Origin of the sequence: Hymenobacter swuensis DY53 (genome assembly GCF_000576555.1) — a bacterium.
GTDB lineage: Bacteria > Bacteroidota > Bacteroidia > Cytophagales > Hymenobacteraceae > Hymenobacter > Hymenobacter swuensis.
In genome coordinates, this window is sequence record NZ_CP007145.1 from 112,946 (window position 1) to 170,493 (window position 57,548).

General features: G+C 59.7%; 48 protein-coding genes (1 of these 48 cut by a window edge). 18 read left to right on the forward strand and 30 right to left on the reverse strand.

Going from position 1 to position 57,548, the window contains the following annotated elements; translation table 11 throughout:
* From HSW_RS02005 to HSW_RS02020, 4 genes are all read left to right on the forward strand, one after another.
* Positions 1–46, forward strand: partial view of an amidohydrolase family protein gene (locus HSW_RS02005; RefSeq protein WP_052346011.1) — the 3' end only. Its footprint begins 983 nt before the window's first position; 46 of the gene's 1,029 nt are visible here — the last part of the coding sequence; the start codon falls outside the window, past its left edge; its stop codon occupies positions 44–46.
* A gap of 34 nt (positions 47–80) precedes the next feature.
* Entirely contained in the window at positions 81–1,361 is a 1,281-nt protein-coding gene (gene kynU / locus HSW_RS02010) for a kynureninase (RefSeq protein ID WP_044000622.1), read from the forward strand.
* A 114-nt stretch (positions 1,362–1,475) separates the two neighbouring features.
* Entirely contained in the window at positions 1,476–2,150 is a 675-nt protein-coding gene (locus HSW_RS02015) for a hypothetical protein (protein WP_044000623.1), read from the forward strand.
* Between the two features lie 18 nt (positions 2,151–2,168).
* Complete coding sequence (locus HSW_RS02020; protein WP_197031928.1) at positions 2,169–2,762, forward strand: alpha-ketoglutarate-dependent dioxygenase AlkB family protein; 594 nt, start codon at positions 2,169–2,171, stop codon at positions 2,760–2,762.
* Between the two features lie 196 nt (positions 2,763–2,958).
* Here the strand turns inward: HSW_RS02020 and HSW_RS02025 are convergent, their stop codons facing one another.
* Positions 2,959–5,727: a TonB-dependent receptor gene (locus HSW_RS02025; RefSeq protein ID WP_044000624.1), complete on the reverse strand. Its 2,769-nt coding sequence runs from the start codon at positions 5,725–5,727 to the stop codon at positions 2,959–2,961.
* 263 nt (positions 5,728–5,990) lie between these two features.
* Entirely contained in the window at positions 5,991–8,615 is a 2,625-nt protein-coding gene (locus HSW_RS02030) for a TonB-dependent receptor (protein WP_044000625.1), read from the reverse strand.
* A gap of 645 nt (positions 8,616–9,260) precedes the next feature.
* Between HSW_RS02030 and HSW_RS02035 the strand changes: the two genes are divergently transcribed.
* Positions 9,261–10,640, forward strand: coding sequence for an FAD-dependent oxidoreductase (locus HSW_RS02035; RefSeq protein ID WP_044000626.1), 1,380 nt, complete (start codon positions 9,261–9,263; stop codon positions 10,638–10,640).
* A gap of 317 nt (positions 10,641–10,957) precedes the next feature.
* A complete protein-coding gene (locus tag HSW_RS02040; RefSeq protein ID WP_044000627.1) occupies positions 10,958–11,698 on the forward strand; it encodes a LytR/AlgR family response regulator transcription factor in 741 nt (246 codons plus the stop codon).
* Positions 11,699–11,771: 73 nt separating this feature from the next.
* On the opposite strand, the gene HSW_RS02045 is transcribed toward HSW_RS02040, so the two are convergent.
* Positions 11,772–15,398: a PAS domain S-box protein gene (locus HSW_RS02045; protein ID WP_044000628.1), complete on the reverse strand. Its 3,627-nt coding sequence runs from the start codon at positions 15,396–15,398 to the stop codon at positions 11,772–11,774.
* Positions 15,399–15,508: 110 nt separating this feature from the next.
* The gene (locus HSW_RS02050) at positions 15,509–16,138 is read right to left on the reverse strand and encodes a hypothetical protein (RefSeq protein WP_044000629.1); all 630 of its coding nucleotides are present in this window, start codon (positions 16,136–16,138) and stop codon (positions 15,509–15,511) included.
* Positions 16,139–16,151: 13 nt separating this feature from the next.
* On the opposite strand from HSW_RS02050, the gene HSW_RS24505 reads away from it, so the two are divergent.
* Positions 16,152–16,430: a hypothetical protein gene (locus HSW_RS24505; RefSeq protein WP_197031929.1), complete on the forward strand. Its 279-nt coding sequence runs from the start codon at positions 16,152–16,154 to the stop codon at positions 16,428–16,430.
* Positions 16,431–16,583: 153 nt separating this feature from the next.
* On the opposite strand, the gene rpoN is transcribed toward HSW_RS24505, so the two are convergent.
* Entirely contained in the window at positions 16,584–18,167 is a 1,584-nt protein-coding gene (gene rpoN / locus HSW_RS02060) for an RNA polymerase factor sigma-54 (RefSeq protein ID WP_044000631.1), read from the reverse strand.
* A 276-nt stretch (positions 18,168–18,443) separates the two neighbouring features.
* Here rpoN and asnS point away from each other — a divergent pair, with 276 nt between their 5' ends.
* Positions 18,444–19,847 carry an asparagine--tRNA ligase gene (gene asnS / locus HSW_RS02065; protein WP_044000632.1) on the forward strand — a complete coding sequence of 468 codons (1,404 nt, stop codon included), beginning with the start codon at positions 18,444–18,446 and terminating at the stop codon, positions 19,845–19,847.
* 93 nt (positions 19,848–19,940) lie between these two features.
* Here asnS and HSW_RS24020 read toward each other — a convergent pair whose 3' ends face one another.
* The 3 genes from HSW_RS24020 to HSW_RS02075 are packed head-to-tail and all read right to left on the reverse strand — an operon-like array spanning position 19,941 to position 21,036.
* Positions 19,941–20,435 carry a hypothetical protein gene (locus tag HSW_RS24020; RefSeq protein ID WP_155832785.1) on the reverse strand — a complete coding sequence of 165 codons (495 nt, stop codon included), beginning with the start codon at positions 20,433–20,435 and terminating at the stop codon, positions 19,941–19,943.
* 57 nt (positions 20,436–20,492) lie between these two features.
* Entirely contained in the window at positions 20,493–20,744 is a 252-nt protein-coding gene (locus HSW_RS02070; RefSeq protein ID WP_044000633.1) for a hypothetical protein, read from the reverse strand.
* 52 nt (positions 20,745–20,796) lie between these two features.
* Entirely contained in the window at positions 20,797–21,036 is a 240-nt protein-coding gene (locus HSW_RS02075) for a hypothetical protein (protein ID WP_155832786.1), read from the reverse strand.
* A gap of 124 nt (positions 21,037–21,160) precedes the next feature.
* Between HSW_RS02075 and HSW_RS02080 the strand changes: the two genes are divergently transcribed.
* Positions 21,161–22,780: an FAD-dependent oxidoreductase gene (locus HSW_RS02080; protein WP_044000635.1), complete on the forward strand. Its 1,620-nt coding sequence runs from the start codon at positions 21,161–21,163 to the stop codon at positions 22,778–22,780.
* A gap of 209 nt (positions 22,781–22,989) precedes the next feature.
* Here the strand turns inward: HSW_RS02080 and HSW_RS02085 are convergent, their stop codons facing one another.
* Positions 22,990–23,451 (reverse strand): hypothetical protein, encoded by a 462-nt coding sequence (locus HSW_RS02085; protein ID WP_052346014.1) that lies wholly within the window; start codon positions 23,449–23,451, stop codon positions 22,990–22,992.
* A gap of 205 nt (positions 23,452–23,656) precedes the next feature.
* Complete coding sequence (locus tag HSW_RS22395; protein WP_052346015.1) at positions 23,657–24,358, reverse strand: hypothetical protein; 702 nt, start codon at positions 24,356–24,358, stop codon at positions 23,657–23,659.
* A gap of 275 nt (positions 24,359–24,633) precedes the next feature.
* Between HSW_RS22395 and uvrA the strand changes: the two genes are divergently transcribed.
* Together uvrA and HSW_RS02100 are read left to right on the forward strand one after the other, a co-directional pair.
* The gene (uvrA, locus tag HSW_RS02095) at positions 24,634–27,771 is read left to right on the forward strand and encodes an excinuclease ABC subunit UvrA (RefSeq protein ID WP_155832787.1); all 3,138 of its coding nucleotides are present in this window, start codon (positions 24,634–24,636) and stop codon (positions 27,769–27,771) included.
* A 111-nt stretch (positions 27,772–27,882) separates the two neighbouring features.
* A complete protein-coding gene (locus HSW_RS02100) occupies positions 27,883–28,092 on the forward strand; it encodes a hypothetical protein (RefSeq protein WP_044000636.1) in 210 nt (69 codons plus the stop codon).
* 80 nt (positions 28,093–28,172) lie between these two features.
* On the opposite strand, the gene HSW_RS02105 is transcribed toward HSW_RS02100, so the two are convergent.
* Genes HSW_RS02105 through HSW_RS22400 form a run of 3 tightly spaced genes read right to left on the reverse strand, consistent with a single transcriptional unit; the run spans position 28,173 to position 29,703 of the window.
* Positions 28,173–28,784, reverse strand: coding sequence for a DUF4142 domain-containing protein (locus tag HSW_RS02105; RefSeq protein WP_197031930.1), 612 nt, complete (start codon positions 28,782–28,784; stop codon positions 28,173–28,175).
* 55 nt (positions 28,785–28,839) lie between these two features.
* On the reverse strand, positions 28,840–29,079 hold the full coding sequence (locus tag HSW_RS02110) for a hypothetical protein (RefSeq protein WP_044000637.1): 240 nt from the start codon (positions 29,077–29,079) through the stop codon (positions 28,840–28,842).
* A gap of 45 nt (positions 29,080–29,124) precedes the next feature.
* Positions 29,125–29,703, reverse strand: a complete 579-nt coding sequence (locus HSW_RS22400; RefSeq protein ID WP_052346017.1) for a DUF4142 domain-containing protein — start codon at positions 29,701–29,703, stop codon at positions 29,125–29,127.
* Positions 29,704–29,898: 195 nt separating this feature from the next.
* Here HSW_RS22400 and HSW_RS02120 point away from each other — a divergent pair, with 195 nt between their 5' ends.
* Complete coding sequence (locus HSW_RS02120; protein ID WP_044000638.1) at positions 29,899–30,756, forward strand: hypothetical protein; 858 nt, start codon at positions 29,899–29,901, stop codon at positions 30,754–30,756.
* Between the two features lie 57 nt (positions 30,757–30,813).
* Here the strand turns inward: HSW_RS02120 and HSW_RS02125 are convergent, their stop codons facing one another.
* Both HSW_RS02125 and queA read right to left on the reverse strand, forming a co-directional pair.
* Positions 30,814–31,548 (reverse strand): 2-C-methyl-D-erythritol 4-phosphate cytidylyltransferase, encoded by a 735-nt coding sequence (locus HSW_RS02125; protein ID WP_071883050.1) that lies wholly within the window; start codon positions 31,546–31,548, stop codon positions 30,814–30,816.
* A 73-nt stretch (positions 31,549–31,621) separates the two neighbouring features.
* A complete protein-coding gene (queA, locus tag HSW_RS02130) occupies positions 31,622–32,671 on the reverse strand; it encodes a tRNA preQ1(34) S-adenosylmethionine ribosyltransferase-isomerase QueA (protein WP_044000639.1) in 1,050 nt (349 codons plus the stop codon).
* Between the two features lie 142 nt (positions 32,672–32,813).
* On the opposite strand from queA, the gene HSW_RS02135 reads away from it, so the two are divergent.
* The 3 genes from HSW_RS02135 to HSW_RS02145 all read left to right on the forward strand — a co-directional run bounded on the left by HSW_RS02135 (position 32,814) and on the right by HSW_RS02145 (position 36,646).
* Positions 32,814–34,076: an ABC transporter permease gene (locus HSW_RS02135; protein ID WP_044000640.1), complete on the forward strand. Its 1,263-nt coding sequence runs from the start codon at positions 32,814–32,816 to the stop codon at positions 34,074–34,076.
* A 317-nt stretch (positions 34,077–34,393) separates the two neighbouring features.
* Positions 34,394–35,257 carry an LOG family protein gene (locus tag HSW_RS02140; protein WP_044000641.1) on the forward strand — a complete coding sequence of 288 codons (864 nt, stop codon included), beginning with the start codon at positions 34,394–34,396 and terminating at the stop codon, positions 35,255–35,257.
* Positions 35,258–35,458: 201 nt separating this feature from the next.
* Positions 35,459–36,646, forward strand: coding sequence for a lycopene cyclase family protein (locus HSW_RS02145; RefSeq protein WP_155832788.1), 1,188 nt, complete (start codon positions 35,459–35,461; stop codon positions 36,644–36,646).
* Between the two features lie 63 nt (positions 36,647–36,709).
* Here HSW_RS02145 and HSW_RS02150 read toward each other — a convergent pair whose 3' ends face one another.
* The 3 genes from HSW_RS02150 to HSW_RS02160 all read right to left on the reverse strand — a co-directional run bounded on the left by HSW_RS02150 (position 36,710) and on the right by HSW_RS02160 (position 39,209).
* Positions 36,710–37,450 (reverse strand): ABC transporter ATP-binding protein, encoded by a 741-nt coding sequence (locus HSW_RS02150; protein WP_052346018.1) that lies wholly within the window; start codon positions 37,448–37,450, stop codon positions 36,710–36,712.
* Positions 37,451–37,530: 80 nt separating this feature from the next.
* Positions 37,531–37,752 carry a DUF2795 domain-containing protein gene (locus HSW_RS02155; protein WP_019948259.1) on the reverse strand — a complete coding sequence of 74 codons (222 nt, stop codon included), beginning with the start codon at positions 37,750–37,752 and terminating at the stop codon, positions 37,531–37,533.
* Between the two features lie 143 nt (positions 37,753–37,895).
* The gene (locus HSW_RS02160) at positions 37,896–39,209 is read right to left on the reverse strand and encodes a DUF349 domain-containing protein (RefSeq protein WP_044000644.1); all 1,314 of its coding nucleotides are present in this window, start codon (positions 39,207–39,209) and stop codon (positions 37,896–37,898) included.
* A 332-nt stretch (positions 39,210–39,541) separates the two neighbouring features.
* Here HSW_RS02160 and ettA point away from each other — a divergent pair, with 332 nt between their 5' ends.
* Positions 39,542–41,209, forward strand: coding sequence for an energy-dependent translational throttle protein EttA (ettA, locus tag HSW_RS02165; RefSeq protein ID WP_044000645.1), 1,668 nt, complete (start codon positions 39,542–39,544; stop codon positions 41,207–41,209).
* A 216-nt stretch (positions 41,210–41,425) separates the two neighbouring features.
* Here ettA and HSW_RS02170 read toward each other — a convergent pair whose 3' ends face one another.
* The 4 genes from HSW_RS02170 to HSW_RS02185 form a co-directional block, all read right to left on the reverse strand.
* Positions 41,426–43,048, reverse strand: a complete 1,623-nt coding sequence (locus HSW_RS02170) for a Na+/H+ antiporter (RefSeq protein ID WP_044000646.1) — start codon at positions 43,046–43,048, stop codon at positions 41,426–41,428.
* A gap of 438 nt (positions 43,049–43,486) precedes the next feature.
* Positions 43,487–44,413 (reverse strand): hypothetical protein, encoded by a 927-nt coding sequence (locus tag HSW_RS02175; protein WP_044000647.1) that lies wholly within the window; start codon positions 44,411–44,413, stop codon positions 43,487–43,489.
* A gap of 191 nt (positions 44,414–44,604) precedes the next feature.
* A complete protein-coding gene (locus tag HSW_RS22405) occupies positions 44,605–45,231 on the reverse strand; it encodes a helix-turn-helix transcriptional regulator (RefSeq protein ID WP_081768222.1) in 627 nt (208 codons plus the stop codon).
* A 287-nt stretch (positions 45,232–45,518) separates the two neighbouring features.
* On the reverse strand, positions 45,519–46,448 hold the full coding sequence (locus tag HSW_RS02185) for an SMP-30/gluconolactonase/LRE family protein (RefSeq protein ID WP_044000648.1): 930 nt from the start codon (positions 46,446–46,448) through the stop codon (positions 45,519–45,521).
* A 142-nt stretch (positions 46,449–46,590) separates the two neighbouring features.
* Between HSW_RS02185 and treF the strand changes: the two genes are divergently transcribed.
* Positions 46,591–48,174, forward strand: a complete 1,584-nt coding sequence (gene treF, locus HSW_RS02190) for an alpha,alpha-trehalase TreF (RefSeq protein WP_052346759.1) — start codon at positions 46,591–46,593, stop codon at positions 48,172–48,174.
* A 127-nt stretch (positions 48,175–48,301) separates the two neighbouring features.
* Here the strand turns inward: treF and HSW_RS02195 are convergent, their stop codons facing one another.
* The 5 genes from HSW_RS02195 to HSW_RS02210 form a co-directional block, all read right to left on the reverse strand.
* Positions 48,302–48,496 carry a hypothetical protein gene (locus HSW_RS02195; RefSeq protein WP_044000649.1) on the reverse strand — a complete coding sequence of 65 codons (195 nt, stop codon included), beginning with the start codon at positions 48,494–48,496 and terminating at the stop codon, positions 48,302–48,304.
* A gap of 34 nt (positions 48,497–48,530) precedes the next feature.
* Positions 48,531–48,737: a hypothetical protein gene (locus HSW_RS24025; protein WP_155832789.1), complete on the reverse strand. Its 207-nt coding sequence runs from the start codon at positions 48,735–48,737 to the stop codon at positions 48,531–48,533.
* Between the two features lie 142 nt (positions 48,738–48,879).
* Positions 48,880–49,134 (reverse strand): hypothetical protein, encoded by a 255-nt coding sequence (locus HSW_RS02200; protein ID WP_044000650.1) that lies wholly within the window; start codon positions 49,132–49,134, stop codon positions 48,880–48,882.
* 279 nt (positions 49,135–49,413) lie between these two features.
* Positions 49,414–50,604 (reverse strand): S1 family peptidase, encoded by a 1,191-nt coding sequence (locus tag HSW_RS02205; protein ID WP_044000651.1) that lies wholly within the window; start codon positions 50,602–50,604, stop codon positions 49,414–49,416.
* 112 nt (positions 50,605–50,716) lie between these two features.
* The gene (locus tag HSW_RS02210; protein ID WP_044000652.1) at positions 50,717–51,298 is read right to left on the reverse strand and encodes an RNA polymerase sigma factor; all 582 of its coding nucleotides are present in this window, start codon (positions 51,296–51,298) and stop codon (positions 50,717–50,719) included.
* Positions 51,299–51,433: 135 nt separating this feature from the next.
* Between HSW_RS02210 and HSW_RS02215 the strand changes: the two genes are divergently transcribed.
* The gene (locus tag HSW_RS02215; protein ID WP_044000653.1) at positions 51,434–51,667 is read left to right on the forward strand and encodes a hypothetical protein; all 234 of its coding nucleotides are present in this window, start codon (positions 51,434–51,436) and stop codon (positions 51,665–51,667) included.
* Between the two features lie 168 nt (positions 51,668–51,835).
* Here HSW_RS02215 and HSW_RS02220 read toward each other — a convergent pair whose 3' ends face one another.
* From HSW_RS02220 to HSW_RS02230, 3 genes are all read right to left on the reverse strand, one after another.
* Complete coding sequence (locus tag HSW_RS02220) at positions 51,836–53,620, reverse strand: hypothetical protein (RefSeq protein WP_155832790.1); 1,785 nt, start codon at positions 53,618–53,620, stop codon at positions 51,836–51,838.
* 83 nt (positions 53,621–53,703) lie between these two features.
* On the reverse strand, positions 53,704–55,986 hold the full coding sequence (locus HSW_RS02225) for a DUF4175 family protein (RefSeq protein WP_155832791.1): 2,283 nt from the start codon (positions 55,984–55,986) through the stop codon (positions 53,704–53,706).
* On the reverse strand, positions 55,983–57,530 hold the full coding sequence (locus tag HSW_RS02230) for a BatA domain-containing protein (protein WP_071883051.1): 1,548 nt from the start codon (positions 57,528–57,530) through the stop codon (positions 55,983–55,985). The genes HSW_RS02225 and HSW_RS02230 overlap by 4 nt, the downstream gene beginning before the upstream one ends.
* Positions 57,531–57,548 lie beyond the last annotated feature (18 nt).

A 57,548-nucleotide genomic window follows, 5' to 3' on the forward strand; every position in this document is an offset into this window, starting at 1 on the left:
CGTGAGGCCGGAACATCTGGCCAAAATCATGACGAACCGGGAATAGGTGGCGGCCCGGGGGCGTGGTATCTTTGCCCTCCATGACCTTCGAACCTACCCTCGACTTTGCCCGCCAGCTTGATGCGCAGGACCCGCTGCGCGACTTCCGTCAGCACTTCCTCATTCCGCCCGCGCCCGACGGGCAGGAGTGTCTGTACTTCTGCGGCAACTCCCTGGGGCTGCAGCCGCGCACGGCCCGCGCCGCCGCCGAGCGGCAGTTTGAGAACTGGCAGAATCTGGCCGTGGAAGGCCATTTCAAGGGCGAAACTCCCTGGATGTACTTCCACCAGCGCCTGCAGGATGCCACGGCGCGCATTGTAGGCGCTAAGCCCGTGGAAGTAGTGGTGATGAACAACCTCACCACCAACCTGCACCTGCTGCTGGTGTCCTTCTATCAGCCCACCGCCACGCGCTATAAGGTGCTCATGGAAGCCGGCGCGTTTCCCTCCGACCAGTATGCCCTGGAAACGCAGGTACGCATGCGCGGCCTGAACCCCGATGACGCCATTGTGGAGCTGACTCCCCGTCCCGGTGAGTACACGCTGCGCACCGAGGATATCATGGCCAGAATTGAGGAGCTGGGGGATTCGCTGTGTACCGTCATCATGGGCGGTATCAATTACTACACCGGCCAGGTATATGATATGGCCGCCATTACGCGCGCTGGTCACGCGGTAGGGGCTACGGTGGGCTTTGATCTGGCCCATGCGGCCGGCAATATCCCGCTGCACCTGCACGACTGGGACGTGGATTTTGCCTGCTGGTGCTCCTACAAATACTTGAACTCCGGACCCGGGGGCGTATCGGGCGTGTTTGTGCACGAGCGGTTTGCCGACCAGCCCGAGCTGCTGCGCCTGGCTGGTTGGTGGGGCTATGACGATAAGGAGCGGTTCAAGATGAAGAAAGGCTTCCGGCCCATGCGCGGGGCCGCCGGCTGGCAGCTCTCCAATGGCGCCGTCCTTACCATGGCTGTGCACGAAGCCGCCCTGGCCGAGCACGAGGCCGCTGGCGGAATGCCCGCCCTGCGCCAGAAAAGCGAGCTGCTCACGGGCTATCTGGAGTTTCTCATCAACCGACTGGGCCTTACCAAGCAGCAACTGGAAATCATTACGCCGGCTGATCCGGCCCAGCGTGGCTGCCAACTTTCTCTCTTAATACATCATAATGGCCGCGACCTGTTTGAGCACCTGATGGCCGTGGGCGTAATTGGCGACTGGCGTGAGCCCAATGTGATTCGGCTGGCCCCGGTGCCCCTCTACAATACGTTTGAGGATGTGTACCGGGTAGGCGAAGTGCTGGCTGAGTGGGCGGCCCGCCAATAAGCCGCCGGTAAATACCATCGGCGGCGGGGCGTTTTCCGCCGCCGATGGTTGTATTTGCGTAGACAGTCCGGCTCCGGCCGTTTTCCCTTCCGATTCTTCCTTTCCCCGACGATAATGGCCGAAGACTACGCGGCAAAAATGAGCCGCAAAACCGACGCCGAGCTGCGTGACTACGTGACCAACCGGTATCAGTATCGGGAGGAGGCGGTATTGGCGGCCCTCGCCGAACTGGCGCAGCGCGGCACCCCCGAGCCGACGGCGGCGGGCCTTATTGCCGAGTTGGAGGTCAGCAAGCAGGAAACCGACCGGCGCGAATTGGCCGTGCGGGAGCAGGAAGCCGAAAAGGAGCAGGCCAGACGCGTGGCCCGGGGAGAAGCTGAGCCAGAAGTTGCGCCGCAGACGGGGCCGGCGTTGTACTCGCCCGGGACTATTACCGTGTTTTCGGTGCTGTTTAGTATGGTAGCTGGCGGGATTCTGCTCGCCCTGAACCTGCGGGCCTTGCGCCGTACGGGGCCCGCTTTGCTTGTGGTGGCCTTTCTGCTTCTGTACACGGTGGGCACGCACTACGCGCTTACCTGGCTACAACATGCTTACGGCACTCAGTACATCTGGCTCGGTCCCGTATTTAATATTGTGGCCATTGTACTCTACAACGTCGTGTTCTGGCCCCGCTTCATTGGGTCGCAACCCTACCGGAGCCGGCCCTGGGGCGGCGCGTTGCTGATCTGTGGACTCCTGACTATGGCCTACCTGATTCTAGCTTCCCGCTTCGGCGTCCCAACCGTCTGATCCCTAGGTTCCAAACGAATGGCCTTGCTGCCTGTTCATCTGCCCGCCGCCGAGCTGCTGTTCGACGCTGATTTCCTCTCCGAACCAGCCGCCGAAGCCTTACTCACGCAACTAACCGCCACCGTGCCGTGGCGGCATGAGCCCATTCGTCTGTTCGGCAAAGAAGTGCTGCAGCCCCGCCTCACGGGCTGGTATGGCGACGCCGGAGCTACCTACCGCTACTCCGGCCTCACGCTGGAGCCGCTTCCCTGGCTGCCCGCACTGCATGCGTTGCGCCGACAGGTTGAAGCCGCCACCGGCAGTCGGTTCAACAGTGTACTCCTGAACCTCTACCGCACCGGCCAGGATAGCATGGGCTACCACGCCGACGACGAGCCGGAACTCGGTCCTGAGCCTGTTATTGCCTCCGTCACGCTGGGCGCCACGCGCACGTTCCGGCTGCGGCCCCGCCCGGTGCTGCAGCCCGTGCCGGCTGCCTTCAGCCTGGCCCTCACTACCGGCAGCCTGCTGCTGATGCGCGGCCCTACCCAACGAAACTGGCTGCACGCGCTGCCCAAAACCGCCCGTCCCGTCGGCCCCCGTCTCAACCTTACCTTCCGGCTGGTGAAGTGAGGAGTGAAATTGTCATTGCGAGCAGAGCGAAGCAATCTGCCCTCGACGAAGTACTGAATCCGGGTAAAAGCAAAAAAGCCCTGACGCGCGTGCGCCAGGGGCTTTTGAACAGGTCGAGGTTGAGTATTTCAGGAAGGGCGGATTGTCTCGTCGTACCTCCTCGCAATGACCACTTTGCTACGGCACCTCGTCATTATTACTGCAGATCGAAGCGGAGACCTAGATAAGCGAGGCGGCCGACTTGCGGGCCCCCAAACACCTGCGTGTTGTTGACATTGAAGGCGTTAGACACTCCAGCCTGGAACGTGGTGCCTACTTTCGGCAGTGTGTAACCCACGTACGCATCAGTCGTGCTGTAGTCCCGAATGGAGCCGGTGGCGAAGGGGATTTCCTGCAGGTGGCCCTGTACCCAGCGGTAGTTCACGGTGTAGCTTAGGTTGCCCACCTGGCCGTTGGCTCCTACGTTGTACTTGTGTTTGGGCGTGTTAAAGAACGTCTGGAAACCTTCGGGCAGGTTGCTGCGGTCCAGTACGTTCAGGGAATAGTTGCCGGTGAGATTCAGCGCCTTGCGGAAGTAGTAGGTCAGGCCCGCCGTAACGCCCTGAGTACGTACTTCTTGGTTGTTGTTGTAGTAGGCGTACAGCACGCGGGTAGGCTGGCTTTGGTTGGTATAAGCCGTGGAGTAGCCGGCCGCCAGTTGCTGCGGCGTGGGCCGTGAGCCGTCGGTGTTGCCCACAAACGTCTGCGCCCCAATGAAGTCCTGATATTGGCTGCGGTAGTAGCTCACGTCGGCGTACACGTTGGGCAGTACGGCGCCTTTATAGCCGATTTCAGCGGTATTCACCTTTTCCAGCTGCAGTGGCGCAATGGTGTACTCGTAGGGCTGCAGGACGGCCGGGTTGCTCTGGGCCGCTGCCAGCAGCTGCGGCGAGTTGAACAGGGTCAGGTTATAGCCCTGGAAGCCGTTGCCGACGTTCCCAATCAGCAGCCCTGTCCGAATATCGTTGTAGAAATACTGCTCCGTTTGGGAAGGTGAGCGGAACGCCCGGCCGTAGCTGGCCCGGAAGTTATGCTGCTTGTTCTTGCCCACCGAATACACCGCCGAGGCTCGGGGCGAAAACGCGGCCTTGAAGTTCTTGAACTCGTCCACGCGGCCTGCGAAGGCCAGTTTCAGGCGGTCCTCCAGCAGCGTCTGAGTCAACTGGCCATATGCGCCGTACTCGTGGTTTTTGATGCGTTGGCCTTCCCGGTCCGAAAATAGCAGGCCGTTGGAGCCCAGGCGGTACTGGCGGTATGCCGCGCCCACCGTCAGGTCGGTACCGCGCTCCGTGAGACGGAAGCTGCGCTGCCCGCTGATATCGTGCAGGAAGGAGTTGAAGTATTGCTGCGCGCCCCGTCCCGGCTGCTTGTCGTCAATAATCTGCTCGCGCAGGGTGACAAAGCGTGGGTCGGTGGTAGCCAGCTGGGTCCGGTTGGCTGCCGTCTGGGCGGTAGCCAGGGCCGCGTCCACCGTTTGGCCGGCGCGCCGGGCCTGGCTGTACGCGGCGTTATAGGTGCCATAGAACTGCTGCGCGTAGCTTACGGTACTGCCATCTGAGACTGGGGAGCCCTGAATAAGCGTGCCTAACTGATTCAGCTCGTAGGAGCTGCCGGTGAAGTCTTCCGTGGTGTAAATCCGCAAAAAGCCCTTGCTGCTTTTCAGCTCGGCACGGTACTGGTTCGAGCCCAAGCCTTTCACCCGGAAACGGCTGATGTTCTGATACGTAGCGGTGCCTTCGGCATGTTTGGCCTCCACCGTCAGCTTTAGGTCGTCGCGCAGCAGGTACGATACCGCCCCCTGTACCCGGTACGAGGAAGTGCGGTTATCGTCATCAATCAGGTCGCGTTCCGAGAAGCCGGGTAGATAGGCGGTTTTGCCGTACAACTCGGGGCTAGTACCGCCGGGCAGCTGCTGCTGCTGGTTGAACGTGTAGCCGTTGTCACCGTAACGGTTCACGGCGTTGTAGCCTAGCGCCGAGCCCTGCGGATTGGCCGAGCTACGGGTCGCCTCCATATTGTCCGCAATCCAGTCATTAGCCCGGAAGGCGCTGGCGTTGATTTTGATAGCCAGTTTCTCGGTCAGCTTTTTGGCGTAGCGCACCTGTCCGTCCAGCAGGTTTCGTTCCCCGCCGCGCAGGCGCACGCTCAGGCCTTCGTACACGAACGGGTCTTTGGAGTTGAACAGAATCACGCCGCTCAACGCATTGGAACCATATAGCGCCGAGGCCGGCCCGTGAATGATTTCGATGCTCTCCATGTCTAACTCCGGAATTCCCACCAGATTGCCGGGGCTCAGGTTCAGGGAAGGCAACGCCGTGTCCATATAGTCCACCAGCTGAATTACCCGCTCCGATTTGGCTGTGTTGAAGCCGCGCGTACTCACGCTGGTAAACAGCATGGAGGCTGAACTCACGTCCAGGCCTTTCAGCTGGCCCAGGCCGCTGAGGATTTCGGGGGTAGAGATACGCTCAATCTGGCGCGTCGAAAGTTTCTCGATGGTAACCGGGGCGCGCAGGATATTTTCCTCTACCCGGGAGGCCGATACCACCGTTTCGTTCAGCAACGTGGCGCTGGGGCTCAGCCCCACATTAATGGCCAATTCCGGGGTTTCCAGCTTGATTTCGCGGCTGTCGTAACCCACGTAAGAAAACACCAGCGTTACCGGGCCATTTTCAAAGTTGGCATCCAGCCGGAAATTGCCCTGCTGGTCGGTGCTGGTGCCCACGAAGGTGCCTTTGATGAACACCGTAGCACCGGGCAATGCTTCGCCTTTGTCGGTGAGGACTTGGCCGGCCAACGACTTTTCAACCGGGTCCGGATCGGTGGCGCGCACGTACGCAGGGGGGGTGGTGGGTAGGGTAGTGGCGGATGCAAGCTGCGGAAGAAGCAAAGCTGCTACTGCGGCCGACGAGTAAAGATTGTACATGAATGAAAACTGCTGGGTGTGTGCTAAAAGGGCTGCAAACCTACCCCGCACGCTAACACATGCATAGTGCTTTTCGCTGAATGATGTAGGAACATAGCTGAATAGGGTCTTTAAATGGGTCAAAACAACATCGTATTTTACCGATATTGGATAACTTTCTAGTATTGGGAATCAGAGTGACATAGTGCCAAGGAAGAACGAAAAAAGGCCCTTTCCAATACAGAAAGGGCCTTCTGGCAAGCAATGCAATGTTACGAATCAGTCTATTTCACGTCCAGTTGCAAGCCTACATACACGAGGCGGCCTATCTGGGGGCCACCATATACCTGAATGTTGGTGGCATTGAACAGGTTAGACGCGCCTGCTTGCAGAATCGCGCCCAGCTTCGTGAAGTTGTAGCCCAGATAAGCATCCGTAGAGCTGTAGTCAGCAAGCTGACCTACTGCGAAGGGCAGACCATACTCATGGCCCTGCGCCCAGCGGTAGTTCACGGCGTAGCTCAGGTGGGTGAGTACCGTGCCGTTGGCACCTACGTTGTACTTGTGCTTAGGTGTGTTGAAGTACGTCTGGAATTCGGCATCTTGGACGGCGCTCCGGTCCTGAATGTTCAGGGTGTAGTTGGCGGCCAGGTTTAGGAACGGGGCAAAGGCGTAGTTCAGCCCCAGCGCCGCGCCTTGGGTGCGTACTTCCTGGTCAGCGTTGGTCCATACCTGCAACAGGCGGCCACCGGTAACGCTGGCGGGACGGCTGCCATCGGCGTTGCCCACGAAGCGCTGGGCCCCGATGAAGTCGTTGTAGTAGTTGCGGTAGTAGTTCACGTCTACGGCTACCTTCTCACCCAAGGCACCCTTGTAGCCGATTTCGTACGTGCTCAGGCGTTCCAGCTTCAGGGCTGCTACCTCAATAGCTTGGCCGGTTATGATGCTGTAGCCCTGGTAGCCGTTGTCTACGTTGCCCTGGAGCAATACCTGGCCCAAGTCGAGGTTGATGTACTGATCAAGCTGCGTAGGCGAGCGGAAGGCGCGACCGTAGCTGGCCCGGAAGTTATGCTGGCGCTTGTCGCCGGCCGAGTATACGGCCGAAGCCCGGGGGGAAAACGATGGGTTGAAGTTCTTGAAGTCGTCAATCCGGCCGGCCAAGGCCAGGCGCAGCCGCTCCTCGAATAGCTTCTTAGTCAGCTGTGCGTAGCCGCCTACCTCATGGTTCTGAATCCGGCCGTCGTTGTCGGAGTACAGGTTGCCATTCGAGCCCAGCCGGAACTTGCGGTACGCCCCCCCCACAATCAGGTCGGAGGTTTCGCTCAGCTTGAAGTTATACTGCGCGTTGCCCTCATTCAGCAGGGAGCTGGGATTGAGGCGGGCACCTTTACCGGGCGTGGCGTCCTCAATAATGGCGCTCCGCAGGTTGCGGAACGTGCCGCTGTTAGGATCAAGCTGGAACTGGCTGGCGGCATTCTGCGCCGTTATCTGGGCCTGCGCATCGGTCTGGCCCAGCTGCCGGGCTCCGCCGTACGTGGTCAGGTACGTGTTGAAATACTGCTGCGCGTACGTCGTGCCGCCGCCCGTGGCAATGGGCGAGGTCTGGATGAATGCCCCCAGGAAGTTCAGGTCGTAGGATTTGTTGCCAAAGTCCTGAATCGACTGGCCGCGCACGAACCACCGCTCCCCTTTAATCTCACCATGATACTGGTTGGTGCCGAAGTCCTTGAAGCGGTAACGGCTGGAGCTCTGGTAGCTAGCCGTGCCCCGGTTGTAGTTGACCCCCACCGTCATCTTGATGGAGCTGGTCAGCAGGTACGAAAGCGAAGGGTGGATTTTAAGCGACTTGGCTTTATTGTCGTCACCGATTAGCGTTTTCTCGTCGAAACCGGGCATAAACAGGGTTTTGCCCCGCAGGTCGGCAATCGGGTAGGTAGCGGGTACCGTAAAGGGTACATCGCCGTAGCGGTTTACAGCCTCGTAGCCCAGGGCAGAGCCCTCGGCGTTGTTGCGCCGTTCTACCTGCGTGCTGGTAGCCGAGTAGTTCTGGGCCAGCCAGTCGTCGGCCGTGAGGTAGGCGCCGGTGATTTTGAACGCAAACTTGTCCCCGATTTTCTGGGCATAGCGCAGCTGGCCATCGAAGAAGCTTCGCTCGCCACCGCGTACGCGCAGCGTCAGACCTTCATTGATGAAGGCATCTTTGGAGTTTTGCAGTAACACCCCGTTGAAAGCGTTGGCGCCGTACAGGGCGGAGGCCGGTCCGTGAATGATTTCGATGCTCTCGATATCCAGCTCGGGCAGACCCGTGAGGTTTCCCGCATTCACGTTCAGGGAAGGCGACTGAGTATCAAAGTAATCAGTCAGCTGAATCAGCCGCTCCGATTTGGCCGAGTTGAAGCCACGCGTGCTCAACGAGTTCAGCAGCATGCTGGAGCTGTTCACGTCAATGCCTTTGAACTGGTTCAGGCCCACCTGCACGTCGGGTGGGGGTAGGCGCAACACCTGCTGCGAGGTCACCTTCTCTACCGTTACCGGGGCCTGCAGAATACCTTCCTCGACCCGGGAAGCCGAGGCAATTACCTCGTTGGTCAGCGTCGGGTTGATTTTGAGCTGCACCTTTACAGCGTTGTCGGGCTGGCTCAGCGTCACGTCGCGGCTCTCGTAGCCCACAAAAGACACCGATAGCACTACCGGACCCTCGCTAAAGTCGGCCCGCAGGCTAAACTTGCCGTCACGGTCGGTACTGGTACCAATGAACGTACCCCGGATAAAGATTGTGGCACCGGGCATCGGCTCGCCACTTTCGGCCTGCACAATGCCGGCTACCGCGCTCAGGTCCTGCGCTTGGCCGGAAATTGCCTGGCAAAACAGCAGCAGGAAAAAGAGCAGAAAACTGTAATGTTTTCTCATACTGGAAAAATTGCAAAAAATGAAAAAGGTCCCTGCTTGTCAGAAAGGGCTACAAATATAAAGTAGGTATGCCGAATAACCTACTTTTAAGATATTGGTAATCATTCATTTGTGCTGGGTAGATAATTGTATTTAACGAAGGCAATAGATGGCTGGTAAGAAAAACCAGTCGTTGCTATAAGAGTACTTTAGTAGCGTAAATCTGTGGGACCGTAGAGTAGAAGACAGTTTTCGTCGCCTAGTATATAGCTACCAAGCCGGAATGTGATGGACGGGGCATTGGTTTCGGTGGTATCAGGGCTGTATACCTGCAGCGGCCGGGTCAGGGGCCGTTGATTGCACGGAAGCGGGAGATTTAGTAGCCGGACGTACCGCACTTGCCGCTGACGGTAACGGCTGTGCTGATGCGCGAAAGCAGTGGTAGCAAAGTTTGTAAAGAGGTACATGGTGAATAGGTATTGAGTAAAAGCAATCATTTAATAATCCAAAGTAAGCCAGGGTATTTAGGATAAGTTGGGCTATCCCCACTAACCTGAGGAATTATGCCGTTCAACAGTTGTTTTTACTCGGTTAACTGAACCCGTCAGAATCATTTACATTCGCCGTTTCTACCCGCGCTTTCTTTCCACTTCAGCCGCTGTGCTCATGGCCGACGTTCGTACCCGCCCCTCCACTCCCGAAACGCTCACCATTATGGGCGGCGGCCTAGTTGGCTCTCTACTATCCTTGTATCTGGCGCGGCACGGGCACGCGGTGGAAGTATTTGAGCGCCGGCCTGATATCCGGGGAACCGACCCGGTTGAAGCCCGGTCCATTAACCTGGCTCTGTCGGACCGGGGCTGGCGGGCGCTGGAGGGCGTAGGTATTGCGGAGGCGGTACGGGAAGTGGCCATTGCCATGCACGGCCGTGTGATGCACGATGTGCAGGGTAACCTCACGATGCAACCTTATGGGCAGGCCGGCCAATCTATCTACTCGGTTTCCCGGGCCGGCCTTAACCGCCGGATGCTGGATCTGGTGGAGCAGGAGCCGGCTATTAAGCTGTTTTTCAACCAGCAGTGCCGCCGCGTCGACCTCAAAAAGCAGGAGCTGGACATGCTGGATACGGCTACCCAGCAAAGCCGGTTAGTGCCGTATCAGCGGCTGTTTGGAGTAGATGGAGCTTACTCAGCGGTGCGCGGAGCCATGCAGCGCACTGACCGGTTCAACTACTCCCAGCAATACCTGGACTATGGCTATAAGGAACTGACCATTGCGGCTGCCCCGGGCGGCGAGTGGCCTATTGAGAAACACGCGCTGCACATCTGGCCGCGTGGCCAGTACATGATGATTGCGCTGCCCAACCTTGATGGCTCGTTCAACTGCACCCTGTTTTTTCCCTACGAAGGCCCGGCATCCTTTGCGGCCCTGCAAACCCCGGCCCAGGTGCGAGAATTTTTCACAGCCGTATTTCCGGATGCCGTGCCCCTGATGCCGGAGCTGGAAACGGAGTTTTTCGAGAATCCCACCAGCTCTTTGGTGACGGTACGCTGCTTTCCGTGGGCCCATCAGGATGAAGTACTACTGCTGGGCGACGCCGCCCACGCCATTGTACCGTTTTATGGGCAGGGCATGAATGCTGGCTTCGAGGACTGTACGGTGCTAAATGAACTGCTGACCCGGCATGGCCACGACTGGACCGCCATTTTCCAGGAATTCGAGGATTCCCGCAAGCCCAATGCCGATGCCATGGCTGACCTGGCGGTGTACAATTTCGAGGAGATGCGCGACCGGGTGGCCGACCCACGTTTTCTGCTGCAGAAGAAGATTGAGAGTCAGATTTCTGCCCAATACCCGCACAAGTGGCTGCCGCTGTACTCGCAGGTCACGTTTTCGAGCCTGCCTTACGCCGAGGCCTGGGCCAATGGGCAGGCACAGGAAAGCATTATGCAGCGCCTCATGCCGCACATTCAGACAGAGGCCGACTACCAACGGCCGGAAGTGCAGCAGTTGGTAGCCGACGAAATGGCCCGCCGGCCCGGCTAACCTGCCGGATGGTAGCCTGCTAGCCAAGGGCCACAGAGCATATTTTGCCCGCCCAAATCTGGAAACGAGCGTGAATCGTACACCCACAGAGCGGAGAGAAACCGTGTAACAGGCCAAACGGAATTATTCTGTTTTTCCAGAAATGAGAAGCTCTGCTTAACCGCCCAGAATTAACTTGATTGCCACATCAACGAAGAGTAGCTTAGCTACCCCATGACCTATTGATATTGTTACCTGAATCCTGTTTTTCTATCGATAAACCGGTGTTTTGGTAAAATGTCAGTTCGTTGCCTCACCGCCTCCTTTCTCGTTCTGCTATGCCCGTACCCGCTCCTGCCCCTGTTTTGACCTGTGCTATTATTGATGACGAAGAAATCAACCGGCTGACGCTGGAGCACTACATTTCTCTGACCGATTCGTTGCAGCTGGTTGTGTCGCTGGACGATGCCCTGCAGGGACTGAACTACTTTCGGGCCGGTAATAAGGTGGACGTACTGTTTCTGGATATCCAGATGCCCCAACTCAACGGCCTCGACTTGCTGCGGGTGCTGTCCGATCCGCCCATTGTGATTCTGACCACGGCCCACGAAGATTTCGCCGTGGATGCCTTCGACCTGCGGGTAACCGATTACCTGGTAAAGCCCTTCGATTATGCCCGCTTCAGCCGGGCCGTGCAGCGGGCTTTGCAGCAGCATACCGCGCCGGTAGCTGCCGCTCCGCCCGCCGCCCCTGCCGGCCCGCCCGACCACGACCTGTTCGTGAAGGTGAACAACAAGATGGTGCGCATCAACTTCGACGACGTGCTCTACATTGAGGCCCTTTCCGATTACGTTATCATTGTGACGGATCGGCAGAAGTACATTGTGTACACCACCATGAAGGCTCTCGATGCCCGCCTGCCCTTCGACCATTTTGTGCGGGTACACCGGTCCTACATCCTGAACATGCGCCGCATTGAAGCCATCGAAGACGGGGCAGCCGTAGTGCCCGGCGGCCAGCATGTACCCATCGGCAAATCGTATCAGGAAGCCTTTTTTCGCAAGCTGAACCGGATCTAGAAAGTAACTGCGCAGCGGCGTACCCGTTTGGCTGGTGCAGTCGTGCCAGCCAAACGGGTACGCCGCTGCGCAGTTACTCGATGTGCGCGTTGCCTAGCTGCTCCACCGCAGTGCTGAGCGTGTCCGTGAGCTGTTGGGAAATGGCCAGCAGTTCTTCATCGGACGGAATAGGGAGGGGGCTTTCCGGACGGGAGAAAGGCTCAAGCTGAGCTACCGGCGCGTAGGCCGCCTCAATGCCCAGCAAGTGCAGAGAAGGCCGGAGCTTGTGCGCGAGGCTTCCCACGGTTATCCAGTCGCCGGCAGTAGCGGCCTCCTGCAGCTGCGCTACCATCACTGGGGTATGGGTGCGGAAGGAGCCGATAACCTTCTGCATAAAGATGGTGCTGCCGTGGGCGGTATCGCGCAGACGGCTAAGGTTGAAAACAAGCGTTTCTGGCTCTGAAGTATTAGGCAAAGGTTCTGCCGACAGCACAACAGCCGCCGGCTGCGGCTGGGTGGTGGCCGCCGGGCTGTCTTCCAGCTCCGCCACCGGTGTGGGCCGCAGGTTGGCTTCCAGCTTCCGGAACAGGTCATCTTCCTCAAAAGGCTTCGACAAATAATCCAGGCCAGCGGCGCGGTAGGCTTCGTTGTCGGAGCGCATGACGTTGGCCGTGAGGGCAATAACGGGGGTGCCGGCGCGGAGAGGGTCGGGGTGCAGGCGCAGCCGGTGCGTCACGTCGAGGCCACTCATTCCGGGCATCTGAATATCCATCAGCACCACATCGTAGAGGCGAGCCTCCAGCTGGTCAATGGCTTCGTTACCATCAGACGCGACGTGCGTTTCCACCTCCCAGTTCTCCAGAATCATCAGGGCCAGCTGCTGGTTTACGGGGTGGTCTTCTACCAATAGCACCCGTTTGCCACGCAGTACCGCGTAGTTGGGCGGTGCCAGCGGCGTGCCTTCGGGGAAGGTGAGCCGGCCTTTGGGCAGCGTGAGCGTGAAGAAGAAGGTAGAGCCCTGCCCCTCGGCGCTTTCCACCCACATCCGCCCGCCCAGCTGCTGCACCAGGCTGCGGCTGATGGTGAGCCCCAGGCCGGTGCCCCCGAAGCGGCGGGAAATATCGGCGTAGGCCTGCGAGAAGCTCTCGAAAATGGCCTCCTGCTTATCGGGTGAGATGCCGATGCCCGTGTCGCGTACCTGAAACTCCAGGGCCAGTGAGTCGGGAGTTTCTTCCAGCAGGCGGCCGCCCAGCTCCACTACGCCCCGGGCAGTGAACTTGATGGCGTTACTGAGCAGATTCAGCAGAATCTGGTTGAGCCGGCCCGCGTCGCCGATAACTACCGGGTGCGCCAGCAACAGCGGAGCCACCCGGAATTCAATCCCCTTCTCCTCCGCCCGGTACGCCAGGCTTTGTACCGCTTCTTTAATAGATTGGCAGATATCGAAAGGAATCTGTTCGATTTCCAGCTTGCCGGATTCTATTTTGGCCACGTCCAGCACATCGTTGATGACAGTGAGCAGGTGGCGGCCTGAGTTGCGCAGAATCCGCAGGTACTCCTGCTGCGAAGTATCAAGCGAGGTTTTCGCCAGCAACCCGGCCATGCCCAGCACCCCGTTAATGGGCGTGCGGATTTCGTGGCTCATGTTGGCCAGAAAATTCTCTTTGGCGCAGGCAATGGTTTCGGCTTCTTCCTTGGCCCGCACCAGTTCCTGCTCCGCCTGAATGCGCTCCGTAATTTCCTGGCCGTACGCAATTACGTAGGGCAGTTCACCGGGCTCCTCCACGCGGTAGTTGTTGTACATCAGGTGGTGCGGCCGTCCGTCGGGGCCGCGCAGGGTCATCAGTCCGGTTAGCTCCTGCTGCTCAAGGGCCTGGGCCAGGTACTGGTTTAGCTTGGGGTGCAGATCGGGGGTGAGCACCTGATGCAGCGTGCGGCCCACCAGCATTTCGGGCACCACGCCCACAATCTGGGCTGCCGCCGGGTTCACGGAAAGCAGTACGCCCCGCAAATCGTGGGTGCAGATGAGGGCCTGCGAATAATGCATCAGGTCGCGGTACTGCTTGGCGTTGCGCTCCAGGGTCTGGCGGGCCTGCTTCATTTCCGTGATATCATTGCTGACGCCCAGAATGTTGAGGGTGCCATCGGCGCGGGGCAGGGGCCGCACAACCGTCTGGAACCAGCGGACGGTACCGGTCAGCTGGGTGAAGGAGCTCTCGTAGGTCATTTCCCGGCCCGTTTCAATGACGTGCTGGATGGTGGCGAAATGGTCCCGGTTCTCGGTAGCTACCGGATCATCGGGAGCCATCGTATCGGGGGTAGCGGAGCGGTGGCGGCCGGTATCCATAAGGTCGGCAAACGCCTGGTTGTGAAAGATGACGCCACCATCGGCATTGGCCACCCAAATGATGCTGGAAGTAGTATCCACTACCTGCTGCACGAAATCCTGCTGCTCCTGCAGCCTGGCTTCACTGGTGCGCAAGCGTTGCTCGGCGGCGTGGCGCTCCGTAATATCCACCCCGTAGCCGATAACCATCCGTAGCTCATCGTGGGCACCGAACACGGCCTGCATGTGGCGCAGTGCCAGGCGGGGCGAGCCATTCGGCATCGGAATCTGTTCCTCCCAGGCTAGCACACTGCGCTGCTGCACGGCCTGCTCGAAAAGCGCGCGGCGGCGGTGCGCCTGCTCGTCGGAACGGCCCCGATGAGCGGCATACTCAAAATCATCGTGGCCTATAATCCACTGGCGTAGCTCGTAGTTGCGGATGGCAGCGGGGTTCACAAACCGGTAACGGTGCTCGGCATCGAAAACGGCTACGTCGGCGGGTAAGTGGTTGAGCACTGTTTCGTAAAACTCCTGCTGATCTACCAGTTTCGTTTCCGCATCCTTCAGCGAGGTGATATCCGTGAAATACAGATTCACATACTGGTCATCTATAAAGGGTGCAATGGCCAGCTGGAAGCAGCGGCCCCTGAAACCGATTTCGCGCTGCACCAGCCGGGCGTCAGCCGCCAGGGCTTCAATGGCGGCCTGGTACAGCTGCCGGGCCAGCTCGGGTTCGTCGTGCGGGTCTTGGTACTCCCGACGCAGCTCCTCGGCGGCGGGGTTACTGTACAGCAGGCGGCCGTCGGCGTGGAGGCGCAAAACCGGGTTGGGGTTCTGACCCGGGATGCGCGAGAGAGAATGCAGGTATTGCTCGGCGCGACGGGCCTGCGTTACGTCGCGGAAGGACAGCAGGTAGCCGGAAGCCACCAGCTCATCCTGCCCGCTCAATGGAATAAAATCCAGCTCCAGCACCGTACTGTCGGCCAGTTCCAGGTCTTCGCCCAGCACGCGCTGATCCACCAGCAGCATCGTTTCTAACCGCTGGCGGGTAGCATCCGGCCGGGCCGACTGGGCTATGAGGGCGTCGAGAATGGGCTGCACGGGCTGCTCCGGGCCGCCCAGGGTGGGTAGCTCCTCCAGCCCCAGCAAGTCGCAGAATTCCTGGTTGAGCAGGGCAATCATCCCGTTCTGATGCGCTACCAGCACGCCCACCCGCAGGTTTTGGGTGAGGCGCGTGATGCTGTCGGTGAGGCGGCTGACGGTGCGTTGAGTAGACGACAAGTGGCGGCGGAGCGTCTGAATCTGCTGCTCGGCGGCCAAGCGTTCCTGGCGTTCCTGGGCCAGTTGCGCGGTCAGGGCTTCCAACGTGGTGGGGGAATCGGGAGATAGGGACATAGCGGACGGCGGAATCAGCGGTAGTACTAAACTGGGCCAGACGGGCCTCAGGCGCGAGCAGCGGCCCAGCGCAGGTAATTTACCAGAAGAAAGATACGCAACGAATCGGGCTAGCCCAAGGCCAGTCCGGCCCCGAAACCCAGCACCAAGCCGGCCCCCAGCCCCAGGCCAGCCCACACCTGCGCGGGCGTGTGGGCGTTGAGGGCCAGGCGGGCGCTGCCCACGGCCCCGGCCAGCAGCGTAAGGCCCACCAGCCACCCCAGCGCGGGCAGACCGGCCGTGCTGCTCAGGTGCAGCAGCGCCAGCAGCCCAAAGGCTCCGCCCATGCCCACGCCGTGGGCCGAAATCTTCCAGCGCAGCGTAATTAGGAAGGTGAGAAACACGGCCAAGCTCATGCCGCTCATCATCTGAAACAGCAGCGCATCGAACAGGCCCGGCCGGTGCAACAGCCAGGCGGCCACCCCGAAGCTAACCGCCGCCAGCAGCAAGGGCCACGCCCGCTGCCGTCTTTCGCCCAGTTCCAGGGAACTCACCATGCCCATGCCCAGCATAATGGCCGTGCCCACCGATGGCAGCCCGAAGGTGAAACCCCATACCACCGCCAGCACCAGCCACCGATCAGGCAGAGCAGGTTGCTCCACCATGCCGGGCAGCTGGTAGCAGACGATGTAAAACAGGTAAGAAGGTACCAACAGCGGATGAAACACCGCTGAGAGTACCGTCGCCAGAATTCGGGACACGGAGCCGAGTAAAATGAGGACGAAACCTAACGAAGGTAAGCACCCGCGCTGGTTTCCGGGCGGCTACTCAGGCCGCCCGTTGCCCGGCTACGGTCAGCCGGTGGCTACTCATGTCCTGGCTCTGTACCTGTGCGCCAAGGTTGCCCGCTCGCCGGGAACTACTCTCCAGCAGTTGCCGGGCCGGGCGGGTAGCCGCGCCTACGACCGTGGGTCCCAGCAGAACGGCCAGGAGCAGAGTAGGCAACAAAACGGCGAGGAACGTACGAACCAGGGACATGAGCGGCGGCAATAGAGGTGTGTGAAAGAGGCGTTGTATGGTCATCTACGCCCGGTTCTGCTGGCCCGGATTAGGCTCCGGGTACTCTATTGGACGAACGAAGCCCCTTACTCGGCCAACAGCAGCGGCGACGGGGTAAGGGGCTTCGGTTGGCCTGGCAACAGGGGCTTACAGTTCCTTGCGCAGGCGGGCCACCGGAATATTCAGCTGCTCGCGGTACTTGGCCACGGTGCGGCGGGCGATGTTGTAGCCCCGGGCATTCAGCATTTTTTCCAGCTTATCGTCGCTGAGCGGGCGGTTTTTCTGCTCACCCTCGATGATTTCCTTCAGAATGTGCTTCACCTCCCGCGAGCTGGCATCCTCACCCGAGTCGGTGGCAATACCTTCGGAGAAGAAGTACTTGAGCGGGTAAATACCGAACTCCGTCTGCACGGCTTTGGAGTTGGCCACCCGGCTCACGGTGCTGATGTCCATCCCGATTTCCTGGGCAATGTCCTTCAGAATCATAGGCCGCAGCTTGCTCTCGTCGCCCTCGGCGAAGAACTCGCGCTGGTAGCGTACAATGGAGTCCATGGTGCGCAGCAGCGTGTTCTGGCGCTGCCGGATGGCATCAATAAACCACTTGGCCGAGTCCAGCTTCTGCTTCACGAAGGTCACGGCTTCCTTCATCTTCTTGTCCTTCTTCGACGCCTTATCGTAGGCCTGGAACATCTCCGTGTAGGCCGGCGACACGCGCAGATCGGGGGCGTTACGGGTGTTGAGCGTGAGGTTGAACTGGCCGTTGTCGTGGGTCAGGATAAAGTCGGGGATGATGTACTGCACTTTGCCCATGCCCACGGGGCCGGTACCGCCGGGCTTGGGGTTGAGCTTGAGAATGAGGGCAATGGCGTCCTTCAACTCATCGTCTTCCAGGTCCAGCTTTTGCTGAATGCGGGGGTAGTGCTTCTTGGTAAACTCGTCGAACGTCTCGTTGAGGATCTGCTCGGCGTGCTCGGTGGCCTCGTCCTGGGGGCGGCGCTCCAACTGCAGCAAGAGGCATTCCTGCAGGTCGCGCGCGCCAATGCCGGCCGGGTCGAAGGTCTGAATAACGTGCAGTACGCTCTCAATTTCGGGCACCGTCACTTCCAGATTCTGGGCAAACGCCAGGTCGTTGGCAATGGCCGACAGGTCGCGGCGGATGTACCCGTCGCCGTCGATGGAGCCGATGAGCTGGCGGCCAATGGCTTCCTGCTTCTCATCGAGGTTGGCAAAACCCAACTGGTCGAGCAGGTTGTCCATGAGCGAGCCGCTGGTATCGGCCAGGGGCATTTCCCGGTCGTCCTCGTCCTCGCCGGGGCCGTCGCCCTGCATTTTGTAGCCCGCTATTTCGTCGTCGTGCAAATAGTCGCTCAGGTCCAGGTCGTCGGCCGATTCCGACTCGGGCGCTTCCGTGGGCTCGTCCTTGATGGGAATTTCCAGCTCCGGCTGCTCCTCGGCCTGGCCGCTGTCGAAATCCTCCTCCAGCGTGTTGTCGGGGTTATCGAATTCGGAGTCCGGGTCGTCGAAATCATCCGTTTCCGCTTCTTCCTCGCGGTCCTGGTCCTCAAACTCGTCCTCCTGGTCCTCGCCTTCCTCCAGGGCCGGGTTCACCTCCAGCTCTTCCTTGATGCGGGCTTCCAGCTCTGCGGTGGGAATCTGCAGCAGCTTAATAAATTGAATCTGTTGGGGGCTCAGCTTCTGCGAGAGAAGCTGCTTCATGTCCAGTCGTTGCATACTCTGAAAACGCGTACGCCCCGCCGGTAATAAAACGGGGTGGTTAGGCCAAATATAGCCCTTTCTGTACTTGGGTTTGGGGGAAAATGTTGGGATTTGCCTGTCATCCTGAGCGGAGCGAAGGACCTTACTATGTCAGCACAACTATCGTAACAGCGACTCGTGCTGATATAGTAAGGTCCTTCGCTCCGCTCAGGATGACAGGAAGTGCAGAATCCGCCTGCCAAAACTTCTACCTTTGCAGCTCTTACATTCTTTAGCAGAACCGATTTCCCCATGTCCGACCTCCGAAGAACCAGCGTGCAGGATTTGCTCCGCAGCACCGAGCTGGACCGCGAAGTGCTGGTAAAAGGCTGGGTACGCACCCGCCGCGGCAACAAATACGTGCAGTTTATTGCCGTGAACGACGGCTCCGGCTTTAATTCCATTCAGGTAGTAGCCAACGCCGAGCAGTTTCCGGAGGAGAAGCTCAAAGCCGACGGCGTGGACAACGGCGCTGCCGTGGCTGTGCGCGGCAAGCTGGTGGCCAGCCAGGGCAAAGGTCAATCGGTAGAAATCCAAGCCGAAGAAATTACGGTGTATGGCACCGCCGACCAGGACGCGTACCCGCTCCAAAAGAAGGGCCACACGCTGGAATTCCTGCGCGGTATTGCCCACCTGCGCCCCCGCACCAACACGTTTGGGGCGGTGCTGCGCATCCGGCACGCCATGTCGTTTGCGGTGCACAAGTACTTCAACGACCACGGCTACTTCTACATCCACACGCCCATCATCACCGGTTCCGATGCCGAGGGTGCCGGCCAGATGTTCCGCGTGACCACGCTGTCGGACACCAAGCCGCCCCTGAACGAGGCCGGCGCGGTGGATTACAGCCAGGATTTCTTCGGCAAAGCCACCAACCTCACCGTGTCGGGTCAGCTCGAAGGCGAGGTGGCAGCTATGGCCCTGGGCAAGGTGTACACCTTCGGCCCCACGTTCCGGGCCGAGAACAGCAACACGGCCCGCCACCTGGCCGAATTCTGGATGATTGAGCCCGAAGTGGCCTTCTTCGACCTGCAGGACAACATGGACCTGGCCGAGGACTTCCTCAAGAGCCTGGTGCGCTACGCCCTGGAGCACTGCCCCGACGACCTGCAGTTCCTCAACGACCAGTACGACAAGGAGCTGCTGAACCGCCTGAAATTCGTGGTAGAAAACGACTTCCAGCGCCTTACCTACACTGAGGCCGTGGATATCCTGAAAGGCGCCAAGCAGAAGTTCGAATTCCCCGTTGACTGGGGCACCGACCTGCAGTCGGAGCACGAGCGGTATTTGGTGGAGAAGCACTTCAAGAAGCCGGTTATCCTCACCAACTACCCCAAGGACATCAAGGCCTTCTACATGAAGCTGGACGAGGATGGCCGCACCGTGCGCGCCATGGACGTGCTGTTCCCCGGTATCGGTGAAATCATCGGCGGCTCGCAGCGCGAGGATGATTTGCAGAAGCTGCAGCAGCGCATGCAGGAAATGCACGTTCCCGAGGAGGACCTCTGGTGGTACCTCGATACCCGCCGCTTCGGCTCGGCTCCGCACGCCGGCTTCGGCCTGGGATTCGAGCGCCTCATCCTGTTCATCACCGGCATGGCCAACATCCGCGACGTAATTCCCTTCCCCCGCTTCCCCAAGTCGGCGGAATTCTAAATCACGGATTTAGGCGGATTTTCCGGATTACACGGATTTTGTAGATGCTTCAATGGCCGCCTCACTTATGTGGGGCGGCCGTTTTATTGAGCCTTATGGGCTGGCTTTCTTGGAATGTCTAAGCAAGAATAGTGTCACATCGGTATGATGGCCACTATTTCCATCTGTTATAGAAGCTTTCGTTCTTCCTGCGGAAGTGCTTATTTCTATTCTTCTGGCAACATCATCAGAAAATTCAGGCAAAGAAACAGAGCTTTTGTCTGAAAGAGTAGGCAGGTCAGCGAAAGTCTGTTGAACCAAGTAGTATAAACTATCAGATGCTCGCGCTGATAGTGTGCCAGTAGGGGCTTGGATGAATGAGCTAAACCTCTCTCTGCCCTGAGCAGACCATTGGTAGCGTGTCAGTACTCCGGGTTTTGCCTGCACAGTGACCAGCGTGGCAAAAGAATCGGGAATGGGTGTCAGGCCGTCCCCAGACCATCTGACTTGTTCTAACAGTTGCAGGTCGTACAGATACTTTCGTTTTTGTTGCGGCTCGGTGCAGGCCACAAGCGAAACGGCTGTTATCACGATCAGCAGGTAGTTCATGCGTAGTAAGATAGCCTGCTGATGAGGTTGAGCATTCTTATCGAAGAACGCGTTTTCTCAGCAGTAATTCCGCAGCTCCTTATCATCCAAAGCCAGCAGGTTATCCAGCCGCAGCTCGAAGCCGTCCTGCAGGCGCAGGTATTCTACTTTGTCGCGGATATAGAGGTCCTGGATGATGCCGTGGTAGGTGCTGGGCGGGGTGTCGGGCTCGGTGCGGTAGGTGAGGGTGCAGGGCTGGCCGGTGGTGGCGTGGGCTTCCAGTTCGTCGTAGAACGAGCAACTGATGGGTTTGTAGGGTGCGGTTGCCATGAGTGAAAAGGAAAACGTACCCTCCGGCATACGGCAAACGCTGGCCCCTGGGTTAGGCCGCCAGTCGGTGCCCGTTTACGGCCACCAGCCAGTCGAGGCGCAGCTCGCAGCCGCCCGCCAGCTGCAGATAATCGACCTGACCGCGCCGCAGTACGTCCAGCAGAATCCCGCGTACCGCAAACTCGGCCGAGGTGCCCGGCGTGCGGTACACCAGCAGGCAGCGGTGGCCGCCGTGCAACAGCAGTTGCAGCTCCGGCGGCAGGCCATGGCGCACAGGAACAGTAAGAGACATAGCGGGCTGAACGGATTGAACACTAAAAGGATATGGGCAGACAGCTATAATTACGCAAAGACAACACAACCCGGTTTTCCTCCGGCTCGTTGGCAGGGCAAGCCCCACTGTTATTCCGCTGCTCATGCCCGAATTCGACTTTGCTCCCGCCGATGCCCTTCAGGAAGGCGAAATGCGCACGTTTACCGTCGCTTCGGGAGCGTCCGTGCTGCTGCTGCTGCGCCAGGGGCAGTACGTGGCTTTGGCTCCCAACTGCCCGCACTACGGCGCACCGCTGGAAAAAGGCCGGCTGGTGGGCGACCAGCTGATCTGCCCCTGGCACCACGCCTGCTTCCGGGTGCCCGATGGCCACCTGTGCCAGCCGCCGGCTCTCGATAACCTGCCCAGCTACCCCGTGCGCGTGGCCGCCGGCCGGGTGTGGGTGCAGCTGCCGGCCCGCCCCGCCGCCGCCACCGACTCGCCCGACGCTACGCCCACGGCCTTGGTGCAGGGCACGGAACCCGCGCCCAATGCCGCCGCCCCCGATGCCCGCACCTTCGTAATTGTGGGCGGCGGGGCCGCCGGCCAGTTTGCGGCTCAGACGCTGCGCACCGAGGGCTTCGGCGGCCGCATCGTGCTGGTTTCGGCCGAGGCCGCCGCGCCCTACGACCGCACCAAGCTCAGCAAAGCCTACCTCGCCGGTAAGGCCGATAACAAGGCCCTGCCGCTGCGCAAAGAAGATTTCTACGAGCAGCACCGCATCGAGCTGCTCCCTGATACCCGCGCCACCGGCCTGAGTCTGCGCACCCGGCAGCTCAAGCTCAGCGGCCGTGGCCCTCTTCATTACGACGCCCTGCTGCTGGCTCCCGGCAGTACGCCCAATACCCTGCCTAAGCTACCCGGCCAAGACTTGGCCGGTGTGCTGCCTTTGCGCTCGGCCCACAATGCCGAGCAGCTCCGGCAGGCCGCCGCCCAGGCCCGGCGCGTGGTTATTATCGGGAGCAGCTTTATCGGGATGGAGGCTGCCGCCAGCCTGGTAAGTGAGGAGCGGCAGGTGACGGTGGTAGCCCAGGAGGCCGAGCCGTTTACCCGTATTCTGGGCCCCAAAATCGGGCGGATGTTCCGCAACCTGCACCGCCGCCACGGCGTGCGGTTTCGGGCCGAGGCCGAAGTGGTCAGCCTCGAAGGCGAAAACGGCCACGTCACGGCCGTGCGCCTGGCTTCGGGCCAGCGCCTGCCCGCCGATGTGGTGCTGCTGGCCGTGGGCGTGCGCCCGGCCACCGATTTCCTGTCCGAAACTTTCGATCTGGAGAAAGACGGCGGCCTGCGTGTGGATGCCTACCTCTGCGCCGCCGAGCACGTGTACGCCGCCGGCGACGTGGCCCTGTTCCCGCTGCCCGGCGGCCTGGGCCAGCACCGCATCGAGCATTGGCGGGTGGCCCAGCAGCACGGTGCCACCGCAGCCCGCAACATGCTGGGCCATAACAAGCCCTTCCGGGAAATGCCCTTTTTCTGGACCCAGCAATTCGGCAAAAGCCTGCGCTACGCCGGCCACGCCACCGTCTGGGACGAAATCATCTTCCACGGCGACGTGCGCCGCCACAAGTTCCTGGCCCTCTACGCCTACCAGAACAAGCTGGTCGCCGCCGCCGCCATGCAACACGATGATGACATGATCTGCATCGAAGAGCTGCTGCGCACCGGCCGCATGCCCACCCCCACTGCCGCCCGCCGCAAGCTCAACTGGAGCAAGCTGCTGGCTTAAGGCGAGAACCACTAATGAACTGAATGTACAGAACGTCATTCCGAGCTTGCCGAGGAATCTCGCGTGCTGACGTTGCAGTGGTAATCCAACAAAGCAGTATATATGCTTCGGCAAGTGGATACCAAATGAGACATGATTGTCTGGTACTGTTCCCAAACACAAACGCCCATCCAATTTGGATGGGCGTTTGTGTTCAAAAGAAAACCCAGCTAGTGTTTGCCCTTGCCGTGTCCTTTGCCATTCCCGTTACCATTTCCGCCATAGCCGAGCTTCTTAGCCTGGCCGGGCGGCAGGCCTTTACCGCTTTCAAGGCGCTTCACCTGGCCGGGCGGCAAGCTGGCGGGGTAAAGCTGCCGGTGGCGCGTCACGAGGACCCAGGGCTGGGTGCCGCGGTAATCAATCACTACGGGATGAAAGCTGGCGGGATTGTAGCCACTGATGCTGCGTACCCGCGTCCAGCGGCCGTCACGCTGCACAATGTACTGCTGGTCGCGCAGGTCGTAGTAGCCGCCGTACTCGGGCACGTAGTAGTACTGCGTGCCGGCCGGGGCGGCGGGGCCCCAGGAGGGCGGGTTGACGTTGATGGTTACCTGAGCCTGCGCCGATTGGATGGCTCCGGCCAGCGACAGGGTCAGCAGGCTGGACAGGGCTATTTTGGGAAGAAGATTCATGCAGACGAAGCGTAAAGTGAACAGGTGGGAGAGAGGATCTAGGTGTACTGGTTTGCAAGAACGGGACCAGTTCAGCCGTACCAGTGGGCAAAGACTGGCAATAAGGGCCTTAACGCAACGATTAATGTTTGGTTAAGCGCACTGCTGACGTCATAAAAACACTTTCGGTCACTAGCTGAAGGCGTTTTTTATGGTGTTGCTGGTGCTACAGTGCGCGGCCCCGCCGTCTGCCGCCGCCGTATTCGCCGGGAGCTTGTGAGGGAGTGTTGGGAGCGGGTTGCTCGGGGCGGGGAGAGTAGCCGCCCCGGTCGTCGCGTCCGCCCTGGCTGTTGCCGTTGCGGCCGTAGCGGTTGTCGTCCCGATCATACCGCCCGTCCCGGTCGTTGCGGTCATCCCGGCCATTATAGTCGTTGCGGCTGTCGCGGTAGCCGTTCTGGGCGTAGCCGCTCTGGCCGTAGGGGCGGTTGCCGTAGTAGCCGGGGGCGTAGCCGCCGCGCGGGGCCACCACGTAGCCGCGGCCGGGCCAGTTGCTGCCGTAGTAGCGGCCAGGTCGTACGCCCCACCGGTCACAGTATTGGCGGTGGTCACGCAGGTAGCCCCAGGGCTGCCGGCCCACGTACTGAATAGCTACTGGGTGGAAGAAGCGTGGGTCGTAGCCAGCATACATGCGAGGCAGCACGGGCGAGCTTACCCAGGCTCCGTAGGCCGGGTCGAAGAACAGGTAGGACTGATTATAAATATCGTAGTACCCATCAATTTCCGGCACGTAATAATACTGCACGTTCGGTGGTACGGCCGGGCCCCAATAGGGCGCGTTGATATTCACCCGGACCTGCGCCTGGGCACTGCCGCCGGACAGCAGCAACCCGAGGGCCAGCACAAAACCCGATTTCAGGAGAGTTTTCATGGATGCAAAAAGCAAAAAAGCGTTCCGGCACCACTAGGCAAAAGCCGCACCATAAATTTTGCAACAGGCATTAGGCAAGCCACCGCCGCCCAACAGGAACTTTGCAGCCGGCCGGGACATTTCGAGCGTCGGCGTTGTTACAGACCGTCTGCCCCCGTTGTACCGGGCGGCACCCCCGGGCTGGCGGCGCTAAAACTGCTGGCAAATAAACTATTGGGGGTAGCCTGCCGGGCGCGTTTTGCGTACTTTTGCAGACTTATCCGCTTCGCTGCTGCATGGCCAAAAAATCAACCGCCGCTTCTGTTTCTTCCCCCGCTGCCCCCAAACCGGCCGCGGCTCCCAACCCTACCCGTTCGGCCAAGGCGGCGAAACCCACGGCAACCACGGTTGAGCCGGCTCCCAAGCCCACCAAGTCCCCGAAACCGGTTAAGGCGCCCAAGTCGGCCGCCGCCGCCGTAGCCGATGGCACTAACCACCACAGCACCGCTGCCGTGCAGGCCGTGCCGCGCCAGGAGCAGGTGAGCGAGGCCGTGTTGGAAAACCAGGCCCGCATCCAGGGTCAGTTGCTGGGCCCGGCCGATCTGGAAGCGCCCTACATTGAGGTGTACGGAGCCCGGGAGCACAATCTCAAGAACGTGTCCGTGAAGATTCCGCGCGGGCGGCTGGTGGTGTTCACTGGCATTTCGGGCTCAGGCAAGTCGTCGTTGGCGTTTGATACGATTTACGCCGAGGGCCAGCGCCGCTACATGGAAACGTTTTCGGCCTACGCCCGCAGCTTTATGGGCGGGCTGGAGCGGCCCGACGTGGACAAGATTGAGGGCTTGTCGCCGGTAATCAGCATCGAGCAGAAAACCACCTCGCGCAACCCCCGCTCCACGGTAGGCACCATCACCGAGATTTACGACTTCCTGCGCCTGCTCTACGCCCGCACTGCCGAGGCGTTCAGCTACGCCACGGGCCAGAAGATGATCCGGCAGAGCGACGACCAGATCATCAACTACATCCTGAAGGAGTACGACGGCCGCAAAATGGTGGTGCTGGCTCCGGTGGTGAAGGGCCGCAAAGGCCACTACCGCGAGCTGTTTCAGCAGGTGGCCAAGCTCGGCTTCACCAAGGTGCGCGTCGATGGCGAGTTGCTCGACCTCACGCCCAAGATGCAGGTGGACCGCTACAAAATCCACGACATCGAAATCGTCATCGACCGACTGGTGGTGAAGGAGGAGGACCGGTTCCGCCTCTCCGGCTCGGTACAGAATGCCCTCACCCAGGGCAAGGGCACCATGCTGGTGCTGGATGCCGACAAAAAGAAGGACAACACCCAGTTCTTCTCCCGCTTCCTGATGGACCCGGCCACCGGCATTGCCTACGATGACCCGGCCCCCAACACGTTCAGCTTCAACTCGCCCTACGGGGCCTGCCCTACCTGCAATGGCCTGGGCGAAGTGCAGGAAATCACCGAGGAAACGGTGATGCCCGACAAGAAGCTCAGCATCAGCCGCGGCGGCATTGCGCCCCTGGGCGAGTACCGCGACATCTGGATTTTCCAGCAGCTGGGCCTGATTCTCAAGAAAAACAAAGCCAGCCTCAGCACGCCCATCGAAAAGCTGCCCGCCGACCTGGTGGAGCGGCTGCTCTACGGCGTGCCCGAGGACGAGGACGCGGACCCCAAAAAGGCCAACTACACCGAGCCCTTCGAGGGTATCATCCCGTTTCTGCGCCGCCAGATGGAGTCGGAGTCCGACAACATCCGGGAGTGGATTCAGCAGTACACCCAGGCCAAGGAGTGCCCCGAGTGCCATGGTTTCCGCCTCAAAAAGGAGTCGTTGCACTTCAAGATTGCCGACCACCACATCGGGCAGCTCTCAGTGATGGACCTCAGCGAGCTGGCCGCGTGGTTTGAAGGGCTGGAAGACCGCCTCTCGGAGCGCCAGAACCTGATTGCCCGCGAGCTGCTGAAGGAAATCCGCAAGCGTATCGGCTTCCTGCTGGAAGTGGGCCTTGACTACCTGAACCTGCACCGCTCGGTGCGCACGCTCTCGGGCGGCGAGTCGCAGCGTATCCGCCTAGCCACCCAGATTGGCACCCAGTTGGTGGGCGTGCTCTACATCATGGACGAGCCCAGCATCGGCCTGCACCAGCGCGACAACGAGCGGCTTATCAAGGCCCTGCAGCACCTGCGCGACTTGGGCAACTCGGTGATTGTGGTGGAGCACGACAAGGACATGATCCTGCACGCCGACCACGTGCTCGACATTGGTCCCGGCGCGGGCATCCACGGCGGCCAGATCGTGGCCCAGGGCACGCCCTCCGAAATCTTCACCAGCGGCTCGCTCACCTCGCAGTACCTCAGCGGGCAGAAGCACATTGAACTGCGCAAGAAAAAGCGGGCTGGCGAAGGCAACGAGTTGGTGCTGCGCGGCGCCAAAGGTCATAACCTCAAAAACGTGACGGCCAAGTTCCCGCTGGGCAAGCTCATTGCCGTCACGGGCGTGTCGGGCTCGGGCAAGTCGTCGCTCATCCACGATACGCTGTACCCCATCCTCAACCAGCACTTCTTCAATGCCAAGCGCGAGCCGCTGGCGTATGATAAGATTGAGGGATTGGAGTTCATTGATAAGGTGATTGAGGTGGACCAGTCGCCGATTGGGCGCACGCCGCGCTCCAACCCGGCCACCTACACCGGCGTGTTCACCGAAATCCGCCAGCTGTTTGCCAACCTGCCCGAGGCCAAAATCCGCGGGTACGGGCCGGGCCGCTTCTCCTTCAACGTGAAGGGGGGGCGCTGCGAAACCTGCGAGGGCGCCGGCATGCGCACCATCGAAATGAATTTCCTGCCCGACGTACACGTGCCCTGCGAAACCTGCAAAGGCCGCCGCTACAACCGCGAAACGCTGGAAGTGCGCTTCAAAGGCAAGAGCATAACCGACGTGCTCGACATGACCGTGGAAAAGGCCGTGGAGTTCTTCGAGTTTCAGCCCCGCATCCTGCGCAAAATCCAGACGCTGAACGAAGTGGGCCTGGGCTACCTCACCCTGGGCCAGCAGGCCACCACGCTGAGCGGCGGCGAAGCCCAGCGCGTGAAGCTGGCCACGGAACTCAGCAAAAAGGACACCGGCAAGACGTTCTACATCCTCGACGAGCCCACCACCGGCCTGCACTTCGAGGATATCAACCACCTCTCCGTCGTCCTGCACAAGCTGGCCGATAAGGGCAACACCGTCCTCATCATCGAGCACAACCTCGACCTGATCAAGGTAGCCGACCACCTCATCGACATCGGGCCGGAAGGCGGCGGGGCGGGGGGCACCATCGTGGCCCAAGGCACGCCCGAGCAGGTGGCCAAAGCCGGCAAAGGCCATACCGGCCGTTTCCTGGCTGAGGAGCTGAAGCTGAGCAAGTACGCGGAGGCGTGAAATGAGAATATTGCAGTTATCCGAAAAAATAAATGCCTTGATTTTAATGAATCCTTGGCTGGGGTTAAGGTATTGTATAGTTTAAGCCTTTCTTTTCCAATTCCCACGGTTATGAAAGTCCTCGTTTTTCCCGCCCTGCTGGCCGTTGCCATAATCACCACGCCACCCAAACCCTTTGCTGCCGAAACGGGCAAGGCGGTAACTACCCGCACTACTGTGCAGAATGCTCAGTCGGCCCCATTCACAAACCGGGCAGATCAAACCGAGAAAATTCAGAATGCCATACCGGCCTCGGAGTCTGACTACACGGCCCGCCGATAAACAGGTAAGCTGTATTTGACCAGCACAAAGGCCCCCGGCTAGTACTAGCCGGGGCCTTTGTGCTGGTCAAATACAGCTTATTACATGCCAGCGTGTTGCTTGAACATGGCCAGATGCGTCTGTACTACCGGTAGGGTTTTGGTAATGAAGCCCTGCAGGTCAGCATCCTGTGTCATTTTCTGGTGTGCTACCATGGTATTCACCGTTTTCTGGTGATCCATAGCCATCTGCTCGAGGTATTTTTTCTCCAGGTCTTTGCCCGAAAGGGTGCCCATCTGCTCGGCAATGGTCTTATGTTCGGGATCCATATCAGTCGGAAGAGTCACGCCCTTTTTCTGCGCAATCGGCTTCAGGTCTGCCGTGGATTTCGTGTGGTCGGTGATCATCTTATTGGCGTGGTCTTTGGCCATGCCGGTTATACCCTTATCTAGCGCCAGCTTACTAAGCTGAATTTCGTTTTGGTCGCTATGCGCTGCTGACTGCATGAACTCTGCATCGGTAGCGTGTGGCGCGGTGGCACCAGCCGCATCGGTCATCGCGGCTTCTGAGGTAGCCGCCGAATCAGAGCTGACCATATCTGTGGTGTTCTCAGTGGCCGTAGTGCTATCCGAGTCAGTATCGGTGCTAGCTGTATTACAGGCCCCGAGCATTAGGACCCCAAGGCAGGAAATTGATAACAAGATGCGTTTCATCTGGAAAAGAATAGGTAGTGAACAGAACAGAAAAATGGAAAGTCGCCCCTTCGTACTAGCGGGTTGTGGACATAGAATCAGCTGCCATGGCGGAATCCGCATCGGCTGTTACGGTAGGGCCGGCGTTGTTGTCAATTACCACGGCATCTGCCTGAACACCACCGTCGGCGGCGGCTTTGTCCATGTCGCTTACGGCTTCGCCGGCGGTACCGTCGGTACGCTTTTCGGCACCATTACAGCCAGCCAGCAACAGGCCGGCACTCAGGGTCAGGAAAGGAAGAAAGCGGAATTTCATGTGCAAAAAAGTAGGATGGAAGAATAGAGAGGAAAGGAGGGCAGATTATGGGTTGAGCTTGTCGTGCAATGCGTCGGTGGCTTGGTTCAGGGACTTGAGCGTGGTCAACTGTCGGGTGGCCATGGTACGGATATCGGCGTCGTAGGCGTCTTCTGTCATGTCGTCGGTGGCGTCCTCGTCAGCGTCCAGTACGTTGGCAGTCAGCTCGACATATTTCTGGTCGAAGGCGGCCCCATTGAGAGCCGTCAGTTCGCCCACCTGCCGTGCCTGCGTTTCGCCCAGACCAGTGGGCAGCGTCAGGGTTTTCTGCTGGGCTAGTGTTTTGAGTTCAGTTAGCAGCGTGGTGGTTTGCGCAATAACGTTCTGGGCCGTATAGCGGGTATCGGCCGAAGCGGCTTTACGCTGGGCAATCTGGCTGATTTCCAGCAACTCCATCTTCCGGCTCACGGTTTCCACCACAAACTCGGCGTCGCGAATCTGCCGCTTCGTAACGGCAGCTTCGCCGATGCGCTTTTCGTTCTGAAATTTGGCCTCGAAAAGCGGGTCCTTGTTGCTCTCGGCTCCTGAGCAGGCGGCCAGCCACGGCAGAAGCAACAAGGCGTACAGGCGGCAGGAAACCAGCATCAGGTCAGAGGATTGGGTGAGGGCAGAGGCTGCATCGGCTATACGCGTCCGGGTAGCCGGGGTTCGAAACGAGTTTTAAAAAAAAGTTCCCGGCTACATTAAACTCCACGGTAACTGAAGCCTCCAACCCACCGAAAGCGCGCTTCACTACTCTCCATCTGTTTCCTCTGGTTCTCACTTTTTACGCTCCTCTTCATGAAACGCTCTGCATTCCGTACCCTTGGTTTCGCCGCGCTGGCTTCCTCCACTTTGCTGCTGGCTGCCTGTGACAAAACTAACGACCCTCAAGCCACTGCTGATGCCGCTACCTCGGCGGAAGACCAGAGCCTGGCAGAAGATGAAAATGCCACGGTAGCTGACCTCGTAGAAGCTGCCGCTCCCGCCGATGCAGCCGTAAACGGCAGCGCCGCCGCCGAGCCCACCGATCTGGGCCGCGTGGCCGGCAACTGCCTGACCCGCACCTATGATGCCCCCACCCGTACGCTCACCCTCGATTTCGGGACTACCAACTGTGTTGGACCGAACGGAGTAGCCCGGCGCGGTAAAATTGTGGCCGTATTCAGCGGGCCGTATCGCCAGGCCGGTGCTACGGTAACTATTACGCTGCAGAACTATTACCGTAACGACAACCTGCACACTGGCACCCGCACCATCACCAACCTGGGCCAGGGCTCCTGGAGCCTCGATGTGCAGAACGCCAGCGTTACCACTACGGCCGGCACCCATACCTGGGCCTCCCAGCGTACGTACACCCGCACCGCCGGCTTCGGTACCCGCACCATTGCTGACGACGAATACACAGTGAACGGCCAGACCAGCGGCACCAATCGCAAAGGCGTGAGCTACACAGCCACCGTGCAGCAGCCGCTTATCAAACGATTTCAGCTTGGTTGCGCCCGTACGTTTGTGGCTGGCACGGTCAAGATTCTGACCTCCAAGGAGAAAGAGCTGGTGCTCAACTACGACCCCACCGGCACCCAGGCCTGCGACAATATTGCCAGCGTCACGGTGAATGGCGTAACCCGCACTATTCGGGTAGGCGGACGGCTGTAAGGGCCGCGGCTACTCAAGGTTACAGAAAAGCCGGCCCTGTACGCAGGGTCGGCTTTTCTATGGCCGTAGCAATGCCTCGGCCAGAAGCAGGTCTTCGGGGGTGGTTATTTTGAGGTTGCGGTAATCACCTTCCACCAAGTGAATCGGGTGCAGATCCTCTACCACGCTGGCGTCATCAGTAAACGTGGTCAGCTCCGGTAGCTGGTAGGCGCGGCGCAACAGGGCCAGATCGAAGCACTGGGGCGTCTGAACCAGCCGCAGTCGGCTCCGGTTCAGGGCGTAGGAACCCTGCTGGTTAAGGCCGCGTACCGAGTCTTTGGGCACTACGGCCGCTACGGCCGCACCGTGGTTATAAGCGGCTTGGTACGTGGCCTCAATTATGGCGTGGGGCGTCAGGGGGCGCACGCCGTCGTGCACGGCTACCACGCCGCTGGTTTGCGCCGTTAAGTGCGCCAACCCATTGCGCACCGAGGCCCAGCGTGTGGCTCCGCCCTTCACCACTGTATGTGGCACCGTAATTCCGTACTGCTCGCATAGAATCTGCCAGGTAGCCAGCTGATCGGAGGGAAGTACTAGTACCAATTCCTGCACGTCCAGACCCGGGTCGGAAAACCGCCGCAGCGTATGCGCCAGCACCGGTTCCCCAGCCAGCTCCAGAAACTGCTTGGGTCGGTCGGCTCCCATGCGGGTGCCGGTGCCACCGGCTACGATGATAGCAAAGCGGGAAAAAGGAGTGGATGATGACACGCGGTAAGTGTGAAAGGGTGGGAAGTCGTACGAATCGGTAAACATAAAAGCCCGACCGTTTATCAAACGGCCGGGCTTTCAAAAAGTAACAGTCAGCACACCGACTGGCCGCTCTGCTTTACAGAATCAGCATGGCGTCGCCGTAGCTGAAGAACTTGTATTTCTCCTTAATGGCCGTCTGGTAGGCCTCAATCAGCAGCTCGTGGCCGGCAAAGGCAGAAGCCATCATCATCAGCGTGCTTTCCGGCGTGTGGAAGTTGGTGAGCAGCGCGTTGGCGATTTTAAACTCGTAGGGAGGGAAAATGAACCGGTCAGTCCAGCCTTCATTCGCCTTCAGACGGGCATGGGCTGATACCGATGATTCCATTGCCCGCATCGAGGTAGTACCGATAGCACACACGCGCTTCTTCGTATCCAGCGCCTTGTTCACGATGGTGGCCGTAGCGGCCGGCACCACGAAATTCTCCGAGTCCATCTTGTGCTTGGTCAGGTCTTCCACGTCTACCGTCCGGAAGGTGCCCAGGCCTACGTGCAAGGTTACGGGGGTAACCTCAATGCCTTTGATTTCCAGGCGCTTCATCACCTCGCGGGTAAAGTGCAGACCCGCCGAAGGTGCTGCCACGGCGCCCGTATTCTTGGCATAAATTGTCTGGTAACGCTCCTTGTCGGCGGCTTCCGTTTCCCGGGTAATAAATTCCTTTGGAATTGGAGTTTCGCCCAGGTCGTGCAGTGCTTTGTAGAACTCCTCGTCCGAGCCATCGAACAGGAATTTGATGGTACGGCCGCGCGAAGTCGTGTTATCGATAACCTCCGCCACCATATCCGACTCGCCGAAGTACAGCTTGTTGCCCACCCGGATTTTACGGGCCGGATCTACCAGCACGTCCCAGAGGTGAATTTCCTTGTTCAGCTCACGCAGCAGGAATACCTCAATCTGGGCACCGGTTTTCTCCTTGTTACCATACAGGCGGGCCGGGAATACCTTGGTGTCATTCACCACGAATACGTCGCCGTCGGCGAAATACTCCAGAATGTCCTTAAAAACCCGGTGCTCGATTTTGCCACTGTCGCGGTGCAGTACCATCAGGCGCGATTCGTCGCGGTTTTTGGCGGGATGCTGTGCCAACAGGTTTTCAGGCAGGTCAAATTTGAACTCAGAAAGCTTCATGGGCCAGACAGGGCAATAGGTGGGGAACCTAAGGGAAAAAATTGAGCCGCGAAATTACACAGAATAGTCGGAAGAATGGTTACTTTTCGCCCGAAATCTGCTTATTGCCCTTCCCACGTCCTTTGCTGAACCCGACTTCCGTATGAAAGCCCTGCGCCTCACCTTGGAAAGTTTCCGCTTCGCGTGGCAGGCCCTTAAGGCCAACCTACTCCGCACCATCCTGTCACTGCTAGGCGTTACGGTAGGTATTTTTGCCATTATTGCTGTCTTCACGGTTGTCGATTCGCTGGAAAAGAACATCCGTGATAGTATGAACTTTGTGGGCGACAAGGTGATTTACGTGCAGAAATGGCCCTGGGCTTTCGGCGGCGACTACCCGTGGTGGAAGTACTTCAACCGGCCGGTACCCACAGTACGAGAGTTCCGGGAAATGCAACGTACCCTGAACCCCGCCAGCCATAATGGAATAGCCATTTTTGCGGCTACCGGTGGCAATACGCTTAAAGCGGGCTCTAATTCCCTGAGCGACTGCGCTATTCAGGGCGTAAGCTACGAATACCGGCGCGTGTCGGAAGTGCCGGTTGCGGAGGGACGCTACTTCACGGAGCAGGAAATGAAGTCGGCCCGCAACGTGGCCATCATTGGGGCTACCATTGCGCAGAATCTGTTTCCGGGCCGCTCGGCACTGGGGCAGGAGTTTAAGGCCAAGGGGCAGCGTTACACGGTTATTGGGGTGATGGAGCGGGAAGGCAAGAAACTGCTCGACACGCCCAGCAACGATACGAACTGCTATCTGCCATTTACCTCATTTGCCAAGATATTCCAGCTGAGTACCAATGGCATGGGCGGTGCCACCCCGACCATTGCCATAAAGGGCCGCGATGATGACCCAGGTCTGCTTAACCTAGAGGCGGAAATTCAGGGTACCGTGCGCGTTATTCGGGGCCTGAAGCCGCGGGAGGACGATAATTTTGCTCTGAATCGTCCAGAGCTTCTGGCTAATGCCATTACCCAGCTGTTTTCCATTATCGGTATAGCCGGGGCCGTTATCGGCTCCTTTGCCATGCTGGTAGGTGGCTTCGGCATTGCCAACATCATGTTCGTGTCAGTGAAGGAGCGCACCAACATCATCGGCATTCAGAAGTCCCTGGGGGCGAAGAACTACTTTATTCTGTTCCAGTTCCTGTTTGAGGCCGTGTTCCTGTGCCTGTTGGGCGGGGCTTCGGGCATTCTGCTGGTGTACCTGATTACCCTGATTCCGCAGGACGGGCTGGCCCTATTCATGAGCGGGGCCCGTATCTCGCTGGGGCTGGTGGTATCGGTGGTGATTGGGGTACTAGCCGGCATTATTCCCGCCATTCTGGCCGCCAACCTCGACCCAGTTATTGCCATTCGGGCGAAGTAGGTTTGCATGTGGAAGAAGTGATAGAATGAGTGGAACGTGGCAACGAGCGGTTACTAATGCACCTAGCTGTCATTTCGTACATTCTCTTCACAGCTTCGCATTCCGCACATTTCCCACATTCGATACAGCAGTTTCTTAGTGTAATGTTAACAAATTGTTAACTTGCCGGTCGCTACCTTGGGTCGCCCTTCTTCCGTGGGGCGGCTTTCTTTTTGCCTTTTCTTATTTGTTTACCCGGGGTGCGAACCATTCCCACCGTGGCTATCTGGCTATGTGCCGGCTGGCCCGTTCGTGCCCAATTTCCCCTTGTAGCTCCTATGGCGAAGCTCAAAAAAACCAGTAAAACCAAACTCGCTGATCAGGTGCTGAATGCCGGCAGCGGTCAGACGATTGTGCAGCCCGATATCAACGATAACAAGGTCAAGACCATCAGTGATATCCGGGAGCAGACCCACGGCGAGCGGACCGTGCAGGTGGACGACGAGCAGCGCATCCGCAAGGCCTTCGTAGACAAGGACTGGAACGAAATCAAGATTGCCGACAGCTGGCAGATCTTCAAGGTGATGGCTGAGTTCGTGGAGGGCTTCGAAAAGATGTCCAAAATCGGTCCTTGCGTATCGATTTTCGGCTCGGCCCGCACCAAGCCCGACAACCCATACTACCAGATGGCCGAGGAAATTGCGGCCAAGCTAGTGCGCCACGGCTACGGCGTTATCACGGGCGGCGGCCCCGGCATCATGGAGGCCGGCAACAAAGGCGCGCACTCGGAAGGTGGTAAATCGGTGGGCCTGAACATTGAGCTGCCCTTTGAGCAGTTCAACAACATTTACATCGACCCCGATAAAGTCATCAACTTCGACTACTTCTTCGTGCGGAAGGTGATGTTTGTGAAGTACGCGCAGGGCTTCATCGGCATGCCCGGCGGGTTCGGCACACTCGATGAGCTGTTTGAGGCCATCACCCTGATTCAGACCAAGAAAATCGGCCGCTTCCCCATCGTGCTGGTGGGTACCAAATACTGGCAGGGCATGTTCGACTGGATTCAGCAGGTGATGCTGGAAGACGAGCACAACATCTCGCCCGAGGATATGGACCTGGTGCAGCTAGTAGACGATGCCGAGTCGGCGGTGAAAATCATTGATGAATTCTATAGCCGCTATCTGTTGTCGCCGAACTTCTAATCACGGCTTGGCTCGGATTATTCGTCGGATTCGTTGGATTTTGTAGCTGACTCCGCTCCGAATGCTATACAGACTTACTGGAAGTAGATAGAGCCGTTTTCTGAATTAGAATTTGAGACATGAAAAAAGGCTGCCTCTGCGGAGGCAGCCTTTTTTCATGTTCTTTTGTTTTCTGCTTATCCCGTTCACCAATCTGACACCGTGAGTTCTGCTACTATTACTATGCCGGAGTACGATTACCTGATTGTGGGTGGCGGGGCGGCGGGGCTGAGTCTGGCTTACCACATCAGCCAGGAAACCCGACTGGCCGATAAGCGGGTGCTGCTGTTGGAGCCCGAAGCTAAAGACCAGAATGACCGGACGTGGTCATTCTGGGCCGATGAGCCTTCGTTGTTTGATGGTATTGTGGCGCACGAGTGGACGCAACTGGCCTTCCGCAGTCCCGGTTTCGAGCGGGTGATACCCCTAACGCGCCACCGCTACAAGATGATTCGGGGGCTGGACTTCTACCAGTTCGTGCGAACCGCGCTGGCCAATAATCCGCAGTTTACCAGCTTGGCTACCACCGTAACCGATCTGCAGAATACCGCCACGGGGGCCGTGGCCCAGACGCCGCTGGGCGAGTTTCGGGGCCAGTATGCCTTCGACAGCCGCCCGCCCGATTTGGCGCAGTTGCGGCGGCCGGAGCACTATCGTTACCTCTTGCAGCATTTTGTCGGTTGGGAAGTGGAAACCGAGGAGGATGCTTTCGATCCGGAAACGCAGGAGTTTATGGACTTCCGGGGCGCGCAGCACCAAGAGGCGCGGTTCATGTACGTGCTGCCCTTTAGCAAGCGCCGGGCACTGGTGGAATACACGTTGTTTTCGGCCGAGACGCTGCCCCAGGCCGAATACGAAGCCGCCATGCGTACCTATTTACAGGGACTGGGCGTTATAAATTTCCGGGTTGAGGCCGTGGAAATCGGGGCCATTCCCATGACCGACCATCCGCTGCCGGCTACGGTGGGGGCGCACATCTTCAACCTGGGTACCCGGGCCGGCCGGGCCAAACCCAGTACTGGCTATGCCTTCAAACGGATTCAGGCGCACTCGGCGCGGCTGGTAGCCGGTCTGGCCACCACCGGCCACCCGCCCCGTCCCGCTACCGCCGACCAATGGCAGTTCCACCTGTTCGATACGCTCCTGCTCGATATTATGCAGCGCCAGGGCGAGCAGACCAGCCGCATCTTCACCGAGCTGTTCCGGCGCAACCCCGTGGAGCGAATCTTCGACTTCCTAGACGAGCGAACCTCCTGGGTTGAGAATTTTCAGATAATGAACTCCGTGACGCCCTGGCCCTTTCTGCGTTCTATCTGGCACGTAGTGCGCCGCCGGCCGGGGCAAAGGTGAAATTGTGAAGCGGTGAGTTTGTTGTTCAATCCGCGCAAGTGGCGCAAGTAGAACGTCAACTCACTATTTAACCGCTAGGCTTTCTTCGCTCTCCAAGAAGGTGCGCTCGGCGTAAACGGTAGCGGGGGAGAGGGGAAGCAGGTTGGGCACAGGGCGCGAGAGGTTGAGCAGGTAGCCGGGCAGTTCCGCGAGGTTGTCTAGGTCGTGGGTGATGCAAAGGATGGTTTTGTGCTGCTCCTGCACCCAGCTATGCAGCAGGCTGAACACGCGGCGCCGGTAGTACACATCCAACTGCTGGGTCGGCTCGTCGAGGAGGTACAGGGCGGCATCCTGCAGACTAAGCTGGGCCAGCCACACCAGCTGCTGCTCGCCACCTGAAAGCAAAGTGAAATCCTGGTGAGCCAGATGGGCGACGCCTACGCGGCTCAGGGCCGCATCGGCCAGGGCGTAATCAGTAGTAGAATAGGCCCCTAGAAAACGATGGTGCCGGAAGCGGCCCATCACCACCAACTCCCGCACCGGTAACGAAAATTCCACGCTGGCTCGCTGTGGGAGGTGTGCCAGTAGTCCGTTGGCGGCCGGCCGCCGGATAGCGCGCAGGTCCTGGCCCTGTAGCGTGATGTGGCCCTGGTAGGGCAGTTGGCCGGTGAGGGCGCGGAATAGGGTAGTCTTGCCGCAGCCGTTGTGGCCCACAATAGACACAAACGCCGGCTCAGGCACCGTAAAACTCAAATTGCGGAGCAGGACGCGCTGTCCATACCCCGCAATCAGGTGTTGTATTGATAGAACTGAGAAGTCGGACATGAGGAGTGAGATGACGTGCCGAAAGCCGTCTAATCGAACCTAGTCTGATTTCTCACCTCCACCTGTCTCACTTCTACTTTCTAGTACTCGTCTTCGTTGAACATGAAGTCTTCTTTGGTCGGATAGTCCGGCCATACTTCCTCAATGTTCTCGTAAGGCTGACCGTCGTCTTCCAGAGCCTGCAGGTTTTCTACTACCTCCATCGGGGCACCCGAGCGGATAGAGTAATCAATGAGTTCATCCTTGGTGGCAGGCCAGGGAGCATCTTCCAGGTACGAAGCAAGTTCCAGAGTCCAGTACATAGTCGTGTGTGCTGCTAAAAAAGGTGGTCAAAAGGTAAAACGCCGTTAGCAAAAACCCGGCCGTTGATAAAGGCATGACACGATTACCGACTGGCGGTTGCGTGACTCGCTGACGCCAACGTAAAATACAGCGCAGGGTTGAACTAGCCAACTGCCTGCTGCTGGAACATGGCAATCAGGTCATTTTTAGTACGAATTTTCCGGTCAAAGGCCCGGATTTTTCCCTGGAGCATGGTCCGGAAGGCCTCATTGCCGGGCGAGTCGTTGAGCTTGTCCAGGTTTTCGTTGAGCACTTCCTGCTCCTGCTTGTCGTATTTGATGAATTCGCGCAGGGCCTGAATACGCAGGGTTGCCTGTTCCTGAAGTGTATTTTGCTCGGGGCCGGGCTGCCGTTTGCGCATGTAGTGCTCCAGGGCGCTCATCTCAAACACCTTGTCGCAAGCCAGAATAAACTGCTCCCACACCCTATCCGACTCCTCGCCGCGTACCGGCCCTACCTTTTTCCAGGCCGCCTGCAACTCCTTGGCCCGCGCTACGGCCGATGACATGGGTTGCTTCAGCAGGGCCTGAGCCTCGGCCACCAACGCGCGCTTACGGGTCAGGTTATCCTCGCCCGGATTGCCACTGCTCGCCGCGGGCATTTCCTGCCGCTTACTCTCGATGTGGACTTTCAGCCGCTCGAAGAAGTGGTTGTGCGCCGCCCGGAAGCGCGTCCACAGGTCGTTGGCCTGCTTGCGGGGGAGGGAGCCGTCAATTTCCTTCCAGGCCTGCTGCAGCTGTTTGAGCTTGCGGGTGGTTTCCTCGAACTCGTTGGAGTTCTGCAGGGCTTCCGATTTATGAATCAGGTCCTTGTACTGGTCGTACACCCGGTTGGTCATGGCCTTTTTCTCGGCCAGAAACTCCTTTTTACGGGCGAAAAACGCATCTACGGCGACCTGGAAGCGGTTCTCCAGCTCTTCTGCCAAGTGCTTCTCCACAGGACCGGTTTTGATCCAGCCCTGGCGCAAATCCTTTAGTTTCTCGGTGCCGCCCTGCCAGTCGATGGTGTCGTGCAGGTCCTCCGCCTCCTGAATCAGGCCGATTTTGGTGGCCAGATTCTTCTCCCGGTTGCGGTTGATGGTGACTTTGATAGACTCCTCGGCCTCTGTAAGGCGGCGGTATAGGCCCTCGAAGTCGCCGAGAGCATCGTAGCTGCCTACCTGCTCCTTGAGGTGCAGGGCCTTCATCAGGAAGGACCCCTTGTTCTCTGACTCCTCAATCTTCTGGAGCAGCTCTTCCACCTTGGTGCGGAAGAGGTTGAAGCGCTGGGCAAAGTACACCAGCGAAGCATCGGCGGATTCTTTGACCTGGCCCACCTGACGAGCGGGAAGGTCGAGGAGCGGGCGAAGCCACACCTGGTCGCCCTCGATGTAGCCATAACGGCGGGCTTCGGCCAGCAAGTGGTCTTGTGAGTCCATAATCAGATAGCGGGGGGAGCGAATAGGTGGAACAGGTCGGAGATTCGGGCCGGAAAGATGTACAAGTTTACGCGTTGTCGGGTAATTCTTCGGCTCAGCCGGGCCGGTGGAATGTTTGAGCGGGCTGCCTACCTTTGACCTAACGGCCAGCGGCGGCAGTTCTTGCAGTGCTGGGCTTCCGCTCAACCGGAGGTCCTTGAACTACGAACCGGCGGCGGGTGCGGTTACCCGGCCAATACGCCGTATAGCCGTATCGTACCGCAAAATAGAAACCTGCGGGGAACTGGCAAGCCCGGCCCACATCTTACCCGAACCCTGATTAACTCTTTCCGATGAGCGACCAACCCACCATTATTTTCTCGATGGCGGGGGTAACCAAGGTGTACCCCCCGCAGAAACAGGTGCTTAAAAACATTTACCTCTCGTTTTTCTACGGGGCCAAAATCGGCGTACTCGGCCTCAACGGCTCGGGTAAATCGTCGTTGCTGAAAATCATTGCCGGCCAGGACAAGCAGATTCAGGGCGACGTGGTATGGTCGCCGGGCTACTCGGTGGGCTACCTAGAGCAGGAGCCCCAGCTGGATGCCGCCAAAACCGTGCGGCAGGTGATTGAGGAAGGCGTGGCCGAAACGGTGGCCCTACTCAAGGAATTCGACGAAATCAACGAAGCCTTCGGGGCTGAGGATGCCGACTTCGATAAGCTGCTGGAGCGCCAGGGAACCGTACAGGAGCGCCTCGACCAGCTCGACGCCTGGAACCTCGACAACAAGCTGGAGCGCGCCATGGACGCCCTGCGCACGCCCCCCGAGGAAGCCCTTATCGGCAACCTCTCGGGCGGGGAGAAGCGCCGGGTAGCCCTGTGCCGCCTGTTGCTCCAGGAGCCCGACGTATTGCTGCTGGACGAACCCACCAACCACCTGGACGCCGAATCGGTGCTGTGGCTGGAGCAGCACCTGCAGCAATACAAAGGCACCGTCATAGCCGTAACCCACGACCGGTACTTCCTCGATAACGTGGCCGGCTGGATTCTGGAGCTGGACCGGGGCGAGGGTATTCCGTGGAAAGGAAATTACTCGTCGTGGCTGGAGCAGAAATCCAACCGCCTGGCCCAGGAAGAGAAAACCGAGAGTAAGCGCCAGAAAACCCTGCAACGGGAGCTGGAATGGGTGCGCATGGCCCCGAAAGCGCGCCAGGCCAAGAGCAAGGCCCGCCTCGCCGGCTACGACAAGATGGTGAACGAGGACTCCCGCGAGAAGGAGCAGAAGCTGGAGTTGTTCATCCCCGATGGTCCGCGCCTGGGCTCCCAGGTGATTGAGGCCGAAGGGCTGCGCAAGGCGTTTGGCGACAAGCTGCTGTTCGACGGCCTGAGCTTCCAGCTGCCCCAGGGCGGTATCGTAGGTATCATCGGGCCGAACGGCGCGGGTAAAACCACTTTGTTCCGCCTCATCACCGACCAGATGCAGCCCGATGCTGGCACGTTCGTGGTCGGCCCCACGGTGCAGACGGCCTACGTGGACCAGCAACACGACACGCTGGACCCCAACAAGTCGGTGTTCGAAACCATTTCGGGCGGTACCGAAACCATGCTGCTGGCCGGCCGGCAGGTGAACTCCCGGGCCTTCGTGAGCAACTTCAACTTCCGCGGCGGCGACCAGGAGAAGAAAGTCGGCAGCCTCTCGGGCGGGGAGCGGAACCGGGTGCACCTGGCCACCACGCTCAAGCAGGGTGCCAACCTGCTCCTGCTCGACGAACCCACCAACGACCTAGACGTGAATGCCATCCGGGCTTTGGAAGACGCGTTGGAGAATTTCGCCGGCTGCGCCGTGATTATCAGCCACGACCGGTGGTTCCTGGACCGCCTCGCCACCCACATCCTGGCCTTCGAGGGCGACTCTCAGGTGGTGTGGTTCGAGGGCAACTTCTCCGACTACGAGGAAGCCAAACGCAAGCGCCTCGGCGACGTGGAGCCCAAGCGGGTGCGTTACCGCAGCCTGAATTAAGCAGCCTTGTTGCCTGCAAACGTCCTCTTCTGGTTTCGGCCGGGAGAGGATGTTTTGGTTTTTGGGGGAGGGTGGTGTTTAGGGAGAAAAGAACGGTCATGCTGAGCTTGCCGAAGCATCTCTACTGCTTCGTTGGATTACATACTGCAACGAAGTGGGAGAGATGCTTCGGCAAGCTCAGCATGACCGTTCAATTATTCTCAGCTGCTATTACGTCTAGTGCGGCATGTGGCTGATTTTGGCTTCGTCGAGGTCCAGTTGGGCTTCTTGGTGGCGGAGCATTTCCTCTTCGAACACATCCTGGCGGCGCAGCACAAACAGCTCCTCGCGCTGCACGCGCAGCACGTCCAGCAGCACTTGGTGGTAGCGTTGTAGGGCCTGGCGCTTGGATTCGTCGTAGTCGAGGGCTTCGAGCAGGTTGTTGGTGCGCTGAGCTTCGGCCTGCATGCGCTGCTGAAGGGCCCGGATTAGCTCATTTTCCTGCATATCAACTACGTAGTACTGCTGCATGTGGGCCAGAGCCGCGTGGCGCAGGTGCAGCCGGATGCCGGCTTCCTGGGCATCGGTGGGCATGCGTTCCTCCAGGTTTTCGACGCCAGTGAGGCGGATGAGCAGCGGTAGCGTGAGGCCTTGGAAAACCAGCGTTACGAGAATCACCACAAAGGTGATGAACAGCATCAGGTTGCGTTGCGGAAACGCCTGCCCGTTGCTCAGCAGCAGCGGCACCGACAGCGCCGAGGCCAGCGACACCACCCCGCGCATGCCGGCCCAGCCAATAATCAGCGGCCCCTGCCAGCCGGGACTGGTTTCCTGCGTGCGGATGCTATGAAACAGCCAGCGCGGCACAAAGGCCGCCGGAAACATCCAGACCAATCGAATAATGATGACAATGGCACTGATGATAAGGCCGTAGCCGATGGCCTGCCCCAACGAGTACGTACCTAGCCCTTCCACCACTACCGGCAGCTCTAACCCAATGAGAATGAACACCAGTCCGTTGAGGGCAAAGCCCACGCTGGCCCACACGCTGGTGGCCTGCAACCGGGTGTCGGCATCGAACACGCGGTGGGAGCGGAACGAGAGCAGCAGCCCGCCGCTCACTACGGCCAGCACTCCCGAAAAGTGGAATTCCTCGGCCAGCAAATACATGCTGTAGGGCGCAATAAACGTGAGCACCGTGTTGATGCTGGGTGTGGTAGGTAGGTGCTTGTGAATGAGGTAGAAACCGTGCGCCACCGCCAAGCCCACGGCCAGCCCCATCACGCTCACCAGCAAAAAGCTGGACGCTGCCTGCTGCCACACGAACGTGCCCGACAGTACCGTGGCCAAGGCAAACCGGAACACAATCAAACTGCTGGCGTCATTGATCAAACTTTCGCCCTCCAGAATGCTGGTGATGCGGCGCGGCACCTGCACGCCCCGGAGTACGGAAGTGGCGGCCACGGCATCGGGCGGCGAGATGATGCCGCCCAGCAGAAACCCCAGCGGCAGCGTGAAGCCCGGAATCATAGCCCGGCTCACGTAGGCCACGATGGTGGAAGTGAAGAACACCAACCCAAACGCCAGCAGCGCAATGGGCCGCTTCCAGCGCCAGAAATCCTGCCAGGAAGTATCCCAAGCCGCCTGGTAGAGCAGCGGCGGCAGGAAAATCAGGAAGATGAGGTCGGGGCTGATGACGATGCGCGGCAGCCCCGGCACGAAGCCCAGCACTAGCCCAGCCAGCACCAGAAAGATAGGGTAGGAGATGCGCAGCTTCTGGCCTAGCATCACCAGCAGTAGCATAGCAAACAGCAGCCCCAATACCAGCAGAATACTTTCGTGGAGGGTAGTTTCGGGCATTGGCGGGAGCGGTTAGGGTAGGAGCCGGGACCGGAAGGTAGCCGCTGCCGGGCACAAACGCTACCGGAGGCGTGATGCGCAGCTTCAGAGACAGCCTGCGTCGGCTTGCGGCCGAACTGCTACGGCTTCCCGAGCGGCTGACCTAGTTGCTGTGGCGGGGTGGGAAGGCCGAGGTGCTAAGCACAGAAAAGGGGGGGGTACTTTACCAAGCAAAGTAGCCCCCCCCTTTTCTGTGCTTAGCACCTATTAATTCACCTGAAATTGTGGATGAATCAGTTGCGGACGCCGATGCGTTTCCCAGCATCGCCGCCCTTCCCGCTCCCGCCGATAGTATTTCTTCAAGCGCCGGGAGGCTTCCGGTAGGGGCGGAAATGTTTCCTGACATTGCCTACAGAACGCGACGGTAATTTGGCCTGACTGCCACGTATCTCAAAGCCCCTATTTCTTTTCCTGATTATTTGACCCCGCATCCTTGGCCGTAGCATCTTCTGGCTTGAAGATGCTGAACCCAATACCTGCCGCAAACCAACGCTGTTTGTTGTACCGCCATGATGCGCTGCCTTCTCCTAAAATATCGGTTCCCAATAACGCCCCCAGTTGTAACCGCTCCCATTGATAGAGGAGGCACAAAGACGGAGTGATGGCAGCTTGTTCGCGATTTTCGGCTACCAAGCTGTTTTTGGGTGTCAGCGTTACGGAGGTAATACCTATTCCAATCAGTAAGGAAAGTGAGTGCTCCGTGCGGCGGCCTGGGTGCCAACTGGCACCTCCCATACCGCTTAGCGTAATATCCTTGGTAAAGTCGCCGTTTTGCGGCCGAAATTTAAACGGCATGACCACCGCTCCGGCAGTAGGGGTAAATCTGGCTGCCAACACTGCGGCGCTTGCAGCAAGCTGGTCGGCGGAAATCAGAAAGTATCGATCCAGCCCGGTAGCAGGGTCATAGTTGAGGGTATAATAATAGCTCTCATCTACCGATTCCTGTATGTCTGCTTTTGATATGGCTTTGCTATCCGACGTAGTTATTTTCTGCCCGTTCACATTATTCGTGGTGAATGAATCAGGGGCAATAGTGCGTATTCTTTTTGGCACCCCATTTAAAGGTGTCCATTCGGCAAACTCAATCAAGTAGTTATCTCCCGCGTCCTTTTTAGTATTGATTATTGTGAAATGTGCCCCGGCAGGTGCTGTGCGTAGCGGTTTCCCCGTTTTGTCACCATTTACGGCACACTCCTGCAGCTGTGTATCAGCTTTAAGGCGATACACCAACGGTATCGGATCTGCGGCAAACGCAGTTGAAGTGGCCAATGCTAACAGTACGAGGCTCTTGAGCACAAGCAGACGGATGTAGGCTGAAACAGTCATTGAGCGTAGTGTGTAGGATGTGGTATTTCGGCAATGAGTAATGCTCTTAGGTTTCACCAGTTAAGCAAAGCAGTAGGGAACCAGCAAAAAGCCAGTGTTCTACTCTTACAGCAGCAGTTGAGCATGTGCTTCAGTTGTTGCACCAAGATGCGCGACTATCTGCTGCGTGTTTAGCGTGCCACCACTGAACCTTACACGCCCACCCAGCCTTCCCGCATGGCCTGCACCACCAGCCCTACCAGCGTGCGGGCTCCGGTTTTCTGGAGCAGCGCCCGACGGTGACTTTCCACGGTGCGCACGCTCAGGCACAGCTGGTCGGCTATTTCCTGATTGCAATAGTCCTGTACCACTAGGCGCAGCACTTCCAGTTCGCGGCGACTGAAGGCCGTGGCTGGGGCCCCGGTACGTAGTGAGGCCGCGGTGCCGGCCGGGCTGACTCCGAGAAGATAGGGCGTAAGGACGGCTACCACCGCTCCCGGTACTACGTGACGGGGCAGCCACGCCAGCCATGGCCCCGCCTGAGTCAGGTACCGCCGCAAGGCCGGAGCTAGGCGCGGGCCCGTGAACAGCAGCAGCGGCTGGGTGCTCCGGATAGCCCGTAACTGGCTCAGGTACAAATCGGGCAGGCAGTCCAGCAGCTCGGCATCCAGAATGATCACGGCAAAGGGCCGCTGGTACAGCAGCTGCGGCACGCAACGGCTGTCCGTGGCCAGCGTAATGCCGATGCCCGGCCACGCCCCGCGTAGCATCCCTTCCAACCCTTGCCGATATAATGTGGGTGGTGCTACCAACAGCACCTCATGCGACGGGACATACATAGCCTCCTGACGTAAAATAAATACGACACACTGTACTGGCCAGAACAAGCAATAGGAAGGAGAGGAGCCATATGAAGCAGCTCCAGGGTAGTAATAGCGCGAAGAGGAAGTAAATATGCGTAATTATTTATATATATAATATAAAATTTTTGATTCGCTGCCAAAGGAAGGCAAGTGGTGACAGCGGTTTGCTGGGACGGCCTTTTAAGTAGATACTAAAGTAAAAAAAGCCCGGCCGTAGTTTCGGAGGAAACCACAGCCGGGCTGCTCGGTTTGGTGGTGCCTACTTACTGCCCGCCGCGCACCCGCATGGGTAGCACGTACACGGCCTCGGAGGCGGTGATGAACAGCACGTCGCGCTTTTTGCCACCGAAGCATACGTTGGCGGTCCACTTCTCGGGAATGGCAATCTGCTCGATTTTCTGGCCGGCGGGGTTGTACACGGTTACGCCGTTGCCGGTGAGGTACACGTTGCCTTGGTTGTCGATGGTCATGCCGTCGGAGCCCTGCTCCACGAATAGCTGCCGGTTCTTCAGCTGGCCATTGGGCCCAATCTGGTAGCGGTAAGTTTTGTTGGCCCCGATGTCGGCCACGTACAGCAGCTTGCCGTCGGGGGTGCCGATGATGCCGTTGGGCTGCTGCAGCTTATCGTCGGCCACTACGGGCTGGATTGCGCCGGCAGGCAGGTAGTATACGTGCTGGCCGCCCAGGGCCGGGTCGGGCTGCTGGCGCGTCCAGTAGGGGCGCTGGTAGTAGGGGTCGGTGAAGTACAGGCCGCCGGTTTTGGGCTGCACCCACAGGTCGTTGGGGCCGTTGAGGATGCGGCCCTGCACGTCTTTCAGCAGCACCGTCACTTTGCCATCGGGCGTCACTGACCAGAGCTGGTTGTGCTCATCGGCGCAGGCCAGCAGGTTGCCTTTGCGGTCGAAGTACAGGCCATTGGAGCGGCCCGCCTGTTCCAGGAAAACCGAAAGCTGACCATCGGTACTGTACTTCCAGATCTTGTTATTGGGCTGATCGGTGAAGAATACGTTGCCGGCCTTATCTATGGCTGGGCCTTCGGTAAAGCTGAACTGCCGCGACACCAGCCGGGGTGTGGCTTCGGGAGCCAGAATAGCGCTTACGGTCGGTGCCTGGGCCGCTGCGGGTGCTGGCAGAAGGGGAGCAAACAGCGTCAGGCTAAGGACTCCTGCTAGCAGAAAAGAACGATTCGTCATTGGAAAACAGGAAAAAATACGGCCACCGTGGCCTGCGAATATACCCAGGACGGAACGGAGCCGTAGTAGCTGCACGTTCCTTCCCCACATTTCTCTAAATTCCGACGCAGCTCGTGCGGTTGCGCTTCCTCTGTTGGCCGATATGCTGAAAAATCTGCTCCCGCTGTGCCTGTGTCTGAGCGTGGCCAATGGGCTGTTGGCGCAAACTGCGTCTTCGGCTTCGCCCCGCCAGCTGTTTCCCGGCTTGTTTGAGGCCGTGCAGCTCCAGCGTGTCTTTCCCGACAACAAGACATTCGTGGATGCTGAGCCGCGCGACCAGCCGGCCGTGATTCTGGCGGCCTACGAGCAGATGCACCGGCAGCCGGGCTTTAATCTGAAGCAGTTTGTGGAGGCTTATTTCCGTCTGCCGTCTGCCAATGGCCCCACCTACCGCACCCACGTGCAGGCCGGCCTGCGCCACCACCTCGATACGCTCTGGACGGTGCTGCAGCGGCCGGGCCAGGACTCGGTGGGGAAATACGCCTCTCTGCTGCCGCTGCCTCACGCCTACGTAGTGCCCGGCGGCCGTTTTCGGGAGGTATATTACTGGGATTCGTACTTCACCATGCTGGGGCTGCGGGCCAGCAACCGCCCGGAGCTGATCCGGGGAATGGTAGACAACTTCGCCTATCTGATTAGCCGCTACGGCTTCGTGCCGAACGGTAACCGCACGTACTACCTCACCCGCTCCCAGCCGCCCTTTTTCGGGCGCATGGTGGAGCTGCTGGCCCAAAATCAGGGCGGCGACGCGGCGCGCCTGCGCTACCACGCGGCCGTACTGCGCGAATACCAGTTCTGGATGGCCGCCGCCGACTCCGTAGCGCCCGGCCTAGCCCGCCGCAGCGTGGTGCGCCTGCCCGATGGCACCGCCCTCAACCGCTACTGGGACCAGAGCACTGAGCCCCGCGAGGAATCGTACCAGGAGGACGTAGCCGCCGCCGGCCGCACCACGCGCCCGACCGCCGACTTCTATCGGGATATTCGCGCTGCCGCCGCCTCGGGCTGGGACTTCAGCAGCCGCTGGTTTCTGCCGGGCCAGGGGCTGGAATCCATTCGCACTACCCAGCTGATTCCCGTTGATCTGAACTGCTTGCTCTATGAAGTGGAGCTGCAACTAGCCTACACCAGTCGCCTGCGCGGCGAAAAACCCGCCGCCGTTGCTCTTGAAAAGCAGGCCGCCGCCCGCCGCAAAGCCTTGCTGCAATACTGCTGGGACGGCAAAACCAACTGGTTTGTGGATTACGACTGGACGCGCCGCCAACCTGCCCCGGTGCGTACCCTGGCGGGGCTGTATCCGCTGACGGTAGGCATTGCCAGTACCGTCCAGGCCCGGCAGGTAGCCGAGGGGCTGCAGCGGGAGTTTCTGCGGCCGGGCGGTCTGGTAACTACACTGGCTACTACCGGACAGCAGTGGGACGCGCCCAACGCCTGGGCTCCGCTGCAGTGGATGGCCGTGGAGGGCCTCAGGAAATACGGTCAGCAGGAGCTGGCGCAAACCATCGTCACCCGTTGGGTATCCCTGAATGAGCAGGTGTTCCAGCAAACGGGCAAGCTGATGGAGAAATACAACGTGCAGAACCCCAGTGCGCTGGGCGGCGGTGGTGAATACCCCTTGCAGGATGGCTTCGGCTGGACCAACGGCGTGCTGCTCGACTTCCTGAACTCAGCCGCCAGGACGAAGCAGTGATGATACGCTGGGCAGTACAGTAAAACGGCGCGTAGCTTCCGGATTGCCTTCAGGAGAAGACAACCCGGAAGCTACACGCCGTTAGTAGCTGCTGTGCTAAGTTCGGAGGGAAACGGCGTAGCCGCTGCTAACGAAATATCTCGTTGCGACGAATGGCTTTGGCATAGGAGGTTTCTGTGGGGCGCTTCCCAAAGATTTTCAGCCCTTTCTTCTTCTTAGGCGAGCTGATTGTTTTGGCTGGGTCGGGGCTGGCTACGGCCATTTCGGGGGCTAGTAAGCCAGCTGCACCAGCCAGTAGCAGAAAAGTAGCTAACGATTTCATAGGTAGGAATACTTGAAGTGGTGGAACAAGGCGGTTAGCGCCGATGGGCGCGAAGCCGGCGGTAGGCCGGCCGGCGCTTTTTGCGCTTAAGCCAGCCAGTGGATGCTCCTTCAGTAGCAGAGGATACTGTGGCAATGCCGGTAGCCACGGGCTGTACTACATCAGGGCTGCTGATTTCAGCCACAACATCAGTTGCGACGAACAGGGACACGAACAGGAGGGAGAGGAAAGATGCTCTCATACAAATAGGGCCGGTTTTGGTTGCGAGTGTGCAAGTATAAGTTAAAATTATTATTGTTAAAATTATAAAGATAAATAATGCACAAAAAAACCCCTCCTTAGTACAGGAGAGGTTCTTAGAAACGCAGTCTGAGTAGCGTAGCCTATTGCTCGTCGGTGGAAGCTTCGGCGGCTTTAGCGGCGGCAAACACCGCAATACCGGCTACTACGGCAATACCTACTATAAGCTGAGTAGTGGTGAAACGCTGTGAGGCTTTGCGCAGTAGTGCGCTACCGTTTTTCAGCAGATCATCCAACTGATCCTGTTCGCCCTTAAACACTTTGTAGGCACTTTGCAGGGTGTTGATAATGTCTTCAGGAACGATTTTTTCGACTTCTTGGGAGAGTTGGCTGCTCATAACGGAAAGGCAGAGGGAGTGAGAAAACTAATAACCGGCCGCCAGTTGCGGCACCGCAGGAACTGTACGGAAGCCGGCCGATTTTTGATACAGATAAACGCCCGGTCAATACGAGGTCCAGCAAAGCCGCTGCGGTGTTAAGGGGGAGTAGGCCACCAGCGGCAGCGGAGCCAGAGTGCCTTTGGGGCTATTTGCGGCGGCTATACCAGCAGAACGCAACGGACGAAAAAGCCCCGCCGAAATTCGGCGGGGCTTTGGGGGGCTTGCAGGTACAAGTGCTTACTCGTACACTTTCACTACAAATACATAATCCTGCAGCTTGCGGATCTGCTGGGGGCGGGAAGTGCCGGCCAGCTGGTTGGTGCGGGGCATGTTGTACGGCTTGCCTGCATGGGCCGTACCCAGCGAGTCGACCAGCCGCATCAGATAGGAGGACTTAGTTGCAAAGGCGGCACTCTGCACATCCATCTGCCGGCCACTAATAATGCCGATAAGGTTGCCCCGATCATCCAGCAGCGGACCGCCCGAGTTGCCCGGGTTCACCGGAATACTGATCTGGTAGAACCCCGTATCACCTTCGAAGCCTGAGCGGGCGCTCAAAGAGCCATCATTGAACACCAAGTCTTCACGTGGGTAACCCAGCGTGTACACCCGCTCGCCCAGGTCCGACTGGCCCCGCTTAAACGAGTAGGGCAACCTGCCGAAGCCTTTGAACGACTTGTCCTTGATTTGTAGGATAGCCAGGTCGTGGGCCACGTCGGTAAAGACCGGCTCGGCCCGGAACCGCTGCCGGTCCCGGCTTTCAATCAGCAGCGAATCGGCCCCCTGAATGACGTGGTAGCTGGTAACCAGATACCCATCAGCCGTGAGAGCAAAGCCGGTGCCGCTGAATTTGCCTGGGTTGGATTTCTCGGGCGTAGACACATCCATCTGATTGAGGGCGCGGTTCATGGTCCGCTGGTTGCGCTTGATGCGCTCCACTTCCCGGCGCAGCACCGTGTAGCCGTACAAGGAGGGTTTCTGAGCTGCCCGGTACATTTCCAGGCCCAGCAGGGTAGTGAATACGGCCAGCACGGCTACGGCGGCAGCTACCATCATGGTAGCCCGGTGTCCGTGCCAGAAGGCGCGTAGCTTTTCCTCAGTGCGCGAAATGCGTAGCATGGGGCGGGGCGCGCGGCCGGTCGCAAATTGCTCGTGGCGCTCATCTTCCTCGGCTACTTTGGCCAAGGGCGTGAGCTGTACCGCCCGCTCCGTTTCCATGTCGGCGTGAATGGCGTGGAGCTTGCGGCGCAGGGCCAGCCGGCGGCCGTAGGCCGTGAGCGTGCCCGTTACTTCCTCAAACTCCTGGAGTCGGCGCGCCAGCTCCGGGTCGGCGGCGAGCCGGTGCTCCAGGGTGGCGCGCTCCTCTCCGGCCAGCCCGCCAGAGCGGTAGGCATCAAATAAAGCGTAATAGTCGGCTTCGGTTTTCATTGCTTATCTAGAAGTAAGACAGGAGAAGTGAGATAGGAGACGATGTTCAAGCTGCTTTAATGGCCGCAAAAACAGAGTTTCACATCTCCTATCTCATTATCTTATGTCTATACTATGTCTGTTCCTGATACTGATTGAAAAAGAGCTTTTTCAACCGTACTAGGCACTTATATTTCTGATTCTTGGCGTTGTCGGCATTGGTATAACCGAACTCAGCCGTGAGCTGCTGCATCGACTTGTCGAGCAGGTAAAAGCCTTCTAAAAGCGAGCGGCAGGGCTCCCCGATGCGGTCCAGAGCCTGGGCCATGGTGCCCAGCTGCCTGTCCCGTTCCTCAGCCAGCTCTAGGTCAGCTTCGGCTCCGGTTTCGAGGTAAGGCTCGTGGTCATCGAGGCGGCCGCCGAAACGGGTTTTCTCGGTGAGCCGCTTGAGCCACAGGCGTCGGCACACGGCATAGAGGTAGGTTTTGATCTGGCAGCTAAGCTCCAGGGAGCCGTCGCGGACCTTTTCATAGAATACCATCACGCCCTCCTGGTACACATCCTTGGCTTCGTCCTCCGTCCCGCTGTTCTGCAGGATGTAGTGCGAAATCATGGGAAAGTGTAGACGGTAGAGCTGCGCCAGCGCCCGGTCGTCGTCGCGGCGGATGGCCGCCACAAACTCCTCGTCGGTGTAGGAAGGTTGTCCCTTACCCATTCGCTTTGGGGGTTAATACGTGGTGCCCGGTGCGGTAACCCACCGAAAAAATATATTTCCCGCATGGGTTACCAATTTCATTTGCCGGTATGAAGGGCGTTTTTCGGACAAAATTTTTCAAACCTACCAATCAAAATGAAGAACCTCATCAAGGTATCCGCTCTGGCCGTTGTTTTCGCTGCTACCCTCGTTTCTTGCGGCGAGAAGAAAGTAGAAGAAACCACCACTTCTACCGAAGCTACTTCGACGGAAGCTGCTGCTCCTGCTACTACGGACACCACCGTTGTTGTAGCTGACACTACGGCTGCTGCTGCTCCGGCTGCTACCACCACGGAAGCTACCACCACTACCACCACCGAAGTTAAGTAATTGCGCGCCGGCTCGGCCGGTACGTTTTTGCTGTAGCCCGGGTTCCGTTTCACGGAGCCCGGGCTATTCTTTTGTTTGAAGCAAGCCGCAGAATACGGCTGTTTGTCGGCTGGAGCAACGGGCAATGAGCCGTGAAATCACCCTGCCAGGCTTGTGGGGCAGGTGCGACTATAGTTTTTCCTCGAGCCAGAGCAGGCCTGCCCCCAGCAGAAACAGCACATACCCGCACCAACGGGGCCAGGCCGTGTGCTGAACCCGCGCTGATACTGCGGAGGCCTGGGCCAGGGGGGAGTCTTTACGAATATGTTGTTGGGCGGCCAGTTGCTGCTCCCGGTAGACCGGGGCCTGCCAATCGGTTGGGGCATACACGTACATCCATTGACTGGCGGCTCCCAAACGGGCTTCGTGCCAGCCGGCCGCAGCTGGCCAGTAAGTACCCGTAGCCCACTCCGGTACATTGGCATCCTGCCGGAGGGAAATGCGTACCGGAGCTGCATTGGCCGCCTGTATATTCAGCAGCTGGCTGACCGCGCCGGTAGTCCGCAACAACACCGGGACATTGGGCCGGGGCCAGCGGGAAAGAGGCTGAATAGTTACGGCAGCAGCGCGTGGGGGCGTGGCAGCTGTGAGCAGACGGCTCCAGTAGGCACTGTACACCAGCGGCTGGTTTTGCAGCAGCCAGGGGAAAGTTTCGGTGATGGTGGTGACGACTACCTGGCCCTGGCCCAGACGACGGGCCGCCGCTACTGGTTGCTGCTGCGGCCCCAGCACTAGCGGCTGCATATCCGGGCGAAGTTGCAGGGTCGCCGGGAGTAGGGCTGTGGCCTGGGTGGGGGCTTCAGGCCATTGTATGGGCTGCGCCACAACCGCTGCAGCCGCTGACTGAGGCAGGAGCCGGAACCCTGCTGCGCCGGGAAGCTGCCGGGGCAGGCGGGGGCCATCGGCCAGTAGCAGCAGGCCCCCGGTACCGTTCTGAATGGTCCGTTGCAGTGCCTGCGCTTCAGCCCCCGACAAATCGTCCAGGGTCGAGGCATCGGTCAGAATGATATCGAAACGAGCCAGCAGAGCAGGGGTGAGGCGGCCGAGCGGAGGCGGATTGGGCAGGTTCAGAAATTCTGTTTGCGTGAGGCCCCGACTCAGGCCGGTACGTAGGGCAACGGCATGCTGATGGGAAGCCAATTCGTTTTTCAGAAAGCGCAGCTCGAACGAAGGAGCCGCCGCCAACAGTAAAATCCGTAATGGTCGGGTAGGAAGGACTTGGACGGGAGCAGGCTCTTGGGCAATGCGCCGCCCTTGGCGGCGGGCTTCGAGCGTATACACGGCCCGACCTTCCGCTTTGGGCGCAAAACGCAGCCGAAACGACCCGCGCCCGGTGGACAGCTGCACCGAGTCGCGGCCACTGCCAGCGGCACGTAGGGTTATCCATACCGGACCGGGGCCGGCCGCTTCAAACCGCCCTTCTACCACCCAACTTTGCCCTAGCTGGGTTTCGGCTGGCCAGGCCGCCTGCTGAAACCCATGTGGCCGGGCATCGGCGTGATAAACAAGCCGGATACCAATGAGGGGGGCAACATCGGCCGCTGGCAGGCCATGCCCCAGTATGTGTAGCTTTTGCAGTCCCGGGGAGAGTTGCCGGATGGCAGCGGGGTTTTGCACGGTGGGCGTGTCGGTGGCGGTGAGGGCGGCGTAGCGCCACACCGGAACAGCTGGCCCCAGGCGGCGCTGGAGCGTGCGGAGCGTATCGGGTGAATACGAATCGGTAAGCAGAATAGCCGCGTCGGTGACTGGTAGTACGGCGGTTTTGGCAGGCGGAAAAGCAGCCAGGCCCAGGCCCGCAGTGGCTATCAGTCCGGCGACAACTCGCAGGAACCGTCTGCGGCTATCGGGCCGGCGCAGTGCCAGCACCGTGAGCAGCAGCGCCAGAAGCAGACCGAAAGCAAAAGCGTAAAGCATGAGCAGAAAGTGAGGGGCCGGCTGCGAGTTGCCGGCTGTCAGGTAGAAGAAGGGTGACCACGCAAAAGCCAGTCGACCGGAAATCAACGACTTAGCTCCTGAAAGTAGCGCCGTGTGAGTCCGGATGCGGGTGTGGCCCGGCTAACCGGGGCCGGCCGGGCGGGCGGGAGCAAGCTGGTAAGGGCGCGCTCCAGCAGCGGAAAATTCACGGAAGGGGTTGGCTGCCCGGCGCGCAGGGCGGAAGTCAGGCGGCGCAGGTCACGCAGGGCAGTGAGATAAGCGCCCGGTTTTTGCAAAGCTGCCCGGGCCAATTCCTGGCCCGCCTGCTCCAGCGCAGCCGTGCTGCCGGCCGCAGGTTTGGCTCCAGCTTGCACCTGAGTAAGCGTCCGTAAAGCACTGCGGATGGCGGGCTGTTGAGCAGGAGCGGCCACCTGTTGCTGGCGGCGCGGGGCGGCGGCCCCGGCCAGGTCACCGGTGAGGCGGGTGGTGGCTTCGGGCATGGGCGGCGGCGTAAAGCCGGCCTTCTTGACGTAGGCGCGGGTTTGCTGCTGCACCTCTTTCAGCAGGCGCAGGGCACGGTACTCGTAAGGGAGGGCCTCGCGAGGGCGGCCGGTGCGCAGGCGCAGCTCCGATTCCCACATTTCGCTGAGCACGGCCCGCAGCTTGGCCTTCACAGTGGGTTCCAGGAAATCGGCCGTTTCGGAGTCGTCGTGGCGGTGCATGTAGGGCTCCATCAGCTCGGCGGTGCGGGCCTCGTGGGTGGTGGCAGAGGAAGAGGGCAGGTCGTGGCCGTGGTCGTGACCATCGTCGGCGGAGTGCTTCTCCGGGGAGGCAGCCGGTTCCGGTTCGGCGTGGTCCTCCGCTACCACCGAGCCCAGGCCGGGTTCCTCGGCCGGCGCGTCGGCTTCGGAAGGCCGGGTAGCCCCGCCGATGGTTTCGTCGGCTTCCTCGCCCAGAAACTTGCCGTAGCGCATCCGCAGAATTTTCTGGTCGAAGCCGATTTCGTTACTGCGTTCCAGCAGTGTAGCAGCCGGCAAGCCGCGTTGTTCGGCCAGCAGCTTTTCGGTGTCGATGATAATCTGGCGCTGACTGCGGAAGTAGGCCGGCGCGGTATTCACCCCGAACGATACATCCAGCGCGCTTTCCTGCACGGTGGTATCCTCCCACTGCACCAGATAGGTGTCGGAGCGGGTAAGGTGCTGCTGATTGTCCCAGGTCTGAAGGTAGAAATATACCTCGTCGCCATACGTCAGGCCCAGCGCCGGCAGGCGCAACACGGGCCGCAGGGTGGCGGCCGTGGGCTGGCCGCGCAGCTGGCCGCTCAGGTCGGTGACTACTTCCCGGAACTTCACGGCCTCGCCCTGGCCCTGGGCCACGGTGGCCACCAACCGCGCCCGGGTCAGGCCGTAATCATCCCGCAGTTGGGCGTTTATGAGTACCTGAGGCGGCCGGCCGAACTCTACCAGCGTATAGGCTTTGGGGGAGATGATGCGGATGGTCGGGGCCTGGTCGGGCTGGATTTCAATGGCATAATCATCGGAAACCTGCCCCGCAAACCGCAGCCGGTACAATGCGGAGGCCGTGACGGGCTGCTGAAATACAAACTCGGTGGGCCGACCCGGTACCGGTTGCAGCGCGAGTTTGCGCCCGCCCAGCTCCAGTATCGGTGCGCCCGCCGGGCGGCTCACCGTCACCGTCCAGCGCACCCGGCTTCCTTGCGGGCAGCGAAACGAAGGCGTAGTCGGCGAAAAAACGGGCTGCCGGGTGTAGGCGGGTGGGGTCACCTGCAGGTGAGTGGTCAGGATGCGCGGGGCGGCGGCTGGCTGGCCGGGCTGCTCGTTGAAATGCAGCGAAACAGCTGCACTGGCCGCCGGTGTACCAGCTGGACCGACAACGGGCCGCTGCCACCACACCACCCCGGCTATCAGCAGCAGGGCCACCAGCGTGCCTGATGGTTTGCGCCAGTCTACGGGCAGCAGTGCCCCGGACGCGCCCAGCTCCGGCCACCGCGTGAGCAGCCGTTGCTGCTGGAGCTGGCCCAGCAGGTTTAGGGTGTCAGTATGGGTGAGAAGCAAGGCCGTGCTGTCCTCCAGAGCTGGATGCTGACGGTCAAGCTGGCGGGCTACGTTGGCTAGTGGCTCGTGCCAGATGCGCCAGAGCCACCAGCCGGTACCGGCCGCACTCACAAGGGCTAACCCAACAACCAGCCACCATGCCCCCGGCCAGCCCACAGCTAGCGTCGTCAGGAGCCCGGCCGCTCCTAGAACCGGCAGTAGCACAGCCCCCGTACGGCGCACGGCCCAGGCGCGGGCCACCTCCTGTACCGGGGCAGCGGCGGAAACCAAAGATGCAAGCTGTGGACTCATGAAACCGGAACCGTTAGAGGAGAAACCGCCGCGCGCCGCGCGGCCAGCAGCCGCTCTGCTCCAAACAACAGGCCGGCCGCCAGCACCAGCCAGGGGGCCAGCGGCCGGCGCGGCGCAGTTGAGCCTACCGTTGTCGTAACCTTGGAAACCGGGCCGTGCAGTTGCGCTAGGTCGAGGGTACGGGTATCAGGGGTGGGGTCGGAGGGCGGAGCTGGGAGTAGCAGCGGCAGCAGCAGGCCGGGTAGCTCGGGGCTGTCGGCCAGGCTGCTCCAGGCCGGAGCAAGACGGGAGTGGAAATAGTAGCGGCCGGGAGTCACCTGACCAAGGAGTGGCTGGCCGGTAGCAGTCGACCACAGTGTGGTGGCGGCTGCTACCGTGGTATCCAGCCGTTGCACGGCTACGGGCTGACCGGTGCCGGCCGGCAGAAACTGAGTAGCTACTGCTGCCGCTTGCGAGCCAGCTTCCTGCCACACCTGCGTACTGCTGACTACGCCGGCCGGCAAAGGCTGTTCCCGCAGCCAGAATAGCCAGTCGAGCGAATCGGGGAGGGCGGAAGATGCAGTGGAGACGGTCAGGCGGGGTGGTAGGGGAAGTACTGAGCCAACCGCCCGCAAAGCTGCCGCCAGCACCCGGGCAGAGCCAGCATGGGCGGCATCGTGGCTGAGAAACCAGCGGGGCGCGCGCGTCAGCAGTGGCAGCGGCCGGGACTGGCCGTTTTCAACTACCCGCACCTGTTTTTGACTGGGGCTGAGAAGCAACTGGCCGTCCCAGTTACCCGGTATGGGGCCGCTGGTGGCCGGCCACCGACGGCGCACTTTCCGCAGCCTGATTCCCTGTTCAGTACTATTACTATGCGCCACCAATATCACCAGGCTGTCGGGGTGAGGCTGCCAGGCGGCCACGGGCCAGCGGCTGGAATCGGGCGCGGGGAGTGGGAGCCAGCGCACAGCGGCGGGCAGGGCGGGGCGGGTGCCGGTAAACGAGGATATGGTGAGCGGGGCCACCACCAACAGCGGCCGGTTTGGGAGAGAGTCGGCCGCCAGCTGCACGGTATGCCAGAGGTTAAAAATCGGAATGGAATCAGCTGCAAACTGAGCGGTAAGCGTGGTCGTCGTATCGCCTAAGCCCAGCCCAGCCCAGGGCAGCGGCGCACTTGCGGGCCGCGTGGCGTGCAGTTGCCGTAGCTCATAGCCGCGCTGCCGCAACGAATCGAGTACCGGCCGGACCGGGCCCAGGGCGGCGGCCGTAACGCCGGGGGCCAGCAGCACCTGGCCGCGCCGGGGCGGTACCGGGAGCAGTTGCAGCGGTTCAGCCAGGGCCAGGGCCAGCAACCCTAGAATGGCAGCTCGCAGCAGAAAAACCAGCAACTGCTCGGGCTTCAGGCTGCGCAGGCGTTGGTTGGCAGCGGCTTCCAGCCACCGCACGCTGCCCACCCGTACTACCCGCCCCGGCCGACGGTTCCAGAGGTAAATAGCCAGCGGCACCGCCAACCCCAGTAGGGCCAGCCAACCAGTAGTGGCATGAGAAAAGAAGAGCGGAAGCAAAGACGAAGCCTGGTTGAA

Coding starts and splice junctions, on each gene's coding strand:
- HSW_RS02125 (WP_071883050.1), bottom strand. CDS start 31,548: ATGTTTACCGATTCGTACGACTTCCCACCCTTTCACACTTACCGCGTG.
- HSW_RS02070 (WP_044000633.1), bottom strand. CDS start 20,744: ATGGCAACCGCACCCTACAAACCCATCAGTTGCTCGTTCTACGACGAA.
- HSW_RS02140 (WP_044000641.1), top strand. CDS start 34,394: ATGGCGAAGCTCAAAAAAACCAGTAAAACCAAACTCGCTGATCAGGTG.
- queA (WP_044000639.1), bottom strand. CDS start 32,671: ATGAAGCTTTCTGAGTTCAAATTTGACCTGCCTGAAAACCTGTTGGCA.
- HSW_RS02110 (WP_044000637.1), bottom strand. CDS start 29,079: ATGAAATTCCGCTTTCTTCCTTTCCTGACCCTGAGTGCCGGCCTGTTG.
- HSW_RS02210 (WP_044000652.1), bottom strand. CDS start 51,298: ATGGGTAAGGGACAACCTTCCTACACCGACGAGGAGTTTGTGGCGGCC.
- HSW_RS02085 (WP_052346014.1), bottom strand. CDS start 23,451: ATGAATCTTCTTCCCAAAATAGCCCTGTCCAGCCTGCTGACCCTGTCG.
- HSW_RS02150 (WP_052346018.1), bottom strand. CDS start 37,450: ATGTCCGACTTCTCAGTTCTATCAATACAACACCTGATTGCGGGGTAT.
- HSW_RS02170 (WP_044000646.1), bottom strand. CDS start 43,048: ATGCCCGAAACTACCCTCCACGAAAGTATTCTGCTGGTATTGGGGCTG.
- HSW_RS02075 (WP_155832786.1), bottom strand. CDS start 21,036: ATGTCTCTTACTGTTCCTGTGCGCCATGGCCTGCCGCCGGAGCTGCAA.
- HSW_RS24020 (WP_155832785.1), bottom strand. CDS start 20,435: ATGAACTACCTGCTGATCGTGATAACAGCCGTTTCGCTTGTGGCCTGC.
- HSW_RS02015 (WP_044000623.1), top strand. CDS start 1,476: ATGGCCGAAGACTACGCGGCAAAAATGAGCCGCAAAACCGACGCCGAG.
- HSW_RS02185 (WP_044000648.1), bottom strand. CDS start 46,448: ATGACGAATCGTTCTTTTCTGCTAGCAGGAGTCCTTAGCCTGACGCTG.
- HSW_RS22405 (WP_081768222.1), bottom strand. CDS start 45,231: ATGTATGTCCCGTCGCATGAGGTGCTGTTGGTAGCACCACCCACATTA.
- rpoN (WP_044000631.1), bottom strand. CDS start 18,167: ATGCAACGACTGGACATGAAGCAGCTTCTCTCGCAGAAGCTGAGCCCC.
- uvrA (WP_155832787.1), top strand. CDS start 24,634: ATGGCCAAAAAATCAACCGCCGCTTCTGTTTCTTCCCCCGCTGCCCCC.
- HSW_RS02175 (WP_044000647.1), bottom strand. CDS start 44,413: ATGACTGTTTCAGCCTACATCCGTCTGCTTGTGCTCAAGAGCCTCGTA.
- HSW_RS02025 (WP_044000624.1), bottom strand. CDS start 5,727: ATGTACAATCTTTACTCGTCGGCCGCAGTAGCAGCTTTGCTTCTTCCG.
- HSW_RS02215 (WP_044000653.1), top strand. CDS start 51,434: ATGAAGAACCTCATCAAGGTATCCGCTCTGGCCGTTGTTTTCGCTGCT.
- HSW_RS02220 (WP_155832790.1), bottom strand. CDS start 53,620: ATGCTTTACGCTTTTGCTTTCGGTCTGCTTCTGGCGCTGCTGCTCACG.
- HSW_RS02135 (WP_044000640.1), top strand. CDS start 32,814: ATGAAAGCCCTGCGCCTCACCTTGGAAAGTTTCCGCTTCGCGTGGCAG.
- HSW_RS02040 (WP_044000627.1), top strand. CDS start 10,958: ATGCCCGTACCCGCTCCTGCCCCTGTTTTGACCTGTGCTATTATTGAT.
- HSW_RS24505 (WP_197031929.1), top strand. CDS start 16,152: ATGAGGACGAAACCTAACGAAGGTAAGCACCCGCGCTGGTTTCCGGGC.
- treF (WP_052346759.1), top strand. CDS start 46,591: ATGCTGAAAAATCTGCTCCCGCTGTGCCTGTGTCTGAGCGTGGCCAAT.
- HSW_RS02045 (WP_044000628.1), bottom strand. CDS start 15,398: ATGTCCCTATCTCCCGATTCCCCCACCACGTTGGAAGCCCTGACCGCG.
- HSW_RS02105 (WP_197031930.1), bottom strand. CDS start 28,784: ATGAAACGCATCTTGTTATCAATTTCCTGCCTTGGGGTCCTAATGCTC.
- HSW_RS22400 (WP_052346017.1), bottom strand. CDS start 29,703: ATGCTGGTTTCCTGCCGCCTGTACGCCTTGTTGCTTCTGCCGTGGCTG.
- HSW_RS02080 (WP_044000635.1), top strand. CDS start 21,161: ATGCCCGAATTCGACTTTGCTCCCGCCGATGCCCTTCAGGAAGGCGAA.
- HSW_RS02160 (WP_044000644.1), bottom strand. CDS start 39,209: ATGGACTCACAAGACCACTTGCTGGCCGAAGCCCGCCGTTATGGCTAC.
- HSW_RS02020 (WP_197031928.1), top strand. CDS start 2,169: ATGGCCTTGCTGCCTGTTCATCTGCCCGCCGCCGAGCTGCTGTTCGAC.
- HSW_RS02225 (WP_155832791.1), bottom strand. CDS start 55,986: ATGAGTCCACAGCTTGCATCTTTGGTTTCCGCCGCTGCCCCGGTACAG.
- HSW_RS02155 (WP_019948259.1), bottom strand. CDS start 37,752: ATGTACTGGACTCTGGAACTTGCTTCGTACCTGGAAGATGCTCCCTGG.
- HSW_RS02205 (WP_044000651.1), bottom strand. CDS start 50,604: ATGAAAACCGAAGCCGACTATTACGCTTTATTTGATGCCTACCGCTCT.
- HSW_RS22395 (WP_052346015.1), bottom strand. CDS start 24,358: ATGAAAACTCTCCTGAAATCGGGTTTTGTGCTGGCCCTCGGGTTGCTG.
- asnS (WP_044000632.1), top strand. CDS start 18,444: ATGTCCGACCTCCGAAGAACCAGCGTGCAGGATTTGCTCCGCAGCACC.
- HSW_RS02200 (WP_044000650.1), bottom strand. CDS start 49,134: ATGAGCAGCCAACTCTCCCAAGAAGTCGAAAAAATCGTTCCTGAAGAC.
- HSW_RS24025 (WP_155832789.1), bottom strand. CDS start 48,737: ATGAGAGCATCTTTCCTCTCCCTCCTGTTCGTGTCCCTGTTCGTCGCA.
- HSW_RS02195 (WP_044000649.1), bottom strand. CDS start 48,496: ATGAAATCGTTAGCTACTTTTCTGCTACTGGCTGGTGCAGCTGGCTTA.
- HSW_RS02120 (WP_044000638.1), top strand. CDS start 29,899: ATGAAACGCTCTGCATTCCGTACCCTTGGTTTCGCCGCGCTGGCTTCC.
- HSW_RS02030 (WP_044000625.1), bottom strand. CDS start 8,615: ATGAGAAAACATTACAGTTTTCTGCTCTTTTTCCTGCTGCTGTTTTGC.
- kynU (WP_044000622.1), top strand. CDS start 81: ATGACCTTCGAACCTACCCTCGACTTTGCCCGCCAGCTTGATGCGCAG.
- HSW_RS02035 (WP_044000626.1), top strand. CDS start 9,261: ATGGCCGACGTTCGTACCCGCCCCTCCACTCCCGAAACGCTCACCATT.
- ettA (WP_044000645.1), top strand. CDS start 39,542: ATGAGCGACCAACCCACCATTATTTTCTCGATGGCGGGGGTAACCAAG.
- HSW_RS02100 (WP_044000636.1), top strand. CDS start 27,883: ATGAAAGTCCTCGTTTTTCCCGCCCTGCTGGCCGTTGCCATAATCACC.